The sequence below is a fragment of the Cognatishimia coralii genome (assembly GCF_037478305.1).
Lineage (GTDB): Bacteria > Pseudomonadota > Alphaproteobacteria > Rhodobacterales > Rhodobacteraceae > Cognatishimia > Cognatishimia coralii.
The window spans coordinates 1-57018 of sequence record NZ_JBBGAZ010000002.1 but is presented as its reverse complement, the minus strand read 5'-3'; the positions used below and the strand labels follow the sequence as shown (position 1 = coordinate 57018).

General features: G+C 58.0%; 52 protein-coding genes (1 of these 52 only partly in view). 26 read left to right on the top strand and 26 right to left on the bottom strand.

Going from position 1 to position 57018, the window contains the following annotated elements:
- From WG622_RS05885 to WG622_RS05860, 6 genes are all read right to left on the bottom strand, one after another.
- Positions 1-119, bottom strand: the 5' portion of a protein-coding gene (locus tag WG622_RS05885) for a helix-turn-helix domain-containing protein (RefSeq protein WP_339402745.1). The gene continues 442 nt to the left of window position 1, outside the view; 119 of the gene's 561 nt are visible here — the first part of the coding sequence; the start codon lies at positions 117-119; its stop codon lies beyond the left edge, outside the window.
- Between the two features lie 31 nt (positions 120-150).
- Positions 151-2136 carry a penicillin-binding protein 1C gene (gene pbpC / locus WG622_RS05880; protein WP_339402744.1) on the bottom strand — a complete coding sequence of 662 codons (1986 nt, stop codon included), beginning with the start codon at positions 2134-2136 and terminating at the stop codon, positions 151-153.
- 50 nt (positions 2137-2186) lie between these two features.
- Positions 2187-7613 carry an alpha-2-macroglobulin family protein gene (locus WG622_RS05875; RefSeq protein WP_339402743.1) on the bottom strand — a complete coding sequence of 1809 codons (5427 nt, stop codon included), beginning with the start codon at positions 7611-7613 and terminating at the stop codon, positions 2187-2189.
- 71 nt (positions 7614-7684) lie between these two features.
- Positions 7685-8458 (bottom strand): peroxide stress protein YaaA, encoded by a 774-nt coding sequence (gene yaaA, locus WG622_RS05870; protein WP_339402742.1) that lies wholly within the window; start codon positions 8456-8458, stop codon positions 7685-7687.
- 30 nt (positions 8459-8488) lie between these two features.
- Positions 8489-10525 (bottom strand): DNA helicase RecQ, encoded by a 2037-nt coding sequence (gene recQ / locus WG622_RS05865; RefSeq protein ID WP_339402741.1) that lies wholly within the window; start codon positions 10523-10525, stop codon positions 8489-8491.
- Positions 10526-10618: 93 nt separating this feature from the next.
- The gene (locus WG622_RS05860; RefSeq protein ID WP_209357973.1) at positions 10619-10900 is read right to left on the bottom strand and encodes a YggT family protein; all 282 of its coding nucleotides are present in this window, start codon (positions 10898-10900) and stop codon (positions 10619-10621) included.
- 113 nt (positions 10901-11013) lie between these two features.
- Between WG622_RS05860 and WG622_RS05855 the strand changes: the two genes are divergently transcribed.
- The 4 genes from WG622_RS05855 to arfB all read left to right on the top strand — a co-directional run bounded on the left by WG622_RS05855 (position 11014) and on the right by arfB (position 14709).
- Positions 11014-11580 carry an acyl-CoA thioesterase gene (locus WG622_RS05855; RefSeq protein WP_339402740.1) on the top strand — a complete coding sequence of 189 codons (567 nt, stop codon included), beginning with the start codon at positions 11014-11016 and terminating at the stop codon, positions 11578-11580.
- A 58-nt stretch (positions 11581-11638) separates the two neighbouring features.
- A complete protein-coding gene (locus WG622_RS05850) occupies positions 11639-13027 on the top strand; it encodes an MFS transporter (RefSeq protein ID WP_339402739.1) in 1389 nt (462 codons plus the stop codon).
- Positions 13003-13926, top strand: coding sequence for a penicillin-insensitive murein endopeptidase (mepA, locus tag WG622_RS05845; RefSeq protein ID WP_339402738.1), 924 nt, complete (start codon positions 13003-13005; stop codon positions 13924-13926). The genes WG622_RS05850 and mepA overlap by 25 nt, the downstream gene beginning before the upstream one ends.
- A gap of 363 nt (positions 13927-14289) precedes the next feature.
- Positions 14290-14709: an alternative ribosome rescue aminoacyl-tRNA hydrolase ArfB gene (arfB, locus tag WG622_RS05840; protein WP_209357977.1), complete on the top strand. Its 420-nt coding sequence runs from the start codon at positions 14290-14292 to the stop codon at positions 14707-14709.
- A 62-nt stretch (positions 14710-14771) separates the two neighbouring features.
- Here arfB and WG622_RS05835 read toward each other — a convergent pair whose 3' ends face one another.
- Genes WG622_RS05835 through WG622_RS05825 form a run of 3 tightly spaced genes read right to left on the bottom strand, consistent with a single transcriptional unit; the run spans position 14772 to position 16611 of the window.
- The gene (locus WG622_RS05835) at positions 14772-15641 is read right to left on the bottom strand and encodes a DMT family transporter (protein WP_339402737.1); all 870 of its coding nucleotides are present in this window, start codon (positions 15639-15641) and stop codon (positions 14772-14774) included.
- A gap of 6 nt (positions 15642-15647) precedes the next feature.
- Positions 15648-16352 (bottom strand): winged helix-turn-helix domain-containing protein, encoded by a 705-nt coding sequence (locus WG622_RS05830; protein ID WP_209357978.1) that lies wholly within the window; start codon positions 16350-16352, stop codon positions 15648-15650.
- Positions 16324-16611: a hypothetical protein gene (locus tag WG622_RS05825; RefSeq protein ID WP_209358195.1), complete on the bottom strand. Its 288-nt coding sequence runs from the start codon at positions 16609-16611 to the stop codon at positions 16324-16326. Before WG622_RS05825 ends, WG622_RS05830 begins: the two co-directional genes overlap by 29 nt.
- A 199-nt stretch (positions 16612-16810) precedes the next feature.
- Between WG622_RS05825 and WG622_RS05820 the strand changes: the two genes are divergently transcribed.
- From WG622_RS05820 to WG622_RS05810, 3 genes are all read left to right on the top strand, one after another.
- Positions 16811-17251: a hypothetical protein gene (locus WG622_RS05820; RefSeq protein ID WP_339402736.1), complete on the top strand. Its 441-nt coding sequence runs from the start codon at positions 16811-16813 to the stop codon at positions 17249-17251.
- A gap of 122 nt (positions 17252-17373) precedes the next feature.
- Positions 17374-17979, top strand: a complete 606-nt coding sequence (rnhB, locus tag WG622_RS05815) for a ribonuclease HII (protein ID WP_339402735.1) — start codon at positions 17374-17376, stop codon at positions 17977-17979.
- A 116-nt stretch (positions 17980-18095) separates the two neighbouring features.
- Positions 18096-19211 (top strand): site-specific DNA-methyltransferase, encoded by a 1116-nt coding sequence (locus tag WG622_RS05810; RefSeq protein WP_339402734.1) that lies wholly within the window; start codon positions 18096-18098, stop codon positions 19209-19211.
- A 249-nt stretch (positions 19212-19460) separates the two neighbouring features.
- On the opposite strand, the gene WG622_RS05805 is transcribed toward WG622_RS05810, so the two are convergent.
- The 3 genes from WG622_RS05805 to mutY all read right to left on the bottom strand — a co-directional run bounded on the left by WG622_RS05805 (position 19461) and on the right by mutY (position 22202).
- On the bottom strand, positions 19461-19946 hold the full coding sequence (locus WG622_RS05805; RefSeq protein ID WP_339402733.1) for a GNAT family N-acetyltransferase: 486 nt from the start codon (positions 19944-19946) through the stop codon (positions 19461-19463).
- A 3-nt stretch (positions 19947-19949) separates the two neighbouring features.
- Positions 19950-21083, bottom strand: a complete 1134-nt coding sequence (locus tag WG622_RS05800; protein WP_339402732.1) for an alkane 1-monooxygenase — start codon at positions 21081-21083, stop codon at positions 19950-19952.
- A 66-nt stretch (positions 21084-21149) separates the two neighbouring features.
- The gene (gene mutY, locus WG622_RS05795; protein WP_339402731.1) at positions 21150-22202 is read right to left on the bottom strand and encodes an A/G-specific adenine glycosylase; all 1053 of its coding nucleotides are present in this window, start codon (positions 22200-22202) and stop codon (positions 21150-21152) included.
- Between the two features lie 87 nt (positions 22203-22289).
- Between mutY and WG622_RS05790 the strand changes: the two genes are divergently transcribed.
- Entirely contained in the window at positions 22290-22805 is a 516-nt protein-coding gene (locus tag WG622_RS05790) for a DUF721 domain-containing protein (RefSeq protein WP_339402730.1), read from the top strand.
- The gene (locus tag WG622_RS05785; protein ID WP_339402729.1) at positions 22802-23467 is read left to right on the top strand and encodes a DsbA family protein; all 666 of its coding nucleotides are present in this window, start codon (positions 22802-22804) and stop codon (positions 23465-23467) included. Before WG622_RS05790 ends, WG622_RS05785 begins: the two co-directional genes overlap by 4 nt.
- Before the next feature lie 48 nt (positions 23468-23515).
- On the opposite strand, the gene lpxK is transcribed toward WG622_RS05785, so the two are convergent.
- From lpxK to WG622_RS05760, 5 genes are all read right to left on the bottom strand, one after another.
- Positions 23516-24508, bottom strand: coding sequence for a tetraacyldisaccharide 4'-kinase (gene lpxK / locus WG622_RS05780; RefSeq protein ID WP_339402728.1), 993 nt, complete (start codon positions 24506-24508; stop codon positions 23516-23518).
- Positions 24505-25722: a 3-deoxy-D-manno-octulosonic acid transferase gene (locus WG622_RS05775; RefSeq protein ID WP_339402727.1), complete on the bottom strand. Its 1218-nt coding sequence runs from the start codon at positions 25720-25722 to the stop codon at positions 24505-24507. Before WG622_RS05775 ends, lpxK begins: the two co-directional genes overlap by 4 nt.
- Before the next feature lie 62 nt (positions 25723-25784).
- Positions 25785-26558 carry a 3'(2'),5'-bisphosphate nucleotidase CysQ gene (locus WG622_RS05770; RefSeq protein WP_339402726.1) on the bottom strand — a complete coding sequence of 258 codons (774 nt, stop codon included), beginning with the start codon at positions 26556-26558 and terminating at the stop codon, positions 25785-25787.
- Positions 26545-27891, bottom strand: a complete 1347-nt coding sequence (locus tag WG622_RS05765) for a TldD/PmbA family protein (RefSeq protein WP_339402725.1) — start codon at positions 27889-27891, stop codon at positions 26545-26547. The genes WG622_RS05770 and WG622_RS05765 overlap by 14 nt, the downstream gene beginning before the upstream one ends.
- 126 nt (positions 27892-28017) lie before the next feature.
- Entirely contained in the window at positions 28018-29538 is a 1521-nt protein-coding gene (locus WG622_RS05760; protein WP_339402724.1) for a hypothetical protein, read from the bottom strand.
- A 124-nt stretch (positions 29539-29662) separates the two neighbouring features.
- On the opposite strand from WG622_RS05760, the gene WG622_RS05755 reads away from it, so the two are divergent.
- Together WG622_RS05755 and WG622_RS05750 are read left to right on the top strand one after the other, a co-directional pair.
- Entirely contained in the window at positions 29663-30412 is a 750-nt protein-coding gene (locus tag WG622_RS05755) for an SDR family oxidoreductase (RefSeq protein WP_339402723.1), read from the top strand.
- Positions 30409-31020 (top strand): enoyl-CoA hydratase/isomerase family protein, encoded by a 612-nt coding sequence (locus WG622_RS05750; RefSeq protein WP_339402722.1) that lies wholly within the window; start codon positions 30409-30411, stop codon positions 31018-31020. Before WG622_RS05755 ends, WG622_RS05750 begins: the two co-directional genes overlap by 4 nt.
- Here the strand turns inward: WG622_RS05750 and WG622_RS05745 are convergent.
- Entirely contained in the window at positions 31017-31313 is a 297-nt protein-coding gene (locus tag WG622_RS05745; RefSeq protein ID WP_339402721.1) for an HNH endonuclease family protein, read from the bottom strand. The genes WG622_RS05750 and WG622_RS05745 overlap by 4 nt on opposite strands.
- Before the next feature lie 71 nt (positions 31314-31384).
- Here WG622_RS05745 and WG622_RS05740 point away from each other — a divergent pair, with 71 nt between their 5' ends.
- On the top strand, positions 31385-32704 hold the full coding sequence (locus WG622_RS05740) for a mechanosensitive ion channel family protein (protein WP_339402720.1): 1320 nt from the start codon (positions 31385-31387) through the stop codon (positions 32702-32704).
- Complete coding sequence (locus WG622_RS05735) at positions 32701-33861, top strand: TIGR03862 family flavoprotein (protein WP_339402719.1); 1161 nt, start codon at positions 32701-32703, stop codon at positions 33859-33861. The genes WG622_RS05740 and WG622_RS05735 overlap by 4 nt, the downstream gene beginning before the upstream one ends.
- Positions 33862-33875: 14 nt before the next feature.
- Here the strand turns inward: WG622_RS05735 and holA are convergent, their stop codons facing one another.
- From holA to leuS, 3 genes are read right to left on the bottom strand one after another with little or no spacing between them, the layout of a single operon-like run.
- Complete coding sequence (gene holA, locus WG622_RS05730) at positions 33876-34901, bottom strand: DNA polymerase III subunit delta (RefSeq protein WP_339402718.1); 1026 nt, start codon at positions 34899-34901, stop codon at positions 33876-33878.
- Entirely contained in the window at positions 34898-35395 is a 498-nt protein-coding gene (gene lptE, locus WG622_RS05725; RefSeq protein ID WP_339402716.1) for an LPS assembly lipoprotein LptE, read from the bottom strand. The genes holA and lptE overlap by 4 nt, the downstream gene beginning before the upstream one ends.
- Entirely contained in the window at positions 35382-37991 is a 2610-nt protein-coding gene (gene leuS, locus WG622_RS05720; protein WP_339402714.1) for a leucine--tRNA ligase, read from the bottom strand. The genes lptE and leuS overlap by 14 nt, the downstream gene beginning before the upstream one ends.
- Before the next feature lie 179 nt (positions 37992-38170).
- On the opposite strand from leuS, the gene WG622_RS05715 reads away from it, so the two are divergent.
- Positions 38171-39445, top strand: coding sequence for a glycosyltransferase family 4 protein (locus WG622_RS05715; protein WP_339402713.1), 1275 nt, complete (start codon positions 38171-38173; stop codon positions 39443-39445).
- A 15-nt stretch (positions 39446-39460) separates the two neighbouring features.
- Here WG622_RS05715 and WG622_RS05710 read toward each other — a convergent pair whose 3' ends face one another.
- Positions 39461-39958, bottom strand: coding sequence for a DUF3576 domain-containing protein (locus tag WG622_RS05710; protein ID WP_339402712.1), 498 nt, complete (start codon positions 39956-39958; stop codon positions 39461-39463).
- Positions 39959-40299: 341 nt separating this feature from the next.
- Here WG622_RS05710 and WG622_RS05705 point away from each other — a divergent pair, with 341 nt between their 5' ends.
- From WG622_RS05705 to WG622_RS05695, 3 genes are all read left to right on the top strand, one after another.
- Positions 40300-41127, top strand: a complete 828-nt coding sequence (locus tag WG622_RS05705; protein ID WP_339402711.1) for a porin — start codon at positions 40300-40302, stop codon at positions 41125-41127.
- Between the two features lie 308 nt (positions 41128-41435).
- Positions 41436-42299, top strand: a complete 864-nt coding sequence (locus WG622_RS05700; protein WP_339402710.1) for a porin — start codon at positions 41436-41438, stop codon at positions 42297-42299.
- A gap of 104 nt (positions 42300-42403) precedes the next feature.
- Positions 42404-43057 (top strand): YggS family pyridoxal phosphate-dependent enzyme, encoded by a 654-nt coding sequence (locus WG622_RS05695; protein ID WP_339402709.1) that lies wholly within the window; start codon positions 42404-42406, stop codon positions 43055-43057.
- Here WG622_RS05695 and WG622_RS05690 read toward each other — a convergent pair.
- Positions 43054-43554 carry a L,D-transpeptidase family protein gene (locus tag WG622_RS05690; protein ID WP_339403001.1) on the bottom strand — a complete coding sequence of 167 codons (501 nt, stop codon included), beginning with the start codon at positions 43552-43554 and terminating at the stop codon, positions 43054-43056. The two genes, WG622_RS05695 and WG622_RS05690, sit on opposite strands and share 4 nt — an antisense overlap.
- Before the next feature lie 5 nt (positions 43555-43559).
- Complete coding sequence (gene ribA / locus WG622_RS05685) at positions 43560-44651, bottom strand: GTP cyclohydrolase II (protein WP_339402708.1); 1092 nt, start codon at positions 44649-44651, stop codon at positions 43560-43562.
- A gap of 162 nt (positions 44652-44813) precedes the next feature.
- On the opposite strand from ribA, the gene WG622_RS05680 reads away from it, so the two are divergent.
- From WG622_RS05680 to WG622_RS05660, 5 genes are all read left to right on the top strand, one after another.
- Entirely contained in the window at positions 44814-45500 is a 687-nt protein-coding gene (locus tag WG622_RS05680) for a response regulator transcription factor (protein WP_339402707.1), read from the top strand.
- A gap of 267 nt (positions 45501-45767) precedes the next feature.
- Positions 45768-46556: an exodeoxyribonuclease III gene (locus WG622_RS05675; protein WP_339402706.1), complete on the top strand. Its 789-nt coding sequence runs from the start codon at positions 45768-45770 to the stop codon at positions 46554-46556.
- Between the two features lie 136 nt (positions 46557-46692).
- Positions 46693-47607: a tetratricopeptide repeat protein gene (locus WG622_RS05670; RefSeq protein WP_339402705.1), complete on the top strand. Its 915-nt coding sequence runs from the start codon at positions 46693-46695 to the stop codon at positions 47605-47607.
- Positions 47608-47634: 27 nt separating this feature from the next.
- On the top strand, positions 47635-48279 hold the full coding sequence (locus WG622_RS05665; protein WP_209358008.1) for an LON peptidase substrate-binding domain-containing protein: 645 nt from the start codon (positions 47635-47637) through the stop codon (positions 48277-48279).
- Positions 48276-48461: a Trm112 family protein gene (locus WG622_RS05660; RefSeq protein WP_209358009.1), complete on the top strand. Its 186-nt coding sequence runs from the start codon at positions 48276-48278 to the stop codon at positions 48459-48461. Before WG622_RS05665 ends, WG622_RS05660 begins: the two co-directional genes overlap by 4 nt.
- Here WG622_RS05660 and WG622_RS05655 read toward each other — a convergent pair.
- Positions 48458-49672 carry an FAD-dependent monooxygenase gene (locus WG622_RS05655; protein WP_209358010.1) on the bottom strand — a complete coding sequence of 405 codons (1215 nt, stop codon included), beginning with the start codon at positions 49670-49672 and terminating at the stop codon, positions 48458-48460. The genes WG622_RS05660 and WG622_RS05655 overlap by 4 nt on opposite strands.
- A gap of 83 nt (positions 49673-49755) precedes the next feature.
- Between WG622_RS05655 and WG622_RS05650 the strand changes: the two genes are divergently transcribed.
- The 4 genes from WG622_RS05650 (at position 49756) to WG622_RS05635 (ending at position 56134) form a co-directional block, all read left to right on the top strand.
- A complete protein-coding gene (locus tag WG622_RS05650) occupies positions 49756-51093 on the top strand; it encodes an amidase (protein WP_339402703.1) in 1338 nt (445 codons plus the stop codon).
- Between the two features lie 284 nt (positions 51094-51377).
- On the top strand, positions 51378-52562 hold the full coding sequence (locus tag WG622_RS05645; protein WP_339403000.1) for an aminotransferase class I/II-fold pyridoxal phosphate-dependent enzyme: 1185 nt from the start codon (positions 51378-51380) through the stop codon (positions 52560-52562).
- A gap of 8 nt (positions 52563-52570) precedes the next feature.
- On the top strand, positions 52571-55423 hold the full coding sequence (locus WG622_RS05640; protein ID WP_339402702.1) for a DNA translocase FtsK: 2853 nt from the start codon (positions 52571-52573) through the stop codon (positions 55421-55423).
- Positions 55424-55504: 81 nt separating this feature from the next.
- Entirely contained in the window at positions 55505-56134 is a 630-nt protein-coding gene (locus WG622_RS05635) for a LolA family protein (RefSeq protein ID WP_339402701.1), read from the top strand.
- Here WG622_RS05635 and WG622_RS05630 read toward each other — a convergent pair.
- Complete coding sequence (locus WG622_RS05630; RefSeq protein WP_209358014.1) at positions 56131-56727, bottom strand: transglycosylase SLT domain-containing protein; 597 nt, start codon at positions 56725-56727, stop codon at positions 56131-56133. The genes WG622_RS05635 and WG622_RS05630 overlap by 4 nt on opposite strands.
- Between the last annotated feature and the right edge of the window lie 291 nt (positions 56728-57018).

Below are 57018 nucleotides of genomic sequence, written 5' to 3'. Positions count from 1 at the left end.
ACCATCGAGCGTGACACGCCCGAAAGCTTCGCCACAGCATCCAAAGACAGCCCCTGCGCCCGCCGCGCATCCTTGAGCCGCGCGGGCAAAAGATCGAGAATTTCCGTATCGGTGTTCATCTGTCTGACCTGCACGTCAAAGCGGGTTCTGTCAATGGAGTTGCGCCCCGCCGACCCAGATCTCTACGCGGTCGGACTGACCTTGAGAGTCAAGCACCGACAGGGTTGAGGCACCCGCGCCAAGGTCTGGCACATGTAGCTCGCGCGCGTATTGGCCTGACAGGACAAGGCGGTCATTGGCCAGCACCGAAAACGGTGGCACCCCTTGTCGGATCTTCAGGGTGACGCCCTCTTCAGCGGCCGTAAGCCGCGCGCCATTTGGGGGAAAGGTCAGCTCTAGCCCACCGGTGTTTTCGAACGCGGCCCGCCGTCCGCGAAAGACTTTCAGAGGCTTTGGCAAGGCTGCGTGACTTAGCAAAAGTGTCTCTGGCGGAGGCGGAGGAAAGGCCTCGATCTCGGGTTTGATCAGGCCGAAAACGTCAAACAGGACCGGCGCGGCAAGATCTCCTCCGAAAGCACCAGGGACGGGAGTGCCGTCCGGACGCCCCATCCAGACTCCGACAACATGGCGCGCGTCATAGCCGATGGCCCAGGCGTCCCGATGCCCATAGCTGGTGCCGGTTTTATAGGCGAGCTTTCCTCTCGCAGCCCCGGCGGGCACCGGGATGTTGGAAAGAATATGGCTGACGTGCCATGCGGCGGACCGGCTGATCACCTGCGCGTTTTCTTGAGTGTCTTGGGTGGCGTGATGCAAATCCACGCGCCGCCCTTCGTTGGCGAGACTTGCGTAAAGTCCGACCAGATCATGAAGCGTCACACCCACACCGCCAAGCGCCATGGCCAAACCGGCCTGACCCGAAGGTAAACGCGCTCGGACCCCCGCTGCGTTCATTTTTGCAAGCAGTCGCGCGGGGCCGATGTCTTCGGTCAGCAGGACGACGGGGATGTTCAGCGATTGTTTCAGGGCGTCTTCGACGGATATCTGCCCGCGAAACCGTCCATCAAAGTTCTGCGGCGCATAGGTGCCAAAGGCCACCGGGCGATCATCTATCAGCGTTTTCGGGTGAATCAGACCCTGATCAAAGCCCATTCCATAGACCAGCGGCTTCAGCGTCGAGCCCGGAGAGCGCACCGCCTCGGTCATGTCGACAAACCCGTCATTCTGCGCGGCGGTGTAATCTGCGGATCCAAGCGACGCGAGGACCTCTCCGGTCTGATGATCCGCCACGAGGATCGCAATCGACATGCTGGGGTCGCGTCCATGCAGAGCCTTTGCGGCCAACTCGCGTACAGCGTCTTGCAGCGTTGCATCCAAGGTCAGGCGTTGACCGTCGCCCCAATCCTCGGCCGCTATCACGCGATCCGCGAGGTGAGGCGCCAGCATGGGCAGGGCGCGTCGCTGCGTCGGCATTGGCTCTGGTGTCGAGGCTTCGGCGGTCAAAACACCACGCGCGATCATCCTGTCCAAAACATGTTCCCGCGCGGCACTGGCGTTTTCCGGAAAACGATCCGGCCTGCGCCGTTCCGGGGCTTGCGGCAGGGCGATCAGGAAGGCGGATTCTGCGGGTGTGAGCCGACGGGGTTCCTTGCCAAACCACGTCAAAGTCGCCGCTCGAATCCCTTCGATATTTCCACCATAGGGCGCGTTTGTCAGATAGAGCGACAGGATCTCGTCCTTTTCAAGCTGCCGCTCTAAGGCCCAAGCCAAACGCATCTGGCGCAGTTTCCCTTTCAGATCACCCGTGCCCGAGTTTTCCAGCAGACGTGCCGCCTGCATGGTGAGCGTTGATCCGCCCGACACAACCTCTCGGTGCCAGACCGCCTGCCAAACCGCACGCACGCCCGCCAAAAGGTCGACACCGGCGTGGGAATAGAAACGTTTGTCTTCATAGGCGATCAACATCTCCAGAAACTGAGGGTCGACCTGATCGACACGCGCGCCCAAGCGAAACAGACCCTGTTCCACCGGAAAAGCTCTCATCAACACGCCGTTGCGATCACGGATTTCAATCGAGGTATCGACAGCCAGACGCGGGATGTCCGTGGCCTCGATCCAGCGATCAAAGCCATCCCGCACCCCCGCGCCCGCAAGGACGCAGAGCAATATTGCAAGGAGAAGCCTCAGCTTCACTGGGCAACCAATAGACGACCCGTCGCCGTGCGGGCGCGGTAGCGCGGGTTATACATGTCTTCGACGCTGGCCGCGGGATGGTGGAAATCACCGGGCGACACCGCGCGCACCACATAGGCCAGTTGGAACGCCTGATCAGAGCGCCAATCGACGGCGGCCAAGAACCGGTCGCTGCGGAATTCCGTATGGGTGGCCCCATTGAGTTCCAGCCAAGACAGCTCGCGAAGGTCTCCACTGCGCAAGAGGTTCGGGTTGTCGATCTCAAACCCTGCGGGCAGAGGATCATTAACCATCAGCCGCGCGCCTCCCTTTTCAAAAGGCTTCACGCGCAGGACGGTGACAAAGCGGTCGCCCACCCGCACCAGACTTGGATCAATCGGAGCACCTTCCATCGTGAAATAATCGCGCGTGATCGCATAGCCATAGCCGCCCGCTGGAACATCGAAGGTCGGCACGCCGACGGTGGTGACGGTCACGTCGGTGGGCCGCCCGCTGGTGTTGGTGATGTCGATTGGATCGAACCAATTCCCCGCGACAGTGCGCAGGAAGGGCCCATCTATGGGCGCTCCGTTGACGAGCAATCCAGACGTCGCCGGATCCTGAACCAAAGCATGCGCCGCCATCAACGCCCATGCGCTTTCTTGCGTGGACATGGCGCGCGACGTGCTGGAAATACGCTGCGCCAGAGCATTGCGGTTCACGACTTCGCTGCCTGCGCCAACGGCGAGGGTTAACAGACCCGCCGCATCGCGCAAGTTGCTACCGTAGTCAGCACGCCACAACTGGCTCGTCTCATCCGTCGTACGTGACGCGATCTGGCGGGCCGCCGCTGCGAACATGCGGTCACTGCGCAGCTGATCCCCGTAAAACGCCAAGGCTGCGCCAAGCTGAGCTGCGGCCAGAGGCGTATCAAAGGCCTCGGCTTTCACGTCGGCATAATAGCGCAGATCACCGATAGCTGCCGCGCCTTCGCGGGTCAAGACCATCAGGGCATAGGCAATAGGGCCGCCGTCGCTGTCAAAGTCCGGCGCGAAATTTACGCGGTTTCTGAGGTTGTCCATGGCTTGCCTGAAGGCGAGCTGAGGCACGTCATAACCCTGCGCCCGCGCTTGGCTGAGGAAGTCGCTGACATAGGCGTCAAGCCACAGGTCCCCGGTGCCCGGGCGCCAAAGCCCGAAGGCTCCATTTGAGGACTGACGGGTCAGGATCTGCGCGATAGCCTGATCGACACGTTCCTGAATGCGGTCCCGGTCGCCAAATCCGAGGGCGGCGGACAGATCATCAAAATACAACAGCGGCAATGCGCCTGAGGTGATCTGTTCCGTGCAGCCATAGGGGTAGCGATCCAGAGCTGCCAAGAGGCCGGGCGCATCAAATCGCGCGAGCGGGCCTGCTGAGATGATCGAAGACGCCGTCCCCGGGCGGAGGTCTGCGAAGAGTCCCTGGTCAAAGCTCAGCGTGTCACCTGCGGCAAGCGTGAGGCGCTGGGTCGTGCTGACTTCAGGATCGTTCTGACGCACCGGTAGCGTTAGGTCTTTGGTCAAAAGCTTGCCGCCGGGCGTTGTCAGGGCGATGGAAATCAGGTGATCTCCAACACTGTCCACCGAAAGCGGGATAACCAGCTTTTGCGTCTCTGACTCTGCCAAATCCACGCCGCGCGGCGTTGTTCTAAGGTCTAGCTGAACGCCGCCTGTGGCAAAGACATTCAAGCCAACGCGCCCCGCTGGACCTTCGGCATGGGTGATGTCCAATAGCAAGCGGCTGGTGTCACCGGGTGCAAGGAAACGCGGCAAGCTGGCGCTGAGCACGATGGGATTGCGCACCAATACGTCCCGATCTGCTTGGCCGACAGCGGTGGCGCTCCAGGCCACGGCCATCAGTTTCACGGTGCCGTTGAAATCGGGCATGTCAAACGACACGTCCGCGCGGCCATCCGCGCCAACCGTGATTGGTCCCGAGAAAAACGCCACAAGCTCTTCGGTCGGTGGCGGAGACTGCAGCCCCGCTTGCGCCATCGCATCGCCGCCGGATCGCACGGCCCCCATCGCGCCGTTCATGCCATTGATCAAACGGCCATAGATATCGCGGATTTCCATGCCCAGACGGCGTTGACCAAAATAGTGCCCTTCAGGATCTGGGCTTTGAAATCCGGTGAGATTGAGGATTCCCACATCAACCGCGGCAAGGGTCACATAGGCGGTTTCACTTGCGGTGATGCCCTTAACATCGATGCCGACCGTTAAAGGAGCGTTTGGTTCCATCTTGTCTGGCGCCTCTAGGGTCACGCCCAAAAGTTTCGAACCCGGATCAACTTTGGCATAGCTCAGCCCCAAAGCGCGCGACGGGTTCAATCCGTTGTCAACGTCCATAGGGCGCACCAAGGATGCCGTCACATAGGCGCCTGCGCCCCAATCATCGGTCACCGGAATGTCGACCAAAGTCGCACCTTCGCCGACCTCGACCGTTTGCATCGCAATCAAACGGTTTGAGACCACCGACACCAAGGCCGTGCCCGCTGCACGCGGCACAATGCGCAGGCGCGCGGTGTCTCCGGGGCGATACATGTCTTTGTCCAGCGACAGCTCGAGCGTATCGGGCGTTTCACTCACGTCGGCGGGGGCATACCAGCCGGCATAGAACTCAACAGCGCTTGCGACATAAGCCCCTTCGGTGCTTTCCACCACCAGCTCGTACTGACCCCACTCCACCGGTGCCGCGATGCGCAGAGGGTCTGCCCCCAGCACGGCGTCTCCGCCTGCAATACGTTCGCGGCGGGTGACTGGCTCCCAATTCCAATTGCCGTAAAGCTGGTACCACTGATAGCGCGTATGGACGCGGTTGAGTGTCCAAGAAACCGGCTTTTCGACCCTATTTAACCCTGACTCCAGCGCGATGACTTCGAACCGAGCCTCGCCGTTTTCCGCGACGATGTCGTCAAACAGCGGTTTGATCCCGATCATGTCGCGGTCCGGGATCACCTCAGCCGAGATGCGGCGTTCCACCGGACGGCCAGAGCCCTCGGACATCCAGACCGTCAGATCTGCGACCAAAGGCTGGGCGGCGTCGACGTTGGGCAGGGGTAATTCCAAAGTGACTTGCCCAGTTGCATCGGTTCGCTCTGGGCCGAAACCGTTGGTTCTGGGGTTAAAGCGGTCGTCGTATCGGCCAAACTGATAGCCCGGATAGCCCGCCAATTCGTTTTGCGCGCGCAATGTGACTTGGCCGTCCACAGGCAGATCCGCACCCGGCGCGCCAAACAGATAGCGCGCGTCGATGGTCAGCGGAGGGCGATCCCCAAGGCGCAATGGGCCGTCAGGCAGCGTCAGCTCAAAGTCGATGCGTTCGGGGATGAAATCCTCAACCAAAACAGAATGCACGGCGAGGGCAGGGGCTTTGGTGTCAGAATAGAAACTCATGGCATAGCTGCCGCGTGGGGCAGAGCTTGCGACAGGGATTTCAAACACACGCCCACCGGCCTGGTCTTGCGTTGACACAATGCGCGTGTATTCGACGCCATCGGGGCGTTTGACAATTGCCGTTATGGGTAGGCCTTCGATGGCTTCGGCCTGATCGCCTCGCAGCAAAGCGGTCGCATAGATGGTTTCGCCCGCGCGATAGGCGCCACGGTCGGTCGCGACAAACAGATCCAATGGCGGCGCTGGTGGGCGACCCTCGACCCCTCGGTCGGACAGATCAAAGGCAGGATCGGTGAGGGATAGGAACGCCATGTCTTCGCCGTTCTCTAGCAGAAGCAGCGCAGGTGCAGCGCCGCCGGTTCCACGCGTCAGCCCTGCATCAAACCGCGCGTAGCCCGCGCCGTCGGTCATGCTTTCGGCCAGCACGCGATTGGCGCGCGACAAGAGCGTGACCTTGGTGTCCGCAAGGGCTTGCACATCAGTGAGGCTTTGGACCACAACGTGCAGCCCATCTGCGCCGCTCATGGTGGTGACGCCGAGGTCGGACAGAACGAACCATTGGGTGGCGTCGGTTTCCTCATAAGGGTCATCGCCCGCAATGGCCGCGGTCAGCGCATAGATGCCGGGAACCAAATCATTGATGATATCCCCCACCGGAAGCCGCGTGAGCATATCTTGGTTCAGCGTGTTTTCGACTTGGCCCGTTCCGGTCCAGACTGTCTCGGCGATTTCGCGATCAAAGGTGCGTTCTTGCCAGACACTCAGAGGCTGGCCGAAATAACTGTCCTGAATGGCGCGTAGTAGGTTGCGATCCGAAACTTGGCGCAGCGTGAGTTCTACTTGGTTCAGATTGACCGTTTCGATTGGGATGCCAGCATCGGGTGTGCGGGGCAGCACATAGGCGCGGCCCGGGAAACGCAGCGCAGGCGTGCGGTCTCGGACATAGAGGTTCAGCGAGATGTCGCGCACGAGGGTTTCGCCGCTTTCTGCGGGCAGGCCTTCGCGGAAGGTCAGGGTGTAGCGCTCGCCGTGAGTCAGCCCAGAGACACAAAGTTGGTTGCCCTCGGCCACCACAGCCAGCCGTTGATCCAAGCGTTTCACAAAGGGGCCATAGTCCACACCGGATTTCCGCAGCGGCTCGCTGAATTGCGCACAAATACGCGGGCTGGCGGCATCGCTGTCGACAGATGAATCTGTGATCCGGAAGCCGTACTTCGCAATGGCGTCGTTTAGGGCTGTCTCAAAGTCCAAGCGTGGTTGGGTCGCCTGTGCCAGACGCAGGGCATCGATGGAGTCTCTTCCGCGTCCCAAATCAGGCAGGATCTGCGCCATGTCGCCTAGGACCGAGGCGCGGAACGCGGGCGATGTGCCGCGCAGATACGCATTGATCATCGCGGAAAACGCACGGTTTCGATGCTTGTTTTGCAACTGGCCGTTCTCGCGGATCGACAGGTTGAGCTGCGCGTATTGCAGCCAAAGATCGGCGGAGTCCGTTTTGGCCACCGCGCCGCCCGCCCACCGCATTGCGCTGTCAAACTGACCACGGCTGCGCCTGTCGGCCATGGCGTCGATCATTTCATCTACGGTCCACGGACCAGAGGCATGCAAGCGGCCGATGCGGGTGGCGAGGTCATAGGCGGCAAAGAGATCACCATCGCCTAGAAAGTTCAGCTCTGCGCGGCGGGTCTTGGCGGCGGCGCGGACATTGGCCCGAGAGGCGAAGACTTCGGCAGAAGTCGCGCCTTCAAAAGCGTCGCGTTGATCCACGCCGGTTTTAGGAAAGCAGGCGTTTTTGGAATTGTTATAGGTGAAGGCCGCGCAGGCGGTATCTGCGAGGCAGGCGTTGATGCAGGCCTCATAGGATGTGTCAAACATCGGCGTCAGATCAGCGCCATAGAAGTCGGTATCCGGGCTGACGACGACCCATCGTTCTGGGATCAATTGTTCCTGCGCATGCGCCGCTGTCACCAGCGACAAAATCGCTAAAATCCGAACCAAAAACCGCATATTCCCCTCCGCACTACCCGAAAGAAGGTCGCACGGGTGGGTGAGTCGATCAACTCAGGCAAATATGACGACTAGGTTTCGGGGTAATCGCGCAAAAAGACCCATTTGTCGCCTTCGGACATGTCGGGCTCAAACTTATAGCCGCCAAGGTCGAAATCCTTGATCGCCTCGGCGTCCGTCAGTCGGTTCTGGATCATAAACCGCGCCATGGACCCGCGTGCCTTTTTGGCAAAGAAGCTGACGATCTTTGGTTTACCCGCCTTCAACTCCATAAACACAGGCGTGATGGCGCGCAGCTTCAGCGCCTTGGGATCAACCGCACCGAAATATTCCTGGCTTGCGCAGTTCACGAGCGTGTCTGTTTCGACCGCTTCAGCTTGCGCGTTCAGCTTCTTGGAAATCGTGTCGCGCCAGAATTCATAAAGGTTCTTGCCGCGACGTGTGGACAAGCGGCTGCCCATTTCCAAACGGTAAGGTTGGATCGCATCCAGTGGGCGCAATAGCCCGTAGAGACCTGACAGGATCCGCAAGTGATCCTGCGCCCATTTGATCTCGTCCTCATCAAGCGTCTTTGCCTCAAGCCCAATGTAGGTATCACCAGCAAAGGCATAGACGGCGGGACGTGTTAGATCTTGCGCTGGCTCTGCCTCAAAGGTTTTGAAACGATCGCGATTGAGCCGCGCCAGATCGGGGCTCAGATCCATCAGTTTCTGCAGGTTGCCCAAGGTCAGATTGCGCGCGGTCTTCACCAGCTTCACCGCCTCGTCCTGCAAAACTGGCTGCGTCAGATCCACATCCACCGGATCCCAATCCAAACGTTTCGCGGGGGAGGTGACAACAAGCATGGGCAGACCTTTCTGAGCGTTCTCTCTGATTTAGTCCGCCGCCTGCAGGACGTCCAGAAAAGCCGCGCCAAAACGGTCGGCTTTTTTGTCGCCTAGGATGCGTTTGATCGCGTTTTCGTCCTGAGGCTTGGTTTGGGCGACCTTGGCCAAGAGCGATGCCGAACAACTCAGCGGCTTGTCGATGCCGTCAGGGCCTCGGGTGAGGTCGGCTTGGACCTCGAGCAATCGGTCATACAAAGACCCTTCCGCCCGACCCGCGAGTTTGCGGCGGCTTGGGTGGAGCGCCTCGGCTTCTCCCGTGATGACTGTAAGAAAATCATCTCCGTATTTCTCGAGTTTCTTCGCGCCCACGCCACCGATCCCCGCCATTTGATCAAGGTTCAGAGGCCGTTTTTCGGCCATTTCGATCAGGGTGCGGTCGTTGAAGATGATATAGGCGGGGACTTTGGCGGCCTCGGCCAAGGCGCGGCGTTTGGCTTTGAGGGCAGAGAGGAGCGGCGCGTCCTCCTCGCTGACCAAGGCTTTGACGCGCGGGCCTTTGGAGGCCTTGCGGATCGTGTCGCGCCGTAGATTAATCGACGCTTCGCCCTTTAGGATCGGCAGGGCGTCATCGGTCATCCGCAAAGCGCCATGGCGTTCGGGATCAGGTCGGATAAGATCGTGGCCCATCATTTGGCGGAACACGGCCTGCCATTGGCGTTTGTCATATTCGCGGCCCACGCCAAAGGTCGGCAGCGCGTCATGGCCCTTTTGGCGCATCCGTTCGGTGTCATTTCCCAAGAGGATATCGATCAAATGCCCGGTGCCGAACCATTCGCCGGTCCTTAGGATCGCCGAGAGCGCTTTGCGCACGGCCTCGGTGCCGTCAAAGACCTCGGCGGGCTGATCACAGAGGTCACATTTGCCGCATTTCACTTCGGTCTCGCCGAAATATCCAAGCAGCTTGGTGCGGCGGCATTCCAAAGCCTCGGCCAATCCCAGCAGAGCATTCAGTCGTGCATGATCCGCAGCGCGACGTTCGGGCGGGGCAAGGCCTTCGTCGATTTGCGAGCGGCGGAGGCGGATGTCTTCGGGGCCAAAGAGGGTGAGCGTTTCCGCAGGCGCTCCGTCGCGGCCCGCACGGCCGATTTCCTGATAATAGGACTCGATGGATTTCGGCAGATCGGCGTGGGCGACCCAACGGATATCGGGTTTGTCGATCCCCATGCCAAAGGCGACGGTGGCGACCACAATCAGCCCATCCTCGCGCTGGAAACGGGTTTCGACAAAACGCCGATCTTCGGGATCCATACCGCCGTGATAATGCAGCGCGTTATGGCCCGCGTCCCGCAAGCCCTTTGCGAGGCTTTCCGTCTTCGCCCGCGTGCCGCAATAGACGATGCCCGATTGGCCCAGACGCGCGCCGGCGAAGTCTAGGATTTGTTTGCGGGGGGAGTCTTTGGCGGCGAAAGCCAGGTGGATATTGGGGCGGTCAAAACCGTGCAGGAAGGTGGCGGGGGCCTGTCCGTCAAACAGCCGGTTGATGATTTCCTCGCGGGTCTCGGCGTCTGCTGTGGCGGTGAAGGCCGCAATCGGCACGTTGAGCGTGCGGCGCAGTTCTCCGATGCGGAGGTAATCCGGGCGGAAGTCATGGCCCCATTGGCTGACGCAATGGGCCTCATCCACGGCAATCAGAGACACGCCAATGCGACGTAGCATGCCCAAAGCAGCGCCAGAAGCGAGGCGTTCGGGCGCGATGTAAAGGAGTTTAAGGCGACCGTCTTCAATCGCCTGCCAGACCTCTTCGGTTTCCTCATCGGTATTGCCAGAGGTCAGAGCGCCTGCTTCAACCCCCGCTTCGCGCAGGGCGCGGACTTGGTCACGCATCAGGGCGATCAGGGGGGAAATGACAACGGTGATCCCGTCGCGCACCAGCGCAGGTAGTTGATAACACAGGGATTTGCCGCCACCGGTTGGCATAATCGCCAACACGTTTTGCCCAGACACAACGGCGTCCACGATCTCTTCTTGGCCGGGGCGAAACCCGTCAAATCCAAAGATATCGCGCAACAGCGTGTCGGCGGGCATGGGGTGTCCTGTAAGTGGCGTTGATCTGCTCTTACAGGAAATGAATCACATCGTGGTTAACGCGGCAAGGGCTCTGCGCCCAAAATCAGCCCGCTAAAGTAAGATCGCCGGCAGAATATAGTCCCGCAGAGAGATCACGATGATGAACGCCACCAGCGGCGCCAGATCCAGCGGGTTGGTATTGGGCAGGAAATTGCGGATCGGCGTATAGATCGGCTCGAGCAGACGGTTCAGGCCATACCAAAGCTGCGCCACGAACTGTTGGCCCAGATTCAGGACATTGAAGTTGATCAGCCAGCTCATGATGATGTGGACGATCATAATAAAGAACACCACATCCAGAATAAGCCGCAGAGGCCCGTAGATCGCCATCATTTGTCAAACTTCCTTCTTTGTCGTCTCACACACTTAGGCTCCGCAACGTCAATGCGCAAGATGCGTTGACCCTAGGGTCATTCACGCCCACATGGGCGGAAAGGAGTTTTCCAATGTACCCGTGGATTCGTCTCGTTACCCATTTCCGTTCAGCCAGCCGTCAGCCCAAGATCCGGTGGCAGGACACCCATGTGTCTCATACGATCTGCTGGCCTTGGGATTTGGACCCCTGGAACGAGTTGAACAACGGTCGAGCGCTCACGTTTTTCGACCTTGGCCGCATTGGCTGGACCGCGCGGATGGACGTGATGGAGACGATGAAAGCCAACAAATGGGGCATGGCCGTTGCCGGCAGCACCGTGCGCTATCGCCGTCGGGTGCAGATGTTTCACCGCCTAGAGCTGCGCACGCGGATCGCCGGATGGGACGACAAGTTCTTCTACTATGAGCAAGCCGCCTACAAAAGCGACGGCGAATGCGCCTTTCACGCGGTGCTGCGTGCGGCCATGACCAGCCGCCAGGGTCTTGTGCCTCCGGGCAAACTTGTCGCGGCCTTGGATCGCGGAATTGAGCAACCCGCATTGCCGGAATGGATCCAGCAATGGTCTAAGGCCGAAGACATGCGCCCCTGGCCCCCGATGAGCGATACGCCTAAAGGCGATAACCTCGCGGCAGCCTAGGAAACGGTTGCGCTAGCAACGTTTTTTCGAGACAGTCCCTGCAACAGGGGGACTGGGTATGACAGAAATTAGCTTAAAACGCCGCGTCTGGGGCTGGATGATGTTCGACTGGGCATCTCAGCCGTTCTACACGCTGTTGTTGACCTTTATCTTCGGCCCCTATTTCGCGGCGGTTGCCACGGAATTTTATATGTCCGGCGGTATGGAAGAGACTTTGGCCGACGCCCAAGCGCAGGCGGTCTGGTCGGCGATGCTGGCCTATGTCGGCTTGGCGATTGCGGTCACGGCGCCTGTTTTGGGCGCGATTGCGGACCAGTCGGGGTCCCGCATCCGTTGGATGTATATCTTCTCGGTCTTTTATGTAGTGTCGACCTACGCCCTTTGGTGGATGCTGCCGGATGGCTCCAACATGATGATCACGCTGGTGGCCTTTGGCATTGGCATGATGGCGGCGGAATATGCGCTGGTCTTTATCAACTCGATGCTGACGTCTCTGGGACCCGATGAAGAGGTCGGTAAGGTCTCTGGAAGCGGCTTTGCGTTGGGCTATGCGGGCGGCGTTGTTGCGTTGTTGATTATGCTGCTGCTGTTTGCTGAAGGTGACAATGGCAAAACCTTGATTGGATTGGATCCTGTATTGGGCTTGGACGCATCTGAACGCGAGGGTACGCGCGCCGTCGGACCGTTCACTGCGATCTGGTATGTGGTCTTTATGATCCCCTTCTTTGCCTGGGTGAAAGAGGCGCCAGCTGCGAAATCCTCGGCTGGGATCGGCGCGGCTCTGAGTGGGTTGATGCAGTCGGTGAAAAACGTCGCGAAGCGCCCAAGCCTTGCGTCCTACCTCGCGTCTTCAATGTTCTATCGCGATGCGCTGAACGCGCTTTACGGGTTCGGTGGAGTCTATGCGGTACTGGTCTTGGATTGGTCGATCACCCTGCTTGGCGTCTTTGGTATCCTGGCAGCAATCTCGGCGGCAGTGTTCACCTATATCGGTGGTCTTTGTGACAAGCGCTTTGGCCCAAAACCGGTGATCCTGTTCAATATCTGGATGCTGATCATCGTCTGCGTCGTCATTGTCGGCATGTCGCGTGAAAGCTTCTACGGGATCCCTCTGGCCGAAGGGTCTGGCCTGCCTGATCTGACCCTCATGGTCCTTGGCGCCATCATCGGAGCCTCTGGCGGCGCAGTCCAAGGGGCCTCGCGCACGATGATGGTGCGACACGCCAATCCCGAGCGCCCGACCGAAGCCTTTGGTCTTTATGCGCTCTCTGGCAAAGCGACGGCTTTCCTTGCGCCGGCCTTGATCGGCATGGTCACCTACATGACCTCCTCGGCACGTCTTGGCCTATCGCCTGTGATTGTTCTCTTCATTATTGCTCTGATCCTGCTACGCTGGGTGAAACCGGATGGGGATCGAGCAGAATGGGACGGCTCCTCAAAGGCCTAGTTTTATGTGCCGCATTGGTTGGATGCGGATCGGGTAACGAGAGTGACAGCGTGGCGGAGCCCGCCGCGCGCGCCTACACCGTGCCGCTTGAGTGGCGCGACAAGCTCGCGAAACATATCTTTGGTAAAAAACCGGTCGGGTCAGCCCAAGCGCCCGAGGCCTTTGGCAGCTATGCCAAAGGGTGCCTTGCGGGTGGTGTGGAATTGGCGGAAACCGGACCCACATGGCAGGCCATGCGTCTGTCGCGCAATCGAAACTGGGGGCATCCGGTTCTGGTGGACTACGTACAGGATCTGTCGCGCGTGGCCGCACGGCAGCCGGGTTGGAACGGGCTTTATGTGGGCGATATGAGCCAGCCGCGTGGAGGGCCTATGCTCTCAGGGCATCGCAGTCATCAGATGGGGCTGGATGTTGATATCTGGATGCGGCCAGCGGTGAATTTGCAGCTGCCTGCCAAATCGCGCGAGAGTATTTCGTCGTTCTCAATGCGTCGCGCAGCAGGCGCCTATGTCAACGAAGGCTGGAGCCGCGCGCACCACGAGATCATCAAAGCCGCCGCACAAGATCCTCGCACGGCGCGGATCTTTGTATTTCCGGGAGCCAAGGTGCGAATGTGCGATGACGAAAACGGCGACAAGACCTGGCTGCACAAGGTGCGCCCGTGGTGGGGGCATCACTATCATTTCCATGTGCGGCTGAATTGCCCGGAAGGCTCGCCCGGTTGCGTTGAACAGGATGACCCGCCAAGAGGCGATGGTTGTCAGGATGCGCGCGATTGGGTCGCGGATATTTTGAACCCGCCGCCACCGGATCCGAATGCGTCAAAACCAAAGCCGCGCAAGGAATTGGTCCTGGCAGATTTGCCAAACCAATGTGTGGGTGTGTTGCAGTCCAACTAAGCCATTTACGCTTTGCGCAGCACTTTGCCCAAGAAAGCGTAACTTTTGGTTAACACCCTTTATCCTGTGTGAAAAATCCGTAACGCCACATTATTTTGTTTTGACATCTAAGATTTCTGTGGCACGCTGAAGATACGCGAAACAATCTGAAAGGAGGTGCCCATTGTCTAGAGAAGCTATGGAGAACGGTGTCGGAACAGTCCGGAAGGAGTGCAGCTAAGGCAGCCCTTGGCTGAACAATAGTCGGATTGGTCGCTGCCTAACCGGCGCACCTCCCTACATCTCGAAGGGCTTTTCCACGCGGGGAGAAGCCCTTTTCGTTTGCCGGTTTCCATCTTTTGCGAAAGGCCCCAAAATAGCGTCATGTTGCGCGTCACAGACGATATCACAATTGAGGACTGGGAAATCACCGAACAGTTCATTCGGGCCTCGGGGCCGGGTGGTCAGAATGTGAACAAAGTCTCCTCGGCTGTTGAGTTGCGGTTTGAGGCTGCGCGGTCTCCGAACTTGCCGCCGCAGGTGAAGGCGCGGTTGAAGCGCTTGGCGGGGCGGCGCTGGACCAAGGACGGCGCGTTGATCCTGCAATGTGACGAAACCCGCTCGCAGGTGCGCAATCGCGAGATCGTGCGCGAGAGGTTGGCGGCTTTGATCGAAAAGGCGCTGGTTGCGCCGAAACGTCGGATCAAGACTAAGCCGACCTATGGGTCGCAACAACGGCGGCTGAAGGCCAAAAAGGTACGCGGAGAGGTGAAAGCCCTGCGCGGTAAGGTTGGCGACGAGTAGGGGCTTTGCCCCCTTGGGCTAGCGCCCAATTCCCCCAGGATATTTCGGCAAGAGAATGAGCTTTAAGTCTTCTGCCCGCGCCACAAAATGAACAGGCCTGAGGCGACGATCATCAGCGACCCCCAGATCATTGGCGCGGTCAGGCTTTCGCCAAAGACGAAGATGCCGAGGGCGAGACCAAACAACAGTCGCGAATACCGAAACGGCGTCACAGCCGAAACCTCACCGGTCCGCATGGCACGCATCAGAGCTGTATAAGCGATGACGCCGACGCCGCAGGCGGCGGCCATGAGCAGGCCGGTTTCTAATCCGACTTCGACAAATGGTGTGTTCTCATAGACGGCAAATAGGGTACCGGCGGCGATCAAGGCAAAGAAACCGTAGAGCCCGAGGATATTGGTGCTGAGCGAGGCAGGGGCTGCGCGGCTGGCGAGGTCTCGGCCCGCAAAGCCGAGCATACCGAGGACCGCGAGGATGGAAAGCGGCGTAAAACTCTCGCTGCCGGGTTGGATGATGATGATGACACCAGCAAGTCCCAGAAAGATCGCACCCCAACGACGCCAGCCGACGGTCTCGCCAAAGAGCGTCGCCGCTGCGCCGACGACGACGAGCGGTGTGGCTTGCAGGATCACTGTGGTCGACGACAAAGGCGTGAGCACGAAAGCAAGCGTATAGAACAACCGCCCAAACACCTCAAAGACTGCGCGGATCAGCATCGGTCGCGAGGTGACCTCTTTGGGGACGAGAGGCGTACCTTGCCGACGGGCCAGGGCTGCGAAGATGAACGCGCCGCCGGCTCCGAACAGGACGAGGACCTGGCTGACGGGCAGGGTGGAGGCCGCCGCTTTCAGCAAAGCATCCTCAATGGCAAAGAGAGCCATGGCCGCGATCATCCAGATGCTGCCGATCAGGTTGGCGCGTTGAGCAATCATATTGATTTAGAGAACCTTGATCACCGATTTATCGATGCCCAGCATATAGCCGCGCCGCGCGATGTTTTTGACCAAAAGCTCGCTGACCATCTGATTGCCCAAAGCGTCGCGCAGACGTTTGATGCGTGTAGCCCCTGCCGCTTCTTCGCAATCGGCCTGGGGTTTGCCTGATATGATCGCCTCGAGTTCGATGCCAGACAGCACATCGTCATCCATCCGCGCCTCGGCCAGAATCGAAAGGGTTTCCAGTGCAGCGTCTGTCAGTTTGAAGCCCATATTGTTCAAATAGACCTTCTTTTCGTCGCGGCTGATCAGCAAAGAATTCACCTGAATGCCGGACTTCTCGATCTGAGCCATGCGCCGGTTCATGGCAATCAACATCACAAGGAACACAAGTGCTGCGATCATCATGCCTGTGGCAAAAATCAGCAGGACAAAGATCACCATACGATAGCTGGACAGAATCGCGGCAAAGGCTGTGCCGGATTGCGCGAGGATCTCCAGCAGCTTTAGCTCCGCCTGTTTGGTCAGATCATCGTTTTCGACAAACAGCCGTTCGACCCGCATGTTAAACGCGTTGGCGTCCGGCAGCGTCAAAAGCAAAACCGCGCCGGCCCCCGCAAGAATCACCACAATCGCGATAATCCCAAAGGTGACGACGCGCCCGCCGATCTGGCGCGATTCAATAGCGGAGATAGAACTGTCCTGCATCGCTTTGTCTCTCCTGAAGTCCGGATGAGTCAAAGACTGACAGAACATTAAGCAAAACCCAACCGCCCTGTGTCAAACGAAGCCTCAATTCTTGAGTAGCATTCGCTTTCGTGCAGTCGCCGCGCACTTCGGCCACCCCATAATGGAGCTTCAGCGGGTTGTCCTGCTTGGCTTTATAGTCGGCAAAACACGCCGCATGGGCGGGGGAGGACAAGGCCAGTGTGGCGGCCGTCAGACATATGAGAGCTGTGGTTTTCATGGCTAAGACATTGGGTGAAGTAGCTTGGTTATTCAATATCAACGCCGCGATTCACGCGTGTTATCCGATATCATTGTGGTGTTATTGCCTGACTTTCGGGGGTCGGGCCAGTGTCGGCTCATCAGGTCGCAACCTTCTGCTGAACGCGGCCACTCAGTTTGAACACGACACGCAACAAGACCCTCGAAAGGAAACCCTTATGTCCCGTAAGTTTATCTCTTCCATCATGATCGCCGCCATCGCTGCAACCTCCCTCTCTTTCTCTGCAGCGCCTGCAAAGGCAAATGACGATCTCGCGAAATTCCTGGTTGGCGCAACCGCGCTGGTGATCATCGGCAAAGCGATTTCCGACAACAACCGCCATCGTCAGCCCGTTGCAGTGACCCCGACCAACCCAAAGCCACCACGCGTGCATAAACCACGCCGCTATGCGCTGACCGCTGCCTGTGTACGTCGCCACAACACATACGACGGCAAGGTAAAGGTCTTTGGTCAGAAATGTCTGCAGAAACACTACCGCTATGCTGACAGCCTGCCACGTCACTGCAAAGTGCGTCTGGCCACCACCAAAGGCACCAAGCGCGGCTACTCCATCCCCTGCCTGCGCAACGAAGGCTACTACATCGTCAGCAGCAAATAAGATATCGAGCACTCGGGGGCGGTCCCTTGCATCCCCAATAGCAATGCCCCCGATGAAAACCGGCGCCCCTCGGCGCCGGTTTTTTGTTGCGCTTGGGGGATGGATTGGCTTTCAAGAGGACCATGAGTTTACCGGACTACCATCTCGAAGAACTGGCCATCCTGCGCGGCGCAACTGTCGTGGCGGGTGTGGACGAGGTCGGGCGCGGGCCTTTGGCCGGGCCGGTCATGGCTGCCGCCGTGATCCTGCACCCTGATCGTATTCCCGAGGGACTGAACGATTCAAAGAAACTCGGCAAAAAACGCCGCGAGGCGCTTTATGATCAAATCCTCGAGGTCGCAGATGTGGGGTTTGGCGAGGCCTCGGTCGCAGAAATTGACGAGATCAACATCCTAAGGGCCAGTCATCTGGCGATGGTGCGTGCGGCTCAGAACCTGTCAGGGCGGCCTGATTATGTGCTGGTGGATGGCAAAATGATCCCGCGCGGGCTGAATATTCGGGCCGAGGGCGTGGTCAAAGGCGACACAAAAAGTGTTTCAATTTCAGCGGCTTCAATTGTGGCGAAAATAAGGCGCGACCGATTGATGGAGTCTTTGGCGCAACAGTTCCCCGGATATGGCTGGGAAAGAAACATGGGATATCCCACCAAAGAGCACAAATCTGCGCTCGTCAGCCTGGGGATAACCCCACATCATAGGCGTTCTTTTAAGCCTGTACACAACATATAGTGGCAAGCAAAAAACCTAACCCGCTGATTCAAAAAAGAAATTGACGCGGGACTCGTCATGACTCATCCTGTGGATAACCAAAGAGCGCAAAAGCGCCGGTTATATTGAGGCAAGACATGACGAATAAACCCGTGAAAAAGGGCGCTCCTGCGCCCTCGTTGGATGCTGTGTTGAACACGATCCAATCTGGCGACTGCATCGAAGTGATGAACAGTCTACCTGAAAACTCTGTTGATCTGATCTTCGCAGACCCGCCCTATAATTTGCAGTTGAAGGGTGAATTGCACCGTCCGGACAATTCCAAAGTGGATGCGGTAGATGATCACTGGGACCAGTTTGACAGCTTTGCGGTCTATGATCGGTTTACCCGCGACTGGCTGTCTGCTGCCCGCCGGATACTCAAGCCAAATGGCGCGATCTGGGTGATCGGTTCCTACCACAACGTCTTCCGCATGGGCGCTGAGCTGCAGAACCAGGGCTTTTGGATCTTGAACGACGTGGTTTGGCGCAAGTCCAACCCGATGCCGAACTTCCGTGGCAAACGTCTGACCAACGCGCATGAGACGCTGATCTGGGCATCGAAATCCGAAAGCGCGAAGCCGACCTTCAACTACGAAGCTCTGAAAGCGCTGAACGAAGGCGTGCAGATGCGTTCTGACTGGGTGCTGCCGATTTGCACGGGCCACGAGCGTTTGAAAGACGAAAACGGCGACAAGGCGCATCCGACGCAAAAACCTGAGAGCCTGCTGCACCGAGTGCTGATTGGCACGACCAATCCCGGCGACGTGGTGCTGGATCCGTTCTTTGGCACAGGCACGACCGGCGCGGTTGCTAAGATGCTCGGCCGGAATTTCATCGGCATCGAGCGCGAAGAGACCTATCGCAAGGTCGCCACCAAGCGCATCAAGAATGTGCGCAAGCTCGACAATGAAGCGCTGGAAGTCAGCCAAAGCAAACGTGCACAACCGCGCGTGCCATTTGGCCAACTGGTTGAACGCGGCATGCTGCGTCCGGGCGAAGAGCTATATTCCCTGAACGGGCGTCACACTGCCAAAGTGCGCGCCGATGGGACGCTGGTTGGCAGCAAGGACAACAAGGGCTCGATCCACCAGGTGGGTGCGGCCTTTGAAGGCGCGCCGAGCTGCAATGGCTGGACCTATTGGGCCTATAAGTCCGAGGGCAAGAAGGTGCCCATCGACAACCTACGTCAACAGATCCGGGCTGAGATGTAGTCCAGCCCACTCAAGATCCGGTGGGTACACATCGGAAAAGAATGTACCGCCAGTGTCCAAAGGCCATCAGGCCTGCGGCACGGACGACTTCGCCCCGCCTTTTGGCGGGGCTTTTTTATGCGGGTCGGGGCTTTGCCCCCTTGGCCTGCGGCCTGGGCTCCGCCCGTTCGACCCTCAAAAGCTCCTCGAGCTTTTGCTGGACGGGTCTCACCCCAGAGTATTTTGATCAAGATGAAAAGAGATGGAAGCCTAGAGCATTTTGCGCATGCTGAGCCGACCATGGACGACCTTGGCCCCAAATCTTTCATAGAAGCGGATGCCGTCTGCGTTGTCGGATTTCACGTGCCAATCTATGCGGCAGGCACCTGTTCGGTTGGCATAGGCTTGAACCCACTCCATCAGAGCCCGCCCGATGTTCTGACCACGCGCCTCTGGGAGGACGAAAAGCTCTTTTAGATCGATTTGCGTCCAGTTATCCGGGCGTGGGTCGCTAATCGAAGTGACGCGTGCGACGGCGACGAGACCGAGCGAGCGCCCGTCAGTTCCCCAGGCAATGATGAGGTCATGAGGCGTCTCTTCATCAAGCAAACGCTTGATGTGCCGCGCACATGTGGCGTCATCTGGTGCCGCGGCGTTTGGCGTTTCATGCGCGTAGAGAGCTTGAAACAGTGGCTCCAAGGCAGCAATGTCACTCGGTTGGGCCAATGCGACATGGGATAGTTTCGATTGCGACATCGTCTATCTCGGCATGGGCGTTTGCGCTTTGTTGTAGGCGGTCCAGTCTTCAATCTCGGGGTAGAACTGTTTGCGCCAAGCCCGAACGCGCGGGTTCATCACGCGCCGCCAGATGGGTGGCATCATCGCGACCATTGTCATGATCGGATAGCCATAGGGCAGTTGGGGTGCTTCGTCCTCGGTGTAGTTTTGCAAAAGCGGGAAGCGGCGGTCGGGTTTGTAGTGGTGGTCCGAGTGGCGCTGCAGGTTGATCAGCAGCCAGTTCGAGGCCTTATGCGCTGCGTTCCAGCTATGGCGGGGTTTGACGTGTTCGTATTTGCCATCGCCTAGGTGTTCGCGCGTGAGGCCATAGTGTTCGATGTAGTTCACGAGCTCCAATTGCCAGATCGCGATCCAGGCCTGCCAGAGGAACAAGGCGACTCCGAGCCAGCCTGCGAGCCAGAAGGCGAGCGCTAGGGCGAGGGCTTGCAGGATGAAATAGCGCCAGAAGGGGTTCCCGAATGTCCAAACGGGCCTTTTCTTGCGTTCGAGCATGGCTTTTTCAGCACCCCATGCAGAGCGAAGCGTGGTCCAGATCACGCGGGGAAAGACGCGGTGGAAGCCTTGGTTGTAGCGCGCTGTCACCGGATCGCGCGGGGTGGCGACGTAGCGGTGATGCACCAAAAGGTGCTCAGAGCGGAAATGCGAATAGAGCACCATCGCGAGGAGAATATCGCCGAGCCAGCGCTCCCATGCGGGCTTTTGGTGCATGAGTTCATGGGAATAGTTGATCCCAACGGTCCCGGTCAGAACGCCAACGCCAAAGAAGAGGCCGATGAGTTCCCATGTGCCTAGATGATCCGTTGAACCCACGTATGCCAGAAGCCCAAAGAGCGTTCCGGCCTGTAGAAAGGGCCAGAGGATTGTGATCAGGCGGTACCAAAAGATCGTGCTGTCTTCGGTCTGCGGGTCCGCGTTTTCCAGATAAAGCCCGGTGAAAGCATCCAAGAGCGCAAAGAGATACCACGTGGCCACAGGCACAGCGATCAGCCACCAGCCGCCTTTGATCGCGCCCATCCACGCCAAGGGCACCAGAATAAGTGACGACCAGAAAGGGAGTGCGCTTTGGAGTTTGCTCAGCTGCGCCTTGGGGATCATGGGGGTGATCTCTCGTTGATGCGGGTTGGGGCAACTATGGCGAGGCCCGTGCCCCGTGGCAACGTTTCAGAGGTCTTTCGTTAGGTAAAAGGCTTTGCGGAACACGGTTGGGAGGTCTGAGGGGCGGAAATCGGCCAGCTCGATAAAATCGCCCTGTTTGGGTTTGCGATCCATCGGAACCAGCGCGGTTTTGACGGTCAGGCGTAGGTGGAAATGTGTGAAAGTATGGCGGGCTTCGGTCGGAAGCTCTTTCCATTCCGCGCGGATAGGGAGTTGGTGATCTGGCACTGCGGTTTCGGCCCAGTCAGATCCGGGCCAGCCGAGCATGCCGCCTAACAGTCCTTGGTCTGGGCGGCGTTCCAATAGGTAGGCTCCGTCGACACGGCGGGCGATATAGACGGTTCCTAGGCGGATCGGTTTGGGTTTCTTAGGTGTCTTTTTGGGCAGCTCAGACGCTGTGCCTTGGATGCGGGCGCGGCAGGCGCTGCGCCACGGGCAAATTCCGCAAGCGGGGTTCTTTGGTGTGCAGATGGTCGCGCCAAGGTCCATGACGGCTTGGGCATAATCTCCGGGGCGCTGATCTGGCGTCAGAGCGTCGGCGAATTCTGTCAGCGCAGGTTTGGCGGCGGGCAACGGCGTGTGGTGATCGTAGATCCGCGCCATGACGCGCTCGACGTTGCCGTCTACGACTGTGGCCTTGCGATCAAAAGCAATCGAGGCGACAGCGGCGGCGGTATAGGGGCCGATGCCGGGGAGGTCGCGTAAGCCTGTCTCTGTGTCAGGAAAAACCCCATCCAGTTCATGCGCCACAACGCGCGCGCATTTCAGCAGGTTTCTGGCGCGGGCGTAGTATCCAAGACCGGCCCATTCGCCCATCACGTCTTCGTCGCGGGCGTTGGCAAGGTCTGTGACTGTGGGCCAGCGCTCTGTGAAGCGCAGGAAATAGTCTTTGACCGCGGCAACGGTGGTCTGCTGCAGCATTATCTCAGACATCCAGATTCGGTAAGGATCTGGCATGATGCCCGACTGACGCTCCGCAGGCCCCACGCGCCAAGGCATTTTGCGGGCGTGCCGGTCGTACCATTCCAAGAGGTCCGCGGCTTTTGGCTGGTCACGCAACTGTTATTCCCTCAGTATGCTGCTGGCGCTGGCCTATCTGGCCCGTGGCACTAAGATAGCGCCAGCAAGAAACATGCAAGGGGTCTCATGCAGAGGCGGTCTCGAAAAGGCTTTCAACGTACCTCATCGCTTTTGCGGGACCGGATCCGCAAGGCGGGCGAGACGCGTGGGTTTGCCGTGACTCGTGTGTTGACCCATTGGGCCGAGATCGTCGGGCAGGATATGGCTGCGATCTGTAAGCCCGTGGATGTCAAATACGGCCGCCAAGGGTTCGGAGCCACTCTGACCGTGCTGACCACCGGCGCGCAGGCCCCGATGCTGGAAATGCAAAAGGAAAAACTGCGCGAGAAGGTGAATGCGGCATACGGCTATAATGCCATCACGAAGCTGCATATCACGCAAACCGCGCCTATAGGCTTTGCTGAAGGGCAGGCGCAGTTTGCCGCCGCCCCAAAACCTGCTGAAAAAACCATCGATCCCGAGGCCGCAAAAGAGGCTCAGGCCATGGCCGCACCTGTTGGGGATCAAGACCTGCGAAAGGCGCTTGAACGTCTGGCGGGTAACGTCCTATCCAAAGAAAAATTCAAAGGTAGATCTGAATGAACCGTATGATTCCTCTGGCGATTGTTGTCGCCGCGATTATCGCCGCTGGGGCGTATTTCCTGATGCAGGGCAATGTGACTGAGGTGGAGGTCACGCAGATCGAAACCCCTTCCGAGCCTGAAAACGCCGACGCGGCAGCATCGGCCATTCCTGACATGGTGCTCGGCGATGCAAATGCGCCGATCACGATGATCGAATATGCGTCTTACACCTGCCCACATTGTGGGTCTTTCCACCAGAACACCTATCCGCAGCTGAAGGCGGATTATATCGACACGGGCAAAGTGAAATTTGTTTTCCGCGAGGTTTATTTTGATCGCTTTGGTCTTTGGGCGTCCATGATTGCGCGGTGTGGTGGTCAGGAACGCTTCTTTGGCATCACGGATCTCATGTTCAAAACCCAGGCAGAGTGGACCCGCGCCGGTGAACCGGTCGCAATTGCGGATGAGTTGCGCAAGATCGGTCGCATCGCAGGTCTGAACGACGACGAACTGAACGCCTGCCTGCAGAACGAAGAAAGCGCGCAGACTTTGGTCGAGTGGTTCCAGACCAACGCGGCGCGGGATGATATCAACTCGACACCGTCTTTCGTGATCAATGGCACGAAATACGGCAACATGAGCTATGCCGAGATGAAAGAATTGCTGGACGGTATGCTGTAAGCATCTGAGCAATTCAAAGTCATGCGCCCGGGCCAGTCCCGGGCGTTTTCATTTAAGGAGCCTGTTCAGCAGGGCGTCGATCTCTTTCCAGTCTTTGACCTCTAGCCGAACCGGAAGGGTCAGGACCTTGCGCCTGTACGCGGTGGGCAGGCGTACCGCGTCTTTTTCGGTTGTCACCAATTGAGCCCCCAGCCGCGCAGCATCTGCTTCCATCCGTTGCAAAAGCGCGGTTGTCAGAGGTTGGTGGTCGTCCAAAGCGTGGGTTTCAAGAACCGTTGCCCCTTGCGCGCGTAGCGTTGCGAAGAACTTCTCGGGATACCCAATGCCTGCAAAGGCCAAGAACGGCGTCGCGGTCCAGTCCATTCCGGTCTGCAAAGGCACAAGTTCCGCGCGGGCATGGGACAATTTCACCACTCCACCCCAAAACGTATCAAATCGCGTTTGCGCAGCGGCGTTTCCGATTGTCAAAAGCAGGTCGCCTCGCGCAAGACCCGCACCGACAGGTTCGCGCAAAGGGCCAGCCGGGATGCAAGAGCCGTTGCCAAACCCGCGCTGGGCATCTGCGACGATGATGCTGGCATCCTTATGTAGGCTGGGATTCTGAAACCCGTCGTCCATCAGGATCAGGTCGGCGCCTGCTTCTTGCGCCGCCCGCGCGGCCTTGGTGCGATCCGCGCAGACCCACGTCGGTGCGAATGCGGCAAGCAGCATGGGTTCATCCCCGACTTCGCGCGCGGAATGTTTTCGTTCATCTACCCGCGTCAGGTCTTTGGCTGAACCGCCATAACCGCGTGAAATGACATGCGGGGTCAGCCCCTTGGACTGCAGGTATTGAATAAGAGCGATCGCTGTGGGCGTTTTGCCCGTTCCGCCTGCATTCAGGTTGCCAATGCACAGAACAGGAACTTCTGCGGTATATGTCGCAGGCTGCGCTACACGCCGTGCCGTCACGCTGCCATAGAGCCATCCAAGCGGGCTGAAGGCGACGCGACCCAGGTTAAAGCGCCCGGGCTCTAGGTTCCAGAATGCTGGCGGCCTCATGTTTGGCTCTCCGCCTGTTCGATTGCCGTGCTGATATCAGAGACGATCTGATTGATCACCCCCGCGCCTTGCGACACTGTATCCCATCCAGCATGCACCATCATTGCGACCTTATCGGGTGCCATCAACTCTTCAAGGGCGCGCACGAGCGCCGGGGCATTTTGTACGACTTTCGCAGCATGTGCATTTGCAAGCCGCGTGTAGGCATTGAGGTGATTATGTACGCTCGGCCCATAGAGCACAGCCGAGCCCAATGCCGCCGCATCAAATGGGTCTCTCCCGCCGTGGCCTGGCTTCAGGGATGACCCGACAAAGGTGATCGGGGCGATGCGATAGAAGAGTCCCAATTCTTTGGGGTTTTCGGCCAAAAGGATGTCGGTCTTTTCGCTGGGAAACTCTCCGTCGTCCCATTGGGCCACATGCAAGCCCATGTCTTTGGCTTGCGTCAGAAAGCCTTGCGCATCCTTTGCGTGATCCGGCACAAGGATCATCAGCATGCGCGGAGACAGGCGGCTGATGCTGCGTTGTGCATCAAGGATCAGGGGCAGTTCGTCTGGTTGCACCCGTGCCGCAAGCCAGCAGGGGCGGGCAATGAGGGTCTCACTAAGGGCCTCCAGATCGTCCGCGTTGCAGGGAAGCACGGGATTTTCTTCGATCAAAGTGCCTGTGACCGTCACAGGAGTCACCCCGCGCACCAGCCGCGAAATGCGTTTGGCCGCCGCGTCCTCGCGGGCGAAAATATGGTTGAACATCTGCAAAACAGCGCGGGTTGGGGAGGGAAGCCAACGCGAGGCCCGCAGCGTCAGGATTGGGTCATCGCCATCAATCAAAAACATCGGAGCGCCCGTGTCATGGGTCGCCTGAATAAGCCCGGCCCGCAGTTCATGACCCATCCAGATGGCACAATCCGGGGCCCAATGGTTCAGAAACGCCTGAATATCGCTTGGATGTTCGGACGGCGCGGATGTGCAGATCGCAATCTCTTCTAGTCCGCCGGGGCAGTCAGCTCCGTGTGGGATCGTCAATAGCAACTGCGCTTCAATTTGCGCGGCCAGGCGTTGCCCCAGATCCACCAGCGCGGTTGCGCGAGACACATCGTTGCAATGCAGCCAAATCAAATACCCTGCGGGCCGCTTTTGGGACAGGTCCAGCGGGATTTTCCTCTCTCGGCGGGCCAGCGCCAGATAGGTCGTCAAGGAAAGCGGTTTGGCCATGTGAGGAGACTGCCCAGAGAAGTTTTGCCAAAGACTATGCCGTCATGCGGCGTCCCACAAGTTCAGGTCGCCAGAGCGTCGCGGATTTGCGCATGCAAGGACGCGTTCGCTCCGATCATGCCGGGCAGACGTGGGTCTGGATTGTTGAACCGGAGGGGCTCTCCGTGTTTGTCGCTGGTCAAAGCGCCCGCTTCTTCAAGGATCAAAACACCCGCTGCGATGTCCCATTCCCACGTGGCCCGCAGCGTTAGCATCGCGTCAAACCGGCCCTGAGCCACCAAAGCGAGCCGATAGGCAAGCGAGGGGCGATGGTTGCGTGTCACATCAGGCACGCGGGTCCAATGGCGGGGTTCAAAGCTGGGCCGTGTCGCCAGAATATTCGCGCCGGTCAGGGTGTCGCGCGTGCTTGGCGTGATCGGAGTACCGTTTAGGAAAGCGCCTTTGCCCTTGGCTGCCGCATACATCAGACCGCGTTTTGGCAAATAGACCACGCCTGCGGTGATCTGGCCGTGCTCGGCGATGGCCAGCGAATGGGCCCAGGTGTCAGAGCCTTCGATAAAGCTGCGCGTGCCATCAATCGGGTCGATTATAAAGATCCGCTCGGCCTTTTGGCGATCCGCTTTGGGCGCGGATTCCTCGGACAGCCAGCCATAGTCAGGCCGCGCCTCGCGCAACTCGACCTCAAGCATCCGGTTCACCGCCAGATCGGCAGCCGTCACCGGCCCTGCGCCGTCCTCTTTGTCCCATGTCTCATAGGACGAGCCATGAAAGCCCGTCGCAATGCGGCCGGATTCCTTGGCAGCGGCGATCAGAAGGTCGAGATCAGTTTCCGGCAAGGGTCAGGCCTTCGACACGCAGGCTGGGGACAACGCTGGACAGATGACGCCGCGCGTCATTGGCGGGCGTCAGAGTTTTCAGCATGTCTTTGAGGTTGCCTGCAATGGTGCATTCGTTGACGGGATTGACGATCTCTCCGTTCTCAACCCAGAAACCTGTCGCCCCACGTGAATAATCACCTGTGTTCGGATTGATCGTGGAGCCAATCATCGAGGTCACAAGAAGCCCCGTGCCCATCTCCTTAATCATTTCTTCCCGGCTTTGCGCGCCTTGGGTCAGGGCCAGGTTCCACGATGTCGGAGACGGTGGTCCCGACACGCCGCGTGCCGCGCTCGCGGTGCTTTGCATGCCCATTTTGCGCGCGTTTGCCAGATCCAGAGTCCAGCCAGTGAGCACACCGTTGTCGACAATGGTGCGTTGGCGCGTCGGCAGGCCTTCGGCGTCAAAGGGACGAGAACGCGCAGTGCGCGCACGATGCGGATCTTCGATCAGCGACAGGTGTGTTGGTAGGACCTCGGCTCCGAGATCATTCAACAGCCAGGAACTGCCCCGCGCAATGGCGGCTCCGTTGATCGCGCTCATCAAATGGCGAATGAGCGAGCCAGAAACCCGTTCATCAAAAATGACCGGATAGGCACCCGTCGGTGGGCGTTTCGGGTTGCGGCGCGACAGGGCGCGTTCGGCAGCGCTTGCGCCGATGCTGCGCGGGTCAGCTAGGTCGGATTGAAAGATGCGCGAGTCATAGTCGTAGTCGCGTTCCATCTCGGCGCCCGTGCCAGCGATGGCCACGCAGGATACTGCGCGGTCGCTGCGGGCATAGCCGCCGGAAAACCCGTTGCTGGCCGCCAAATGGACGTCGGTGCGGCCATAGCCCGCCGAGACCGATTGCACCTGTGAAATACCGTCATAGGCCAAGGCCGCCGCCTCGGCGTCCGCCGCGTCTTGCTGAAGCGCCGCCGGGTCAGGCTCTCCGGTCGGATCGCAGAGCTCTAGCGCGTCGATATCCCAATCCGTTGCGATCTCTGATGGATCCGCCAGTCCGATATAGGGATCGTCAGGCGCCTCGGCCGCCATCGCGACAGCACGTTCAGCCATGGTGCGCAGGGTTTCTTCGCGCACGTCCGAGGTCGAGATATTTGCTTGCTTCTGACCAATCATGACGCGCAGGCCAAGATCGGTTGCCTCTGAGCGTTCCGCGTTTTCAAGCGCACCGCCGCGGACGTCGATTGACAGGGACGTGCCACGAACAGCCATCGCGTCCGCGGCATCCGCTCCGGCCGCTTTTGCCAGATCCAGTAGCGTCTCGCTCAGCTGTTGAAGTGTCTCGCTCATAATGCCTCTCCGCGCCTGTTGCTCTTGAGTTAGACCTCGGGGCCACATGACTCAAGGGGCAGGCACCTTGGGGCCACGAAAAAGGCCGCCCTCACACGGGGCGGCCCACCTGATTTTTCACGAAAATCAGCGCAGACGCTGACCATTCGCCAGAACATGGCCCTCGCCGTTTACTTCAAGACGTGAGTTCAATTCATCCTCACCCGGACCCGCCACGGTGAACAGACCCATCATCATGCGCGCGCCCATGGCGTCGCCTTCAGAGACAAGGCCCATAGAGATCAGGCTGTCCAAAAGCTGATTGCCGCCCAGCAGGCGGAAGTCCGCAGCCCCTTCGGGACGTGGGAAGCCGTCAAAGCTGTCCATATCGGAATTGTCAAAAGTGAAATCGCCCGCACCGGTCAGTTCTGCCCCCGCAAAGGACACCTCCAGATCTGTCAGGGTCAGGGATTCCAATGTCCCCGGAACGTCGTCGTTTTCAAAGAATTCCGGATTAAACGCACCCATCATAAGTTTGGTGGTGCCTTCTAGCCCAAGGCTGACCGTGGCCGGACCACGATCCAAGGCCGCGCCCGGATCAAAGATGTTCCACAACAGATCCGGGACCATCAGATCAACAAAAGCGAAATCCATAAAGAACGCTTGCGGCTCGGCACTCTCGGCCAATGGCAAGGAGAACGCCAGAGAGGCCTCACCGATCTCTGCGGAAATCGGCAGCGGAATTTCTTCGCCAAAGACGTTGAAGCTTGCATCAAAGCTGCTCATTGAGGCTTCGAACACGTCACTGTTGAACAACAATCCGAAGGAACCAGAAGAGGAGGAGGATTGAGATGAGAACGGACCATTTCCGTCATTGCCCGACATGCTGGTTTCCGATGCCCCTTGGGTCATCTCAATCGCGATATTCAGCTCGTCGTTAAAGATCGATGCAGGATCTTCGACGTCGATGTTTTCCGAAATCGAGAAAGCAGACTGCATGCGCAAATCTTCGATTGTTGCCGCGGTGACAAAGCTGCCCTCGTCCTCAGGCGCAACAAAGCGGATGTCATAAGAGACGTTGTTATAGCGCACGTCTTGCTCAATCGATGTCAGGCCCTGCGTTGCGATATTCACCAGACCGGTCATGCCCGTCACGGTGACATCGCCTTCGATCTGGGCACCGATGGCTTCCAGCGGTTCTCCCTCAACGAGGACTTCACCAACAGAATAGGTCAGGGAGGCTGCGGAATATGTATAGGTGATGTCATCTGGATCACCTGAGGCAATCGTCGACAGACCCGTGTGTGCCACATCGATGCTGGCTTTGGTGTCCGGCCCGCCGTCGCCTTCAAGCAAAGCGGTGAATTGCATGTCCGCGCCATACTTGAGTTCGACAGTGCCGTCGCCTCGGCTGACAAAATCCATGTCAGGGAAGATGAGCGTGATCGTGCCGTCTTCTTCGGGGATTTCGAACGACACCGTGAGGTCCGTGATGAAGATATCATCGCCAGAGCGTTCTTCAGTGGCCTTAATGTCCAGATCAAAGCCGGACAGATAGCTCTGCCAGCTGCCCCAAACATCGTCCGGTGTAATGTCGGCAAAACTAGGCGTCGCGATGGCAGCCGCAAGTACGGCAATCGCGCCGCGTGAAACATAAGATTGGGTCAAAACACGTCCCCTCCAGTAACTCGTTAACCCCAATGTCGGATGTGGGCGGGAGCGGGTCAAGGGTGGACCCTGTTACGCAAGCTGCTTATCCTGCGACCAGCCGCAGTTCAGGAGGGGTGAAATCATGGATATGCAGGGAAAAACCGTATTGATTACAGGCGCTAGCCGAGGAATAGGCGAAAGCGCTGCGCGTGTCTTTGCCGAAGCCGGCGCGAATGTGGCTTTGGTCGCGCGCAACGAGGCCGCGATTGCGGATTTGACGGCTGAACTGGGCGAACAGGCCTTGGCGATTCCCTGCGACGTCAGCCGCTATTGGGAGGTGGAGACTGCCGTGAAGGCCTGCGTCTCGACCTTCGGCAGCATTGACGTCCTAATCAACAATGCCGGTGCCATTGAGCCGATTTCGCACTTGTCCGAAGCTGATCCCGAGGCCTGGGGGCAGGTCATTGACGTCAATCTGAAGGGCGTCTTCCATGGCATGCGTGCCGCGATGCCTGTCATGTTGGAGCAGGGCGGTGGGACGATCTTGACGATTGGCTCGGGCGCGGCGCACGGCCCGGTCGAGGCCTGGTCGCATTACTGTTCGTCCAAGGCTGGGGCTTTGATGCTGACCCGGATGGTGGACAAGGAAGCGCGCGACAAAGGTATTCGTGCGATCAGCCTGTCTCCGGGCACAGTAGCAACGCAGATGCAGCGGGATATCAAGGCCAGTGGGATCAATCCCGTCAGTCAGTTGGACTGGGAGGATCACATTCCTCCGGATTGGCCAGCAAAAACGCTGTTGTGGATGTGCGGTTCTGAGGCGGACTCCTTTCTTGGTGCAGAAGTCTCGCTGCGCGACGACGACATTCGCGCTAAGGTGGGTCTGGCGTGATAGATCTATCGAAGGGCGACGCGGGCTTTTGGACCGTCGCGATCAATCGTCCGGACAAGGCCAATAGCCTGACGAAAGCCATGCTCGAAGAACTGACCGAGATCGCGCTTGCCGCGCAGGACGCGCGGGCCTTGGTGATCACCGGTGTAGGTAAGGTGTTTTCAGCCGGGGCGGATCTGGACGAAGCCCGCGCTGGTCTCGCGACGGATGGCGTTTGGGAGCGGCTTTCCGGAGCCATTGCGGACCTGCCATGCCTGACAATCGCGGCGTTGAACGGCACGCTTGCTGGCGGCGCTATGGGGATGGCCTTGGCTTGTGACATGCGGATTGCTGTGCCTCATGCAAAGTTCTTCTATCCGGTGATGAAACTAGGGTTCTTGCCCCAGCCGTCTGATCCAAAACGCATGGCGGCTCTGATCGGCCCAGCGCGCACAAAACTGGTGCTGATGGGTGGGCAGAAGATCACGGCGCAAGAGGCCTATGACTTCGGATTGGTCGATAGGATCGTGGAGGCGGAAGTTTTGCTGCCAACAGCACGCGACCTTGCCGAACATGTTTTAAGCGCGGATCCGGCTTTAGCGACAGACATCAAAGCCCTTTGCAGCTAGCGGCGGTTGCGCCGTTTCCCCGGTGTTTTTGAGTGGAAATCGGGTGGGCGTTTCGAAACCCATGCGATGAATTTAACAAGCCTCGGGTGGGCCCTGAGCGCCTCTATCGTGTGGAAGTCCCGCGCCAATTCTGCTTCTTTCAGCGTCGCGTGGATCTCGTTGTGGCAAATCTGATGCAGCAGGACCACGGGTCCGCCTTTCCCACCTTTCAGCTTGGGAACCAAATGGTGCAGGCTTTGCTGGGCCTGAGGCGGGATCGGGCGGTCACAAAGGGGGCAAATCGGGTCATCCATCTCTTTGTCTTGAGCTTTGGCGCGCGAGAGGGCAAGAAAAACCGAAGAACCGAGTGATGAGGGCCCGCGCTATGGAAAACCAACCAGAGATCATCCAGACTGCATTGTCCTATCTCGCTCAGGGCTGGGATCTGGCGCAGGAATGGTTGCTAAGCCCCGCGGCCTGGTCACAATTCGCGCTGTTGGTCGTGGCCTTCCTCGCCGCGCTTTGGGTCAGTCGTAAACTGCGCGATCCGCTGACTCGATGGCTGACACCCGCGGAAGACAACGACAGCATTTTCGCCAAAGCGCGCCGGTTCCTAGCTCAGTTCGTTCCGCTGCTCTTCCCGCTTCTGGCCTATGCCTTCACGGACGTTGGCGAAAATATCACCCGCAGCATCTTTGGGTCCGGCGCGGTTATTGCCTTTGGCAACCGGGTTATTCTGTTCATCGCGGTGCGGATTTTGGTCAAAGAGGTTGTGCAGGACCCCCTGTTCAAGACGATCGGTAAATATTTCCTGATCCCGATCGCGGCGCTCTATGCGCTGGGCCTGATGGGCTTTGTCACCGCGCAACTGGACGCGACAATCGTGCCTTTGGGCAACCTCAGCTTTTCGCTGTTGTTCCTTGTACGCTTCCTAATCATCGGTGGCGTGATCTTCTGGCTTGGCCGCTGGTCCAACGCCCAATCCACGGCAATGATCCAAAAGCAAGAAGACATGCGCCCCGCCATGCGCGAACTGGCCACCAAAGCCAGCGAGATCGCGATTTTCGGCGTGGCCTTCCTCTTGTTGATGAACATCATGGGCATTTCGCTGACCTCTTTGGCCGTTCTTGGTGGTGCCATTGGCGTGGGCCTCGGCTTTGGTCTGCAAAAGATCGCCAGCAACTTTATTTCGGGCGTGATCCTTTTGCTCGAGGGGCAGGCGACCGTCGGTGACTACGTCGAGCTCGACGGCGGTGAGGCCGGGACCATTGTCAAAATGACCGCGCGGGCGGCTATTCTCGAGACCTTTGACGGACGCTGGATTGTTGTCCCGAATGAGGATTTCATCACAACGCGGGTTGTGAATTTCTCAGACAGCGGCTCTGCCAACCGTTATGAAGCGCCGTTCTCGGTGAGTTACGACACCGATATCAACAAAGTGCCGGATATTATTGAGGCCGCGGTGGCGAAGTTGGATTTCGTATTGGATGACCCCGACGGTCCTGATTGTGAGCTGCGCGGTTTCGGCGACAGCGGCATCGATTTCGCGGTGGAGTTCTGGGTCAACGGGATCGATGACGGTAAAAACAAGTTCACGCCGAAAGTGCTCTTTGCGATCTGGAACGCGCTGAAAGACAACGACATCGAGATCCCCTATCCGCATCGCGTCGTGGAGATCAAAGGCAGCCTTCCGTCTGACGCATGAAAGGCGCTCTGATCATCGGAGGCGGGCCTGCGGGGCTGATGGCGGCGGATATGATCTCTGCAGCAGGCCACCCTGTGGTGGTGGCCGAGGCCAAGCCTTCGGTCGCGCGCAAGTTTTTGATGGCGGGGAAGTCTGGGCTCAATCTGACTAAGGACGAGCCCTTCGCGCCCTTTCTTGCGAATTTTTCCGAGGCGGCTCCGCAACTGCGTCCGATGCTTGAAGCCTTTGGGCCGCAGGACGCGATTGCTTGGGCCGAGGCTCTGGGGCAAGAGATGTTTACGGGCTCCAGTGGGCGGGTGTTTCCCAAGGTAATGAAGGCCTCGCCCCTGCTGCGCAATTGGCTTGCACGGCTGGCGACGCAAGGTGTCGAAATCAGAACACGACATCGCTGGGTGGGTCCGCAAGACGGCTATGTGTTTGAGGCACCACAGGGCGAGGTTACGTTTCACCCCGAAGTGGTTGTCTTGGCCTGCGGCGGCGCGAGCTGGGCGCGGTTGGGGTCTGATGGGGCGTGGGCTGGGTTCGCGGGGCTGCCCGTCGCCCCGTTTCAACCGGCGAACATGGGATTTGAGATCGACTGGTCCCAGCATATGGCCAAGCACTTTGGCGCGCCGGTGAAGTCTGTGGCTTTGCTGGCCGGGGATCAGCGTGTGCGTGGAGAGTTTGTGATTTCGGAAAGCGGTATTGAGGGTGGCGGGATCTATGCTGTGTCTAAGGCGCTGCGAGAGGGCGCTGAGCTGACGCTGGATCTGGTGCCGGATCTTTCGCCAGACGGCGTACGTGCACGTTTAGCCAAACCGCGAGGCAAGGCCAGTTTGAGCAACTATCTCCGCAAAACGCTCAAGTTGGATGCGGTGAAGCAGGCGCTTTTGATGGAGTTTGGTCGCCCGTTGCCGGATGACTTGGCAACCTTGGTCAAGAGTTTGCCTGTGGGGATGAAAGGCCCAAAGCCGATAGATCAGGCCATCTCGACGGCGGGTGGGTTGCAGTTTGATGCTCTCGACGATGCTCTGATGGTCAGGGACCGCCCGGGTGTTTTTGCCGCCGGAGAAATGCTGGATTGGGAGGCCCCGACGGGCGGGTATCTCTTGACCGGATGTTTAGCGACAGGACGCTGGGCTGGGCTATCGGCTGCGAAACGCCTCCAACAAGAATAGTTTCGCGAAACGTTTTAGCGACGGCTGAGCATCGCGAGACGCAGGAGCGCGCGTTCGACCAGCGGCATTGCCGGGGCGCTTTGGTTGGCGGAACGCAATTGCAGGTCGGTGTCTGTTAGGATCGTGAGCGCTTGTTCTAGTTTTGGCGCGCCCCAGCCTTGGGCTTGGCGGACCATGCGGTCTCGGCGCGGGCCAAAGATCGGCGGGCGCATGCGAGATATGCCTTGGGACGCGCCGCCGGGGTCAGACGCGGCCGCATAGAGCGCGCGGAAGTGGCGTGTGGCACCGATGCAGAGGCCGACGGGCTGGGTGCCCTGGGCTTTGAGTTTCGCCATGACGGGGCCGATTTCCTGAGCACGACCTTCGGCGACGATATTGAGCATGTCGTCGAGCGCGGCCTCAGTCGAGGTGGGCGCGCAGGCGGCGACGTCATCTGAGGTGGCGGCTGTGGCATCGCCGTGTTTGTAGAGCGCGAGTTTCTCGAGCGTTTGGCGGAAGTCGCCGGGATCCAGCGCTTTGGCCAGATTGGTGAGGTCGGTCATCGCTTCGCGATCAATCTGGGTGAGGCCGGCTTTGGCGAGGTCGGCCTCAATGTCCTCACGGCTGGGCGGGTCGTTGTAGATCGCCGTTGCATAGGCGTTGTTGTGGTTCTCAAAAGCCTTGCGGATCTTGGAGCTGGCTTTGAGCTGGCCTGCGGTGACTACGATCTGGGCGTCGCCTGTGGACCAATCCTCAAGCGCTGCGAGGATGGCCGGGGCTGCGGTATCGGTGGCGTCTTCGACGAAGGCTACGCGGGGACCGGGGAAAAAAGAGATGGATTTGATCGCGTCGATCAGAATCGCTGGGTCTTTGCGCAGATCACCCGCTGGGATGCGGGTGAGGCGCATTTCCTCTTCGCCTTGGGGGCCAATGAGGGCTGCAATGAGGTCCTGGCGTTTGAGGGCGACGCGCATGGCGTCGGGGCCATAGATCAGGATGCCCGTGCGGCTGGGATCGGGTTTGGTGAAATAGCCGCGCGCCTCGCGGGGGCTGAGCTTCATTCCGGCAGCTCGCCAGCGCGTGCAATCAGTTGTGTGGCGATTTGGTCGGCAAGGATCACCATCAGGCGTTCACGCGCGTCCCGTTCAGAGGCGAGCTCTGAAGTTGTGACGCCGGTGGTGGAATAGCCGGTGAAGCTGCGGGTCTTGCCTGAGAGCAGGACAGCGTTGTCGCTGAGCTGGCGCAGGGCGAAGGTGGCGTCCCCAAAGATTTCGACGCGTGTGGTTTGGTTGTCGGATGTAACAGCGACACCTTCTTCGCGGGTGGTGAGCGCCACGGAGAGGCCGAATTTCGGTGCGGCCGAACGACCCAAGCGGTGTTCCAACTGGCGGACCAGATGGAACCCATCGCTGGTTTTGATCTCGTCCACCGCGATCTGGCTAAGAACGCGATTAGCGGCGCTGTCCGGGCCATAGGCTGGGGTAAAGCCGCATGCGGTGAGGCTTGCGGCTGCGCCGATCAAAACGAAGCGGCGAGAGAGTTTAGATAACCACATTCACAATCCGTCCGGGGACGACGATCAATTTCTTGGGCTGGGCCCCGTCCAGCGCCTTGGCAACAGCTTCCTGCGCCAGCGCGATTTTTTCAACCTCTTCCTTCGGCATATCCTTAGGAACCGAGATTTCCGCGCGGCGTTTGCCGTTGATCTGGATCGGAAGCGTGACGTTTGCTTCGACCAGCATGGCTTCGTCGGCAACAGGCCATGGGGCGTGGATGACGAGGCCGTCTCCGCCCAAGAGCTGCCACATGTCCTCTGCTAAGTGTGGTGTCATGGGGGCCATCAGTTGGGCCAGGGTCTTGGCGGCTTCTTTTTTGGCGTCTGCGCCCGCTTTGGATTTCGCGAGGGTGTTGGTGAAGCCGTAAAGTTTCGCGATTGAGGCGTTGAAGCCAAAGCTTTCTACGCCAAGCGTCACATCGCGGATGGCTTTGTGCATCTCTCGTAGGAGCTGCTCATCATTCGCGTTCGCTTGTTCTTCGCTTGCCGCAGCTTCGGCTGCAATACGGTGGACACGGGTGAGGTGTTTATAAGCGGCCTCAGCGCCGGAAGCTGTCCACTCCACATCACGTTCCGGAGGCGAATCAGACAGTACGAACCAGCGAGCGGTGTCTGCGCCATAGGCCGAGATGATTGCCAGCGGGTCGACTACGTTGTTTTTGGATTTTGACATCTTGGCGGAGGGCACGATGTCGACCTCACAGCCGTCCTCTTTGAGGAAGGCTTTGCCGTCACGCAACTCGACCTGTTCTGGATAGTAGTAGACCGGACGGCCATTGCTGCCTTCGCGCTTGTATATCGCGTGAGTCACCATGCCTTGGGTGAAGAGCGCGTCAAAGGGCTCTTTGGATTTTTCGGGCAGGTGACCGGTGATGTTCATTGCGCGGGCAAAGAAGCGGGAATAGAGCAGATGCAGGATCGCGTGCTCGATGCCGCCGATATATTGGTCGACGTTCATCCAATAGTCGGCATCCGCTTGCTCGGTTGGCGTGGTCGCGCGCGGTGCGGTGAAGCGCGCGAAGTACCAGGATGAATCCACAAAAGTGTCCATCGTATCGGTTTCGCGCTGCGCGTCGCCGCCACATTTCGGGCAAGAGCAATTGCGCCAGCTTGGGTGGCGGTCCAGAGGGTTGCCTGGGACCGAGAAATCGATGGCTTTGCCGTCTTCGTCATAGGGCAGCTCGACGGGCAGGTTCTCTTTCTTTTCAGGCACGACGCCGCAGGTCGGGCAGTGGACCACAGGGATCGGGCAGCCCCAATAGCGTTGGCGGGAGAGACCCCAGTCGCGCAGGCGGTATTTTGTGACGCCTTTGCCCCAGCCTTGTTGTTCTGCGAAATCAACGGTGGTGTTGATCGCCTCTTCGCCGGTGGCCTCTGTGAGGCCTGCGAAATGGTTCACCCAGCGCACCTTTTCAGTTTTCGGCGGCACAAAGGCTTCGTTTGCGACCGGAGTGTCATTGTCCAAAGCAAAGAAGGTGTCGATGACGGGCAGGTCGTATTTGCGGCAGAAATCGAGGTCGCGTTGGTCATGCGCCGGACAGGCAAAGATCGCGCCCGTGCCGTAGTCCATCAGAATGAAGTTCGCGATCCAGACCGGCAGCTCCCAATCGGGATTGAGCGGGTGTTTCACCTTGATGCCGGTGTCAAAGCCCAGTTTTTCTCCGGTCTCGATGGCCTCTTCGGTGGTGCCGCCTTTGCGGCATTCGGCAACAAATTCGGCGACATCGGCGCGTTCGGCCTCAAGCTGTTTGGCAATTGGGTGATCAGGAGAGATGCCCACAAAGGACGCGCCCATCAGCGTGTCAGGGCGGGTTGTGTAGACTTCGATTCCGTCAGTGTTTCTGTCAGTGAAATTTGTCAGCTTTAAAACCGAGGCATCTTCACTATCGGAATACTTGAATGTGAATTGCAACCCGCGCGACTTGCCGATCCAGTTCTCCTGCATCAGACGCACTTTGGCAGGCCAATTGTCGAGGTCGTCCAGCGAAGACAGCAACTCTTCGGACATGTCCGAGATCTTAAAGAACCATTGCGTCAACTCGCGCCGTTCGACCAGAGCGCCAGAGCGCCAGCCGCGCCCATTTTCCACCTGCTCATTGGCGAGAACGGTCATATCGACCGGATCCCAGTTCACGACCGCGTTCTTGCGATAGACCAGGCCTTTTTCCAGCATATCCAGGAACAGTGCCTGCTGCTGGCCGTAATACTCCACGTCACAGGTGGCAAACATGCGCGACCAATCCAAGGAGAGCCCCAAAGGCTTCATCTGATCGACCATCGTGTCGATATTGGAATAGGTCCAATCCTTGGGGTGACCACCCGAGGCCATTGCCGCGTTTTCCGCAGGCATGCCAAAAGCGTCAAAGCCCATGGGATGCAGGACGTTGTGGCCCGTGCTCATCTTATAACGCGCGATCACATCGCCCATCGTGTAGTTGCGCACATGGCCCATATGCAGCTTGCCCGACGGATAAGGGAACATCTCGAGCACATAGTATTTTGGCTTCGCAGGATCGCGTTCAGCCTTAAAGACCGAGGCTTTCTCCCAAGCCGCTTGCCATTTTGCTTCGATCTCGGCGGGGGTGTAGCGCGTCATGCCGAAATTCCCTTTCATCTCGTCTGGCCCTTTGGGCCGTAAGTCGTGGTCGCGAAGGTGATAGGCGAGGCGGATGCCATGGTCCAGCGCTTTGCGTGAAAATTGGGGCTTTGGGGGCGAGGTTCACGATTCTATAAGGGAGAAAAGCGATAAAGCGCGTAGGCCGAGCAGGAATTTTTATGAACATTCTATTCATCCATCAGAATTTTCCCGGCCAGTTTAAGAATCTCGCCCCCGCCTTGGCCGCCCGTGGGGACAATTGTGTTGCCCTGACTCTGCGTGTGAAAAAGCCAATGGATTGGAAGGGCGTGCGGATCCTGCCCTATCAAATCACCCGCAAACCGGGGGATGGGGTGCATCCTTGGTTGGTGGATCTGAATACCAAACTCCATCGTGGCGAAGCCTGTATGATGGCTGCGATGCAGCTCAAGGCCTCGGGTTTCACGCCAGATGTGATCGTCGCGCACCCTGGCTGGGGGGAATCGTTGTTTCTGCGTGATATCTGGCCTGAGGCACGCATCGGGCTTTACTATGAGCTTTTCTATCAGGCGAATGCGGCGGATTCCGGATTTGATCCGGAATTTGCGCGCGCGGATGACGCTATGGCCGCGCAGAGGATTCGCATGAAGAATGTGAACAATCACCTGCACCTACCGCTCGGCGATATGGGCATCTGTCCCACGGACTTTCAGGCCTCAAGCTTTCCCAAGGCGTTCCGCGACCGGATTTCAGTGATTCACGATGGCATCGATACTGAGGTGGCAAAGCCGAACCCGGACGTGGTCTTCGAATTGCCAGACGGAGGTCAAGTGACCAGAAAAGATCAGGTCATCACCTTTGTGAACCGCAATCTGGAACCCTATCGGGGGTTTCATGTCTTCATGCGGGCCTTGCCTCAGATTCTACGCGAGTCGCCTGACGCGCATGTGCTGATTGTCGGCGGAGAAGAAAGGTCCTACGGGCCGGCGGCGCCTGATGGTCGAACGTGGAAGGCGATTTTTACCGAAGAAGTGCGCCCTCAGATCCCCGACGCAGATTGGGCGCGGGTGCAGTTTTTAGGCAAACTCCCCTACGATCGCTTTCTTTCATTGCTGCAGGTGTCCTCAGCACATGTCTATTTGACCTATCCCTTCGTGCTCAGCTGGTCTTTGCTCGAAGCCATGTCCTGCGGGGCCGCCATTGTGGCAAGTGACACAGCGCCGGTGCGCGAAGTGATCGCACATGGCGAAACAGGCCGATTGGTCGACTTCTTTGACACAAAGGCCCTGGCTAAGGAAATCCGCACGGTTCTGGAGGATCCTCAATTGCGATCGGAACTGGGGCGCCACGCGCGATCACATGTCGTCGCAAATTATGACCTGACAACGATCGCTTTGCCGAAACAACTGCATTGGATCGACAGCCTCAAAAAAAGCCCAGCCGGATCGGCTGAGCCTTGGGACTTCAAAACCTGAGAGCGAGACTGCGCTTTAGAAGCGTCCGTCGCGAATACGCAGCTGACGTGCCCGCGCAAGAATCGCGTCCTCAACCGCGCGTACGGTTGAATCAGGCACAGCGCGTCCGTTTCTGCGTTGCATTGCGACATGCAAAGAGCGTGCATCCAGCGCCGGGTCACGCACAAAAATCGTCGCGCGATAAGCCTGGCCGCCCCCCGGAGGTGTGCCGTAACCCGTCGTGATTACACCGGAAAACGGGTCAACGGATTCAATTGGTAAGAAATCAAGTGTCTCAAGCGAGGCCGTCCAGATGTATTTGTTGACCTTAAGCTCAACTTCTTCGTTCGAAGGCGCAAAGATCTCCCAGATCGTTGTTTCCCGTTCTTGAACAGGTGTTGCGGCAAATGTCGTGTTGCCACCTTCACCCTGACCATAGTCGTCTGCGGATTGGGAATTTTGGCGAAAGCCGCCACAGGCTGTCATAGCCGACAGGGCAATGACCGAAATCGAAAATCTTGCGACGCTGTTCACAGTCCTGTCCTTACGAAAAAACCATCTGCACTCCGTCCTATATAAGCGGTGTAAACAGAGCAAGGTTTTTCCCCGAGTCACCGCCCAGCTGTGGCGCGTGTGCGACCCCGAATGGAATCTATACTTTAGATACTCACATATACTTTAGAATAGTAAAAAACATAATCAATAGAATAAGTTAGCAGAAAAAGTGTGACAATGATGCACCAAAAAATGCGGGTGTAAATGGGGCCGATCTGCCGCGCTTGAAAACGCCCTCTGAAAGCAGCGATGCAGGCTTCGTGCCCTGCTTGGACGGTCCGGCCAGGGTTTGAAATTTAGAAAATCCGAGGGAAAACAAAATGAAAAAAGTTCTCTTTGCTTCCACCGCGCTGGTCATGACCGCAGGTGTTGCAGCCGCAGACGTAACCATCTCTGGTTCCGCAAACATGGGTGTTAAGTCCATTGGTGGTGTAACCTCTGTCACCAATGAAATCGACTTCGACGTCAAAGGTAGCGGTTCCACAGATTCCGGCATCAGCTTCGGTGCATCCGTAGATCTGGACGCTTCCCAATCAAACACAGTCGCCGGCGCAGATGTTGGCACTGGCGCAAATGACCCAGAAGTCTTCATCTCGTACGAAGGTCTGACTCTGACCGTTGGCGCAGTAGGTAGCGCGGGCGCTCAAGGCGGTCTGAAAGACGTTGGCTTCGACGAAATCGGTATTGATAATTCTGCAGAAATCGGTGCCTTTGCTGCTCGCAACGTACACGTTGCGTACTCCTTCGGAGACGTCAATGTTGCGATGTCTATGGACTCCACAAGCGGCACAAACACTTGGGCACTGGGTGTGAATGGTTCAATCGATGCATTCTCCTATGCACTCGGTTACGCAGAAAATGGCGCGAACGACACGACCACTGCAACCATCGGTTACTCCGCTGGCGCGGTCTCCGCGAACCTGTTCTATGTCAATAACGGCACCAACACTGGCCAAGGCATCGACATTTCTTACACCTCCGGTGACCTGACTGTGACTGCGGTTTATGCAGACAACAACGGCGCAGGCGATCAAGACGCTTTCGGCATTGGCTTCGCTTATGACCTGGGCGGCGCAACACTGGCAGGCGGCTTCGGTGATGCAAAAGGCGTCTCCGTTGCAGACCTGGGTGTTTCCTTCTCCTTCTAATATTAGAAGCTGAAGAATCCATATTAGGGCGGTTCCTCGGAGCCGCCCTTTTTCTTTTCCATAGAAAAGACTGAAAGATCGAGCAAAAGCTCGGTCTTTTTTTGGTTTTCAGCCAAAGTGAAAGGGATATTAAGAAATAATCGAAAGCATATCTCAAATACCCCTATGCGACATCTTTCACACACTTTTTACTATACTTTAGAATATTAAAACTGAACCATTGATAGACTCAGGCAAAAAAGCCAAACAGCGTCATACCCACCGGCAAACGCGGTTGGGGATCTAAATTTCAATCCGAGGGAAAAACTATGAAAAAAGTTCTCTTTGCTTCCACCGCGCTGGTCCTGACCGCTGGTGTTGCAGCTGCGGAAGTTACCATCTCTGGTTCCGCAAACATGGGTCTGTACTACTCTGAAGCCGCAGGCAACACGATCGTCAAAAACGAAATCGATTTCGACGTTAAAGGCTCTGGCGAGACCGACGGCGGCATCTCTTTCGGTGCTTCCGTTGATCTGGACGCAGATTCCAATAACTCCGCTCACGTCACTGGCGGTGGTGCTTCTGATCCAGAAGTATTCATCTCCTACGAGGGTCTGACTCTGACTGTTGGCAACATTGGCGAAGCAAACGACGTAGGCGGCATCGCAGACGTAGGATTCGACGGTCTGGGTGTTGACGACATCGTTGACGTACTGCGTGAAACCGGTTCCGACGACGTTCGCTTCGACTACTCCTTCGGTGACATCGCTGTTGCAGTATCCGCAGACTCCTCTAACGACGAGTACGCGATCTCCCTGTCCGGTTCCGTTGACGCGTTCTCCGTATCCGTTGGCTACGCAGACCGTACATTCGACAACACTGCGACTGTCACTCTAGGCTACTCTGCAGGCGCATTCTCTGTGAACGCAACTTACGCAGATTCCTTCTACGACACCGATCCAACCGCAGCAGTCGCCAACGCTTCCGCAGACGGCTGGGGCATCGACGCATCCTACACCACCGGCGATCTGACTGTAACTGCAGCTTACGCAGAGCGTGACACTGCTGGTACTAAAGCAGACGCATACGGCATCGGTGTTGCATACGACCTGGGCGGCGCAACTCTGGCTGGCGGCTTCGGCGAAGTTAGCGGCGACCAGCGCGCAGATCTGGGTATCTCCTTCAAGTTCTAATTCTTAGAACAAGAAGACCCAATTTTAGGGCGGCTCACTCGAGCCGCCCTTTTCTTTTGTCGCAAATTGGTGTTCGGTGCAGCGAAACTTGCCAAGGGGCCCACATGTCACTCGTTGAAATTCAAGAGCGCATTGCGAAAGCTGAAGCTGAGGCGGGGCGTGCGCCGGGGAGCACTGAGCTAATCGCCGTGTCCAAAGTTCAGCCGAATGAGCGTGTTCAAGCGGTTCTGGAGCAAGGACACCGGGTTTTCGGCGAAAACAAGGTGCAGGAAGCCGCGGGAAAATGGCCCGCATTCCGAGAAACCTTTGCGGGAACTTCCGTTCATCTGCTGGGCCCGCTTCAAACAAACAAGGCGCGGCAAGCGGTGGGGTTGTTTGAAGTGATTCATTCACTTGATCGCCCAAAACTCGCGAACACTCTGGCCCGTTTGGCGCAGGAATTGGGTGCATGCCCTGACCTGTTCGTTCAGGTGAATACTGGGGAGGAGCCTCAGAAAGCAGGCATTTTGCCGAAGGAAGCCGATGGGTTTGTCAAAGACTGCCGCGACTTGGATCTACCTATAAAAGGCTTGATGTGTATTCCACCTGTCGACGAAGAGCCTAGCCTGCATTTCGCACTTCTCGCCAAGATTGCTGAGCGCAATGGTTTAAAAGGCCTGTCGATGGGCATGAGCGGCGATTTTGAAAAGGCCGTGAGCTTTGGGGCGACCCATGTGCGGGTGGGTTCTGCGATATTTGGGGCTCGGGATTACGGCTAGGCGTCTGACGCCAAACTTTGCGAGATCTCCAGTAAAGCACCCTGCGGTACTCTCTCTGCGATCCATTTAAGGTGATCACGTCGCAGCGCAATGCAGCCTTCTGTCGGAAACCGCGGTCTACGCCATTGGTGCAGGAAGATCGCGGATCCGTGCCCTGGGCGCGAATTTGGATGGTTGTAATCTGTAATAAAAACAATGTCGTAGAGAGGGTCTGCGCGACGCATTACCTCGTGGCTAAACGCATAGGGTTTGCGAACCAGTTGGTTGTAGGCAGGGTCGTCAGACGCATCTGACCATAAATCCTGCGGGCCAATTTTCGCGGCCCAGGGCTGAGGTTGGGCCAGACGATCAGCGCGATACATCATGCCGACAATGCGATGCCTCCCCGCGGGCGTGGCCCCGTCTTCCTCACGTTTTTGAACTCGAATGCCGCCCTTACCAATCGCGCAGGGAAACCGCCGGCCTAAGAACCAGAGCCCCTGAGGCATCAGGCGCATGTCGCTCACAAGAGATGCCCGGACTTCGCGGCCTTGGTCGCGAGATAGGCGGAATTGAAGCGATTCTCACCGACCTTGAGCTCGACGCGTTCGGTCACTTTGATGCCTTCGTTTTCCATCATCGCGATCTTGCGTGGGTTGTTCGTCAAGAGTTTCACGGATGAAAAACCCATCTTTTTCAATATGCTAGCGCCAATGCGGAAGTCCCGTTCGTCGTCTTCAAACCCAAGACGGTGGTTGGCTTCAACCGTGTCAAAGCCTTGGTCCTGCAGGCTGTAAGCGCGCATTTTATTGGCCAAGCCGATGCCGCGGCCTTCTTGGTTGAGGTACAAGAGCACACCTTCGCCAACGCGTCCCATTTGCATCAAAGCCGCGTTCAACTGAGGGCCACAGTCGCATTTCAGCGATCCCAGAACGTCGCCAGTGAAACAGGCTGAGTGCAGCCGTGCCAAGACTGGTTTGTCGCGGGAGGGTTTGCCGATCTCAATCGCATAGTGTTCTTCACCACCGTCATCCGGGCGGTAGATGTGCAACCGTCCCGATTCTGCAGCGCGCATGGGAAGGCCTGCGTGAATCACGGAATCCATCTGATGCGCCGCTGCCATATTGGCCGCTGCGAGGGACGCGGGAACGATTGTCAGGCCATGTTCAAGCGCGAAGTTCCCTGCGTCACGCAGAGACAACACCACAACGGCAGGCAAAAGCTGAGCTGACTTAGCCAAGGAAATGGCAGTTTGATGCAGCGCGACATTGCCATCCCGCTCGACCGCCAGAGGGCCTTTCATGGGCATCATCAAGTCATCCGAGGGATCTGCCACACAATGCACCCATCGCGTGGTTGCGTCTGCGGGCATGCGGATACGGGCGATGTCTTTGTCATAGACCCGTGCTTTCAGTGTTTCGGCACGCCGTGCTGTAATGACCAAAACAAGGTCTGGCGCCAATCCGCGAAAATCCGTCAGACGCTCTTCAGACATGGTTTCGGCCGAGGCCACCAAGAGCGCCTGGCCCTCTCCGGTCATGATTACAGGCACGCCCATGCGCAGGTCAGAACGGGCGCGGGCGATGAGTTCAAGGATGTTTGGCGCGAAACTCATTGAAATACTTTCGGTAGTTTAGGGCCGCAGATGTACTGTTCTTTTGACGTATTGTGAAACAATTCCCGCGCGATTTACACGTCCACGTGAAGTTTTTGCAGCATACCTTGAGAAAATTGTCTTCCGGTCTCAAGTCTTTGGAAACCGAATGAGGAGGACCCGATGGCTCAGCTCAAGAAAATTCTACTGGTAGACGATGACGAGGACCTGCGTGAGGCCCTGTCGGAACAATTGGTGATGACCGAGGACTTCGATGTCTTTGAAGCTGGCAATGGCTCTGAGGCCATGGGGCGAATCAAAGAGGGTCTTTTTGATCTGATTATTCTTGATGTGGGTTTGCCTGATACGGATGGCCGCGAATTGTGTCGCCTGATGCGCAAGCAAGGCGTCAAAAGCCCGATCCTGATGTTGACCGGTCACGATACCGATGCAGATACGATTTTGGGTCTGGATGCGGGGGCGAACGACTATGTGAGCAAACCGTTTAAATTCCCAGTGCTGCTGGCGCGGATCCGCGCGCAACTGCGGCAACACGAGCAGAGCGAAGACGCCGTGTTCACGCTTGGGCCATATACGTTCAAGCCTGCGATGAAGATTTTGGTGACCGAAGAGGATCGCAAGATCCGTTTGACTGAGAAAGAAACCAACATTCTGAAGTTCCTCTATCGCAGCACCGACGGCGTGGTCGCCCGTGATATCCTATTGCATGAAGTCTGGGGATATAACGCTGGTGTCACCACCCACACGTTGGAAACACACATCTATCGGTTGCGTCAAAAGATCGAGCCGGATCCGTCAAATGCGCGGCTTCTGGTGACCGAATCCGGGGGGTATCGACTGGTTGCATAGGGCGGGAACGCCGCATTTGCGAAAATTTAAGCATCCATAAGCATGCTCGAATTGACAGTTTTCGCACTCTTGTGACACAGTAAATACAACCTTTTGGTGATACCGCGCATATCCGGGTTAAGATATGCACCTCCCTGTTGGACTAGGTCCGGATTTGATCCGGACCTTTTTTTGTGCCCTGAAACTGTCAGCAGGGGTGTGATTTCGCGTGGCCACTTAGGGCTCTGCTGGCTAGAGTGCGATCAACACAAACCGTGAGATTTGCCTATGTCCTTTACCCTTGCCTCCTGGAACATCAACTCTGTGCGCCTTCGGGAACCGATTGTCCTGAAGCTCTTGGAAGAAGAGGCGCCGGATGTTCTGTGTTTGCAGGAATGCAAAAGCCCGGTTGAGAAGATTCCGACCGAAGGCTTCGCGGCGCTTGGCTATACCCATATGGTTGCACGAGGGCAGAAGGGCTATAACGGCGTGGCGATCCTGTCGAAAATCCCGATGGTGGACGCAGGCGACAAGGATTTCGCAAATCTGGGCCACGCGCGCCATGTGGCGGGTAAGCTTGAGAATGGCGTGACCGTTCAGAATTTCTATGTTCCCGCGGGCGGAGACGAGCCGAACCGCGAGAAAAACGAGAAGTTTGGGCAGAAGCTCGACTATCTGACCGACATGCGGGACTGGTTTCACGCGGAAAAGCCTGAGAAATCCATCCTTGTTGGCGACTTGAATATCGCGCCGCGTGAGGATGACGTTTGGGATCACAAGAAGCTGTTGAAGGTGGTTAGCCATACCCCGATTGAGGTCGAGCATCTGGCGGAAACGCAAGACGCGGGCGGTTGGGTTGATATCACGCGTCAGGATATCCCGGAGGGGCGGCTATATAGCTGGTGGAGCTACCGTGCCAAGGATTGGGATGCGGCCGATAAGGGGCGGCGTTTGGATCACGTTTGGGCCACGCCGGATATTTCCAATGCGGGCCATTCCAGCCGTGTCTTGCGGGATGCGCGCGGATGGGAGAAGCCGAGTGATCACGCGCCGGTTTTTGCGACATTTGATATCTGATTAGGGGGCTCTGCCCCCACCCCGATTTCGGGGCTCCCCCGGGATATTTTGGGCAAGAGAAAAAGGGACTGTATCCCTTGGCATGCATGCGCAAAATCGCCATATAGGCCGTAACTTATGATTATGGAGCCAGACAATGCTCGAGCTTGGACAAGGTAGCGACGCCCCGGCAGGGGATCTGATCAAAGACGTCTCTGAGGCGACGTTTATGCAGGACGTGGTCGAGGCCTCGATGCAGGCTCCGGTGATTGTGGACTTCTGGGCGCCTTGGTGTGGGCCGTGCAAGACGTTGGGACCAGCGCTTGAGGCGGCAGTGACCAAAGCCAAGGGCGCGGTCACCATGGCGAAGGTCAATGTGGACGAGAACCAGATGATCGCGGGTCAGATGCGGGTGCAGTCTATCCCGACGGTCTATGCGTTCTATCAAGGTCAGCCGATTGATGGGTTTCAGGGGGCCGTGCCACCGTCTGAGATCGACGCTTTTGTGGCTCGGGTTGTTGAGCAATCTGGTGGGTCTGCAGATGGTGGGCTGGGTGACGCCTTGGCAGCCGCTGAGGAGATGCTCGAGGCTGGTGAGGCGACGGACGCAGCGCAGACCTTTGCGGCGATTTTGGGCGAGGATCCCAATAATGCGGCGGCCTTTGGCGGCCTGGCGCGGTCGCATTTGGCGTTGGGCGAAGTGGATCAGGCCGAAGCCGTGCTGAATGGCGCACCGGCCGAGATCGCGGATGCTCAGGAGATCGAAGCGGTTTTTGCGCAGATTGAACTGGCACGGCAGGCTGAAAATGCGGGACCAGTAGCTGAGTTGATGGCGTTGGTTGAGGCCGAGCCAGAGAACTATCAGGCGCGTTTGGATCTGGCGCAGGCGCAGCATGCAGCAGGTGATGCAGAGGCTGCCGTGAACACGCTGTTGGACCTCTTCCGTTTGGATCGTGAGTGGAATGATGGCGCGGCGAAAACGCAGCTATTCACGATTTTTGATGCGCTTCAGCCCAATGATCCGGTGGTTCTGAATGGGCGCCGCAAGCTGAGCTCTATGATATTTGCCTAATCTGGAAACCGCGCTAAACTTTTGAGCATGTTCAAAGCTGCGGACCTTCCCGAAATCGTACCGATCTTTCCCTTGCCGGGCGCGTTGCTCTTGCCGCGCGCGCGGCTGCCGTTGCACATCTTTGAGCCGCGGTATCTGGCAATGTTGGACGATGCGCTGAAAACGCGCGAACGGATGATTGCGATGATCCAGCCTGCGGTGCATGGGCATGGCGGCGAGGACGCATTGCATCAGATTGGCTGCGCCGGCCGGATCACCCAGTTTTCCGAAACCGAAGACGGGCGCTATATGATCACTCTGACGGGGATTTCGCGGTTTCGGGTGGAACAAGAGTTGTCCGGCTTTCAGCCGTATCGGCGTTGTCAGGTGCGCTGGGAAGATTTTGCGCGCGACCTTGGCAGCTCAGAGAAAGATCCGGCCTTTGAGCGCCCGGGGTTCTTGCAGTTGTTGAAGCGGTTCTTTGACAGTCGGGAATTGTCGACCGATTGGGAAACGCTCGAAGAAGCCGATGATGAGCTTCTGATCAATTCCCTGTCGATGATGCTTGATTTCCAGCCAGAGGATAAGCAGGCTCTGCTGGAGGCGCCGTCTCTGGGGACGCGACGGGAAACGCTTGTGACGCTCATGGAATTTGCGCTACGAGGCGGCACGCAAGAGGATTTGATTCAATGAGCGACACGCCGTCTTTTGACCCGCATATGCTAGAGGCTTTGATCTGCCCGCGCACGCAAAGCACCTTGGAATATGATGCCGAGGCGCAGGAATTGGTGTCGCGCAAAGCGGGTCTGGCCTTTCCGATCCGCAATGGCATTCCGATTATGTTGGTCGGCGAAGCGCGCGAGTTGGACGATTAACGCATCAGACGTGGCAGGTCTCCGGTGAGGCCTGCAGCTTCGCGAATGAAAGTGCGACGTAGGCCGGGGATTGCGTTCACGACCCCCATTCCGATATCACGACCCATGCGCAGCAATGGATTGTCGTTTGAAAACAGCTTGTTCGTGAGGTCGGTCGCGGCCACAAGGGTCGATGTGTCGAACCGTCGCCACTGTTGATAACGCTCCAAAACGTCAATCGCCGCAAAGTCCTCGCCTCGGGACTTGGCGTCGCTTAGGACCTCGACCAAAGCCGCGACATCGCGCAGACCTGCGTTGAGGCCCTGACCTGCGATGGGGTGTAACCCGTGGGCCGCGTCTCCGACCAAGGCCACGCGGGGGGCGACGAAATCATTGGCCACACTCAAGCCCAGCGGATAGGTGAACCGCGCGCCCGCAAGGGAAATTTCTCCGAGGAAATCGCCAAAACGAGGCCGCAGGACCGCGAGGTAATCCTCGTCGCTGAGCGCATGGATGGCGGCTGCGTTTTCAGCGGTTTCCGACCAGACGATCGAGCTGCGGTTGCCAGGCAAAGGCAGGATCGCCAGAGGGCCGGGCGGCATAAAGAATTGATGTGCGACGCCGTTGTGGGGCAGTTCGTGCTGGATCGCGCAGACCAGAGCTGTTTGGCCATAGGCCCATCCGGTGCGTTTTATGCCCGCGCGCATGGCAACACTACTTTGTTTGCCATCACATCCAACAAGCAATTTCGCCGAAAGTGTTTTGCCAGAGGCCAATGTGACCTGAACGCCGACTGCCGTAGTCTCTTGATCAAAGACCGAATCTTCGTTGATCTGAGTGATCCCGTCTGCCTTCGCCAAAGCCGTCTGAAAGGCGCGATAGAGGAAGCGGTCTTCGCACATAAAGCCCATAGGGCCTTCTTCGATTTCATTGTGATCAAAATGCAGAAAGAATGGCGAGGGGCCTTCGCCTGCGCGCCCGTCGCTGACTTTGATATCAAGCATGGGCTGTGTATCCGCCGCGACGCTGTCCCAAACACCGATGGCATTCAGCAGGCGTTTTGAGGCCAAAGCCAGCGCATAGCCACGCCCGTCGAAATTATCCGAAGCACGCGCCGTTTGGGGCCGTGCATCCACGATGGCCACAGAAAACCCAGCTTGGGCAAGGCCGAGGGCGAGGGCAGGGCCGTTTAGGCCTCCACCAGCGATGAGGATATCGAAATCATGCGTCATTGCTTCTCAATATGCGTCTCACTTCGGGATTGTCCATGCGCCTTTGGGCCGCTACCGTTCAGAAAATTTCCGAGGGGATGGGCATGTTTGAGTGGCTCAAGATGAGTGCTGCGCAGTTGGGGCGTGAAATTGGCGACGGGGCGATTGATCCGGTGGCGCTGGCGCAGGCGTTTTTGGGGGCGATTGACAGCAGTGACCACAAGGATCGGATCTATGCGCGCGTGACCTATGATCGCGCGATGGCCGAGGCCGAAGCAGCTGCGGAGCGGGCGCGGGCAGGGGAACGGCTGTCGCCGCTGGATGGGGTGCCTGTCAGTTGGAAAGATCTGTTTGATACCGAGGGCGTTGCGACCGAGTCCGGATCGGCTTTGTTGAAAGATCGCGTGCCGACCGTGGACGCCAAGGTGTTGCAGACGGCGACGTCTCTGGGCCTTGTGTGTCTGGGCAAGACGCATATGTCCGAGCTGGCGTTTTCGGGACTTGGGTACAATCCCATCACCGCGACTCCGCCTTGTATCAATAACAAAAACGCCGTGCCCGGGGGGTCGTCGTCAGGTGCGGCGGCTTCTGTGGCCTTTGACCTCGCGCCTATGGCGATTGGGTCTGACACCGGAGGGTCGGTGCGGATTCCGTCGGCTTGGAATGATCTGGTGGGGCTCAAGACGACTTGGGGGCGGTTGGATGACACTGGCACTGTGCCGCTGTGCAAAAAATTCGACACGATCGGTCCTCTTTGCCGCACGGTCGAAGACGCAGCTCTGGCTTTGGCCATGCTTGAAGGTGGCGTTCCGGCGGACCTGCGCAATGCCAGCCTGAAAGGGCGGCGGTTTGCGATCATCGACACGGTTGGCATGGAGGACTTGCGCGATGGCCCGGCGCGCGGGTTTGAATATGCCGTAGATGTCCTGCGGGATGCAGGGGCGAGCGTGGTGCATATCGAAGTGCCTGAACTCGAACGCGCTATGGCGTTGTCGGGCGTCTTGTTTACCACAGAGGCGTATGGGCTTTGGCGGGACGCAATCGAGGCCAATCCGGATGCTATGTTCGCGGAAATTCGCGACCGGTTCCGTGCCGGTGGGCAGTTTTCGGGCGCTGATTATGTGAGCGCATGGGATGAGTTGAACGCCATCCGCGAGGTCTGGCACAGTCGCACGGCCGGATTTGATGCGGTGATCTGTCCGACGTCTCCGATCCTGCCACCCGAGGTGCATCGGCTTGAGACCGACAAAGATTACTACGTGCAGGAAAACCTGATGGCGCTGCGAAATACGCGGATTGGAAACCTTATGGGGCTCTGTGGAGTGACATTGCCGACAGGCGTTCCAAGCTGCGGGATCATGTTCCTTGGAGCTCCGTTTGAGGAAGAGCGTTTGCTGAGGGTGACCGCCGCCGCAGAACAGGCACTTACCGCGGCAAAATAATCAGCGCGGTCTCAAGGCCGACAGGCCGCCGCGCCAAAGCTGACCCACCCCCATGGGGCAGCTTTTAGGCCTCTGTTTCGCAAGGCAGCCTGCACAGATGCCCTTTGCACCGAAAAATGGACAAAGCCACGTCCCAGCCGCTCCCTCGCGGGTCAGCTTTGGCGCGGTTGGCGCGCATGCCACAACCGTTTGGAGTCGCGTTGTTTTTCTGGACCTGAGAGGCAAAATTCGGTAGATTGACTGCAACGGGGCGAAAATGATCCCGAAAACGAGGCAGTTTGAATATGTTTCCCGAGCGGTTTTCGAACCTTCCGGCTTATGCGTTCCCGCGTCTGCGCGCCCTATTGGATTCCCATGAACCTGGGGGTCCCATTGTCCATATGACAATCGGCGAACCCAAACACGCCTTCCCTGATTGGATCAAAGACGTGCTGGCCGAGAACATGGCTGGCTTCAACAAATACCCGCCCAATGACGGCTCGCCCGAGCTTTTGACCTCGATTGCCGATTGGATTGATCGTCGGTTTTCCGTGAAGGTTGATCCGAACAGTCAAATCATGGTGCTGAACGGCACGCGTGAAGGGTTGTACAACGCGGCGATGGCGCTGTGTCCTGAAACCAAGAATGGCGCGAAGCCCGTCATTCTGACGCCGAACCCGTTTTATCAGGTCTATATGATCGCAGGGATCTCTGTTGGTGCGGATATCGAATTTGTGCCAGCGCCTGCTGAAAACGGGTTTCTGCCGGATTATGCGAGCCTGCCCGCCGAGGTGCTCGACCGCACAGCGATTGCTTACATTTGTTCGCCCTCCAACCCGCAGGGTGCGGTCGCGAGCGAAGCCTATCTGAGCGATCTGATCGCTCTGGCCGAAAAGCATGATTTCCAGATCTTTGCGGATGAATGCTATTCCGAGATTTATCGCGACACGCCACCTAAAGGCGCGCTTGAGGTCGCCAAAGACATGGGCGCAGACCCCGAACGGGTTCTGATTTTCCACTCGCTGTCCAAACGCAGCAACCTGCCGGGTCTGCGGTCGGGCTTTGTGGCCGGTGGCCCCGAGAGCATCAAACGTATCAAACAACTGCGCGCCTATTCGGGTGCGCCTCTGCCCCTGCCGTTGCAGCGCGTCGCAGAGAAGGTCTGGGCAGACGAAGCCCATGTCGAAGAAAACCGCCGTCTGTACGCGGAGAAATTCGACATCGCAGATCAAATTTTCCAGGGGCTGCCAGGCTATCTAAGCCCTCAGGCAGGATTTTTCCTCTGGTTGCCCGTCGAAGACGGCGAAGCCGCGGCCCTAAAGCTGTGGAAAGAGACCGGCATCCGCGTGCTTCCGGGCGCGTATCTGAGCCGGGACGTGAACGGGGAGAACCCCGGCAAAACCTATATAAGGGTCGCTTTGGTGGCCCCAATAAAAGACGTCGAAGCCGCGCTGAGAACGCTGCGGGACTGTCTTTATAAAGAAGATTGAGGGTAAAGATGGCGTATCAGGCACGAGGTCGGGATCCACTGTTTGACAGCGATATGCAGGCGGCGATTGAACGGCGCGGCAAAGAGCTGATCGGGATCGCTCTGGTTGTTGTTGGGCTTTTGGCGGCGGGGATGATCGGGTCCTACACGCCGGATGACCCCAACTGGATGAGCGCGACGGACGCGCCGGTTCAGAACCTCTTGGGCCGTTTTGGCGCATCGCTGGCGGCACCTCTCTTTATGATCATTGGCGGCGGCAGCTGGGGGATTGCGCTGATCGCAATAGCCTGGGGCATGCGCTTTGCCTTTCATATCGGTGAAGATCAGGCACTCAGCCGTGTGATTTTCGCACCCATCGCGATTGCTGTGGCCTCTGTTTATGCGGCGACTCTCGTGCCGGGCGCGGGGTGGACCCATGCCTTTGGACTGGGAGGCCTCTTTGGCGATACCATTCTGGGTGCCGTTCTGAATTTCCTACCGATGAGCGCTGCGATTGGTCTGAAACTCATGTCCGTGATCTTTGGCATTGCAGCCCTGTTCCTCTTGTTGTTCGTCATGGGCGTGACGGGTCCTGAACTGCGCTGGGGCACGAAGTTCCTGATCGTTGGCGTCATTATGAGCTATGCGACATTGATGACCGCCTTGGGTCGTGGCGCGCATGGTGCGGTCGCGGCGGCGCACGCGGTGCAGGCGCGCCGTCAGGATCGACGCGAAGCACATGCGGCTGCGATGCAGCAGAACGGATGGGCTGAGGCCGTCGGTGATGAGGTCGTCTATGAAGACGAAGAGCCTTATATCGAAGAAGAACGTCCGAGCCTATTGGCGCGCGTGCCTGGCCTTGTGAAACGGCCCGAACCAATGCCTGAGGAGATGCCAGAACCTGAGCTCGTCGAGGCCACTCCGGTGGCACATGTCGAGGCCCTGCCGGGTGAAGATCGCATCAAAGAAAAGATCGCGGATGTGGTGAAATCCCGCCTGCGCAATCGCCAGCCGGTCTATGCGCAGGATCTGGATATGGCCCGTCAGGCCGCAGCGCCTGCGCCACAGCAAGAGCAAGTCGTTATGACGCCAGCGGCTGAGGCTGGCTTCCGTGCAGAGCCTCCGCTGACTGCGAAAGCGATGGTTCCGCCAGAGCCAACGTTGGACATCCCAATGGCACCGGTTGAAGAGGAGCCGCTGGTTGAAGAGATCGAACCCGCCGTGCCGCATATCCCTGTGCAACGTACAGCGCCGCAGGTTCCGGTTAGCGAACCAAAGAAGGTCGTGCAACACACCCGCAAGGCTACGAAACCTTCGGCGCGTGCCAAGGCCGAAGCCCAGCCGCAACTGGCGTTTGAAGACAACGCGCAGGCCTACGAGCTGCCGCCTTTGTCCCTGTTGACCAGCCCTGACACAATCGAGCGTCACCACCTCAGCGACGAAGCGCTCGAGGAAAACGCGCGTATGCTGGAAACCGTTCTGGACGACTATGGCGTCAAGGGTGAGATCGTCTCGGTGCGTCCGGGTCCGGTTGTGACCATGTATGAACTCGAACCCGCGCCGGGTTTGAAAGCGAGCCGTGTGATCGGGTTGGCCGATGACATCGCGCGTTCTATGGCTGCCTTGTCAGCGCGTGTGTCTACCGTGCCAGGACGATCTGTGATCGGGATCGAACTGCCAAACGACAAACGCGAGATGGTGGCGTTCCGCGAGATCCTATCCAGCCGCGAGTATGAAGCAGGCAATCGCAAGCTGCCTCTGGCCTTGGGTAAGGACATCGGCGGCGATCCGGTTGTGGCCAACCTCGCTAAGATGCCTCACCTGCTGATCGCGGGTACGACCGGCTCTGGTAAGTCTGTGGCGATCAACACGATGATCCTGTCGCTGCTTTACAAGCTGACACCGGAAGAATGCCGGATGATCATGATCGATCCAAAGATGCTGGAACTCTCGGTTTATGACGGCATCCCGCATCTTCTGTCCCCCGTTGTGACCGACCCGAAAAAGGCGGTTGTGGCGCTGAAGTGGACCGTGGGCGAGATGGAAGATCGCTATCGCAAGATGTCCAAGATGGGCGTGCGCAATATCGACGGCTATAACAGCCGGGTCGAGGATGCCTTGAAACGCGGCGAGATGTTCGAGCGCACGGTTCAGACGGGCTTTGACGATGAGACCGGCGAGCCGATCTTTGAAACCGAGTCGATCCAGCCGGTGAAGATGCCTTATATCGTGGTTGTCGTGGACGAGATGGCCGACCTGATGATGGTCGCGGGCAAAGAGATCGAAGCCTGCATTCAGCGTCTGGCACAGATGGCGCGAGCCTCGGGTATTCACATCATCATGGCGACCCAGCGTCCGTCGGTGGACGTGATTACGGGGACGATCAAAGCCAACTTCCCGACGCGGATTTCCTTCCAGGTCACGTCGAAAGTCGACAGCCGCACGATCCTGGGCGAGATGGGCGCCGAGCAACTTTTGGGCATGGGCGACATGCTCTACATGGCGGGTGGTGCAAAGATCACCCGTTGCCATGGTCCGTTCGTCAGCGACGAAGAGGTCGAAGAGATTGTGAACCACCTCAAGTCCTTCGGTGAGCCGGAATATGTCGGGGGCGTGGTCGATGGGCCTGCGGAAGAGAAAGCTGACAATATCGATGCGGTGCTAGGCCTTGGTGGCAACACCAACGGTGAAGACGCGCTTTACGATCAGGCGGTGGCCATTGTGATCAAGGATCGCAAATGCTCGACGTCTTATATCCAGCGCAAACTGGCGATCGGCTACAACAAGGCCGCGCGACTGGTCGAGCAGATGGAAGACGAAGGCGTGGTGTCCTCGGCCAACCATGTGGGCAAGCGCGAGATCCTCGTGCCGGAACAGCATTAAGACGGCGGTTTCCTGCCGCAGTCACAGAAACCTGAAAAGGCGCGGGGTGTTCCTCGCGCCTTTCTTGCATAGGTTAGAGATATGAAACGACGCAGCCTACTTATCGCAGCCTCGCTCCTCGCGGCGCTTCCGCTTGCAACTCTCGCTCAAGACGGCGAGCAACGTGAGCTCTCGCTAGAGGAACTCTCGGCCTATCTGAATGATCTGGGATCGGTGGAAACCAGTTTTACGCAGGTGAACTGGGATAACTCGATTTCGACTGGGCTTTTGTGGCTGAAACGACCTGGCCGTATTCGGCTGGAGTATGATGAACCGGACGCAGGCCTGATGATGGCCTTTGGTGGCAGTCTTGCGATCTTTGACAAAAAGTCCAACCAGCCGCCAGAACGTTATCCGGTGCGGCGCACACCACTGTGGCTGTTGCTGGAACGCAATGTGGATCTGACGGATCAGAAAATGGTCGTCGGCCATGGGTTTGATGGCAACCACACTTACGTGGAGGCCATGGATCCAAAGCGTCCGGAACATGGCTCGATCCAGCTGCGGTTTACCTCAAACCCCACGACCCTCAAGGGATGGGTGACATTTGACGCGCATGGTGGGAACACGATGGTCGCGCTTGATGATTTCAACGAGGACGTTGAAATCGACAATCAGATGTTCAACATCTCGAAAATGATCGACGAGCTGGTGCCTGAGGAAAATCGTTAAGCGCGGCGATAGCGACGGCAGGTGGCCAGCTGACGCTCGTACATATTTGCGCGCGAGGCGACTTCTCCGGCGATGCGTACCAGCCAGTCTTTGTTGCGCCAGGTGCCGCGTTTATAGCCTGTGCGGCCCTCGTGGTAGGCGAGGTACTGGTTGCGCGCGTCATTCAGTGGAATACCAAGGCCAGATTTGGACTTGCTCATGTACCAGCCCATGAAATCCGTGGCGTCGCCGATATCATCCCGTTTCGCGCCCCAGCGACCTGCAGAGCGGCGGTATTCATCCCAAGTGCCATCGACGGCCTGCGCATAGCCGTAAGCGGAACTCGCGCGGCCCATCGGCAAAACACCCAGCACATAGCGATACGGCGTGCGGGCGCGGGATTTGAACTTGCTCTCTTGGTAGATCGTCGCCATCTGCACATGCGCGGGCACGCCCCAGCGGCGCTCTGCATTGCGGAAAGCACGCGCATAATGCGGCCGCTCGTTAATGATGGAACAGGCATTATCCAAATTACGCGGTGCCGTATTGTCACCACGACTGCCGCAAGAGGCGACAACCATCAAAATGATCAGTGCGCGAAAGAATCTGCTCATCGGCCCCTCGCTATGTGTTTTTTGTTTGGAACTAATCTACCAAACCTGTCCCTCATATGGAAACAAAATTGGCGAAAACCCGCGTAACAAAGTGTTGAATTGCAACACATCTGCCCGATTTCCCCCGAGTTCCGCCGGTCTGAAAAGAGACAGTGTGTTTCCGCCTAAAGCGTCCGACCTTTAATTTGAGACATATCCGGCAGCCGTAAAGTAGTTCCAGCACTCTTGTGGCGAGTAGAGATCGCAAATCTCGGACAGAGCATTGAACATGTCAGTGAAGTTGCGCGCACC

What these genes read in the sequence shown, in the direction of transcription:
- recQ (WP_339402741.1), bottom strand. Translation starts at nt 10,525, where the DNA reads ATGCCCGCCGACACGCTGTTGCGCGATATCTTTGGATTTGACGGGTTT.
- yaaA (WP_339402742.1), bottom strand. Translation starts at nt 8,458, where the DNA reads ATGCTTGTTGTCACCTCCCCCGCGAAACGTTTGGATTGGGATCCGGTG.
- WG622_RS05830 (WP_209357978.1), bottom strand. Translation starts at nt 16,352, where the DNA reads ATGCAGGACAGTTCTATCTCCGCTATTGAATCGCGCCAGATCGGCGGG.
- WG622_RS05825 (WP_209358195.1), bottom strand. Translation starts at nt 16,611, where the DNA reads ATGAAAACCACAGCTCTCATATGTCTGACGGCCGCCACACTGGCCTTG.
- WG622_RS05835 (WP_339402737.1), bottom strand. Translation starts at nt 15,641, where the DNA reads ATGATTGCTCAACGCGCCAACCTGATCGGCAGCATCTGGATGATCGCG.
- mepA (WP_339402738.1), top strand. Translation starts at nt 13,003, where the DNA reads ATGGGACGGCTCCTCAAAGGCCTAGTTTTATGTGCCGCATTGGTTGGA.
- WG622_RS05650 (WP_339402703.1), top strand. Translation starts at nt 49,756, where the DNA reads ATGTTTGAGTGGCTCAAGATGAGTGCTGCGCAGTTGGGGCGTGAAATT.
- WG622_RS05640 (WP_339402702.1), top strand. Translation starts at nt 52,571, where the DNA reads ATGGCGTATCAGGCACGAGGTCGGGATCCACTGTTTGACAGCGATATG.
- WG622_RS05700 (WP_339402710.1), top strand. Translation starts at nt 41,436, where the DNA reads ATGAAAAAAGTTCTCTTTGCTTCCACCGCGCTGGTCCTGACCGCTGGT.
- WG622_RS05875 (WP_339402743.1), bottom strand. Translation starts at nt 7,613, where the DNA reads ATGCGGTTTTTGGTTCGGATTTTAGCGATTTTGTCGCTGGTGACAGCG.
- WG622_RS05765 (WP_339402725.1), bottom strand. Translation starts at nt 27,891, where the DNA reads ATGAGCGAGACACTTCAACAGCTGAGCGAGACGCTACTGGATCTGGCA.
- WG622_RS05705 (WP_339402711.1), top strand. Translation starts at nt 40,300, where the DNA reads ATGAAAAAAGTTCTCTTTGCTTCCACCGCGCTGGTCATGACCGCAGGT.
- WG622_RS05745 (WP_339402721.1), bottom strand. Translation starts at nt 31,313, where the DNA reads ATGGATGACCCGATTTGCCCCCTTTGTGACCGCCCGATCCCGCCTCAG.
- WG622_RS05665 (WP_209358008.1), top strand. Translation starts at nt 47,635, where the DNA reads ATGTTCAAAGCTGCGGACCTTCCCGAAATCGTACCGATCTTTCCCTTG.
- WG622_RS05850 (WP_339402739.1), top strand. Translation starts at nt 11,639, where the DNA reads ATGACAGAAATTAGCTTAAAACGCCGCGTCTGGGGCTGGATGATGTTC.
- WG622_RS05670 (WP_339402705.1), top strand. Translation starts at nt 46,693, where the DNA reads ATGCTCGAGCTTGGACAAGGTAGCGACGCCCCGGCAGGGGATCTGATC.
- WG622_RS05715 (WP_339402713.1), top strand. Translation starts at nt 38,171, where the DNA reads ATGAACATTCTATTCATCCATCAGAATTTTCCCGGCCAGTTTAAGAAT.
- WG622_RS05810 (WP_339402734.1), top strand. Translation starts at nt 18,096, where the DNA reads ATGACGAATAAACCCGTGAAAAAGGGCGCTCCTGCGCCCTCGTTGGAT.
- WG622_RS05690 (WP_339403001.1), bottom strand. Translation starts at nt 43,554, where the DNA reads ATGCGCCTGATGCCTCAGGGGCTCTGGTTCTTAGGCCGGCGGTTTCCC.
- WG622_RS05860 (WP_209357973.1), bottom strand. Translation starts at nt 10,900, where the DNA reads ATGATGGCGATCTACGGGCCTCTGCGGCTTATTCTGGATGTGGTGTTC.
- WG622_RS05790 (WP_339402730.1), top strand. Translation starts at nt 22,290, where the DNA reads ATGCAGAGGCGGTCTCGAAAAGGCTTTCAACGTACCTCATCGCTTTTG.
- WG622_RS05645 (WP_339403000.1), top strand. Translation starts at nt 51,378, where the DNA reads ATGTTTCCCGAGCGGTTTTCGAACCTTCCGGCTTATGCGTTCCCGCGT.
- WG622_RS05660 (WP_209358009.1), top strand. Translation starts at nt 48,276, where the DNA reads ATGAGCGACACGCCGTCTTTTGACCCGCATATGCTAGAGGCTTTGATC.
- rnhB (WP_339402735.1), top strand. Translation starts at nt 17,374, where the DNA reads ATGAGTTTACCGGACTACCATCTCGAAGAACTGGCCATCCTGCGCGGC.
- WG622_RS05635 (WP_339402701.1), top strand. Translation starts at nt 55,505, where the DNA reads ATGAAACGACGCAGCCTACTTATCGCAGCCTCGCTCCTCGCGGCGCTT.
- WG622_RS05740 (WP_339402720.1), top strand. Translation starts at nt 31,385, where the DNA reads ATGGAAAACCAACCAGAGATCATCCAGACTGCATTGTCCTATCTCGCT.
- WG622_RS05675 (WP_339402706.1), top strand. Translation starts at nt 45,768, where the DNA reads ATGTCCTTTACCCTTGCCTCCTGGAACATCAACTCTGTGCGCCTTCGG.
- WG622_RS05800 (WP_339402732.1), bottom strand. Translation starts at nt 21,083, where the DNA reads ATGATCCCCAAGGCGCAGCTGAGCAAACTCCAAAGCGCACTCCCTTTC.
- WG622_RS05775 (WP_339402727.1), bottom strand. Translation starts at nt 25,722, where the DNA reads ATGGCCAAACCGCTTTCCTTGACGACCTATCTGGCGCTGGCCCGCCGA.
- WG622_RS05630 (WP_209358014.1), bottom strand. Translation starts at nt 56,727, where the DNA reads ATGAGCAGATTCTTTCGCGCACTGATCATTTTGATGGTTGTCGCCTCT.
- WG622_RS05680 (WP_339402707.1), top strand. Translation starts at nt 44,814, where the DNA reads ATGGCTCAGCTCAAGAAAATTCTACTGGTAGACGATGACGAGGACCTG.
- ribA (WP_339402708.1), bottom strand. Translation starts at nt 44,651, where the DNA reads ATGAGTTTCGCGCCAAACATCCTTGAACTCATCGCCCGCGCCCGTTCT.
- lpxK (WP_339402728.1), bottom strand. Translation starts at nt 24,508, where the DNA reads ATGAGGCCGCCAGCATTCTGGAACCTAGAGCCCGGGCGCTTTAACCTG.
- WG622_RS05735 (WP_339402719.1), top strand. Translation starts at nt 32,701, where the DNA reads ATGAAAGGCGCTCTGATCATCGGAGGCGGGCCTGCGGGGCTGATGGCG.
- lptE (WP_339402716.1), bottom strand. Translation starts at nt 35,395, where the DNA reads ATGTGGTTATCTAAACTCTCTCGCCGCTTCGTTTTGATCGGCGCAGCC.
- WG622_RS05855 (WP_339402740.1), top strand. Translation starts at nt 11,014, where the DNA reads ATGTACCCGTGGATTCGTCTCGTTACCCATTTCCGTTCAGCCAGCCGT.
- WG622_RS05755 (WP_339402723.1), top strand. Translation starts at nt 29,663, where the DNA reads ATGGATATGCAGGGAAAAACCGTATTGATTACAGGCGCTAGCCGAGGA.
- arfB (WP_209357977.1), top strand. Translation starts at nt 14,290, where the DNA reads ATGTTGCGCGTCACAGACGATATCACAATTGAGGACTGGGAAATCACC.
- leuS (WP_339402714.1), bottom strand. Translation starts at nt 37,991, where the DNA reads ATGACGCGCTACACCCCCGCCGAGATCGAAGCAAAATGGCAAGCGGCT.
- holA (WP_339402718.1), bottom strand. Translation starts at nt 34,901, where the DNA reads ATGAAGCTCAGCCCCCGCGAGGCGCGCGGCTATTTCACCAAACCCGAT.
- WG622_RS05655 (WP_209358010.1), bottom strand. Translation starts at nt 49,672, where the DNA reads ATGACGCATGATTTCGATATCCTCATCGCTGGTGGAGGCCTAAACGGC.
- WG622_RS05805 (WP_339402733.1), bottom strand. Translation starts at nt 19,946, where the DNA reads ATGTCGCAATCGAAACTATCCCATGTCGCATTGGCCCAACCGAGTGAC.
- WG622_RS05820 (WP_339402736.1), top strand. Translation starts at nt 16,811, where the DNA reads ATGTCCCGTAAGTTTATCTCTTCCATCATGATCGCCGCCATCGCTGCA.
- WG622_RS05785 (WP_339402729.1), top strand. Translation starts at nt 22,802, where the DNA reads ATGAACCGTATGATTCCTCTGGCGATTGTTGTCGCCGCGATTATCGCC.
- WG622_RS05695 (WP_339402709.1), top strand. Translation starts at nt 42,404, where the DNA reads ATGTCACTCGTTGAAATTCAAGAGCGCATTGCGAAAGCTGAAGCTGAG.